General features: G+C 73.6%; 49 protein-coding genes (2 of these 49 running past the window's edge). 18 read left to right on the forward strand and 31 right to left on the reverse strand.

Going from position 1 to position 57,329, the window contains the following annotated elements; genetic code table 11:
• From BM242_RS09225 to BM242_RS09265, 9 genes are all read right to left on the reverse strand, one after another.
• On the reverse strand, positions 1–6 hold the 5' portion of the coding sequence (locus BM242_RS09225) for a lysine N(6)-hydroxylase/L-ornithine N(5)-oxygenase family protein (RefSeq protein ID WP_093838194.1). The gene continues 1,422 nt to the left of window position 1, outside the view; only the first 6 of its 1,428 coding nucleotides appear in the window; the start codon lies at positions 4–6; the stop codon falls past the left edge of the window.
• Between the two features lie 39 nt (positions 7–45).
• Complete coding sequence (locus BM242_RS09230) at positions 46–1,875, reverse strand: IucA/IucC family protein (protein WP_245833928.1); 1,830 nt, start codon at positions 1,873–1,875, stop codon at positions 46–48.
• A gap of 53 nt (positions 1,876–1,928) precedes the next feature.
• Positions 1,929–3,191 carry a type III PLP-dependent enzyme domain-containing protein gene (locus tag BM242_RS09235; protein ID WP_217652406.1) on the reverse strand — a complete coding sequence of 421 codons (1,263 nt, stop codon included), beginning with the start codon at positions 3,189–3,191 and terminating at the stop codon, positions 1,929–1,931.
• 19 nt (positions 3,192–3,210) lie between these two features.
• Entirely contained in the window at positions 3,211–3,792 is a 582-nt protein-coding gene (locus BM242_RS09240; protein ID WP_093838195.1) for a GNAT family N-acetyltransferase, read from the reverse strand.
• 95 nt (positions 3,793–3,887) lie between these two features.
• Positions 3,888–5,396, reverse strand: coding sequence for a pyridoxal phosphate-dependent decarboxylase family protein (locus tag BM242_RS09245; protein WP_093838196.1), 1,509 nt, complete (start codon positions 5,394–5,396; stop codon positions 3,888–3,890).
• Positions 5,393–6,745, reverse strand: a complete 1,353-nt coding sequence (locus BM242_RS09250; protein ID WP_093838197.1) for a diaminobutyrate--2-oxoglutarate transaminase family protein — start codon at positions 6,743–6,745, stop codon at positions 5,393–5,395. Before BM242_RS09250 ends, BM242_RS09245 begins: the two co-directional genes overlap by 4 nt.
• Before the next feature lie 297 nt (positions 6,746–7,042).
• On the reverse strand, positions 7,043–7,927 hold the full coding sequence (locus tag BM242_RS09255) for an ABC transporter ATP-binding protein (protein ID WP_093838292.1): 885 nt from the start codon (positions 7,925–7,927) through the stop codon (positions 7,043–7,045).
• Positions 7,928–7,950: 23 nt separating this feature from the next.
• Complete coding sequence (locus BM242_RS09260) at positions 7,951–9,075, reverse strand: FecCD family ABC transporter permease (protein WP_093838198.1); 1,125 nt, start codon at positions 9,073–9,075, stop codon at positions 7,951–7,953.
• A 67-nt stretch (positions 9,076–9,142) separates the two neighbouring features.
• A complete protein-coding gene (locus BM242_RS09265; protein WP_342746947.1) occupies positions 9,143–10,207 on the reverse strand; it encodes a FecCD family ABC transporter permease in 1,065 nt (354 codons plus the stop codon).
• Positions 10,208–10,290: 83 nt separating this feature from the next.
• Between BM242_RS09265 and BM242_RS09270 the strand changes: the two genes are divergently transcribed.
• Positions 10,291–11,310 carry an ABC transporter substrate-binding protein gene (locus BM242_RS09270; RefSeq protein ID WP_093838199.1) on the forward strand — a complete coding sequence of 340 codons (1,020 nt, stop codon included), beginning with the start codon at positions 10,291–10,293 and terminating at the stop codon, positions 11,308–11,310.
• A gap of 28 nt (positions 11,311–11,338) precedes the next feature.
• Here BM242_RS09270 and BM242_RS09275 read toward each other — a convergent pair whose 3' ends face one another.
• The 6 genes from BM242_RS09275 to BM242_RS09300 form a co-directional block, all read right to left on the reverse strand.
• Positions 11,339–12,169 carry a hypothetical protein gene (locus BM242_RS09275; protein ID WP_093838200.1) on the reverse strand — a complete coding sequence of 277 codons (831 nt, stop codon included), beginning with the start codon at positions 12,167–12,169 and terminating at the stop codon, positions 11,339–11,341.
• A gap of 83 nt (positions 12,170–12,252) precedes the next feature.
• Entirely contained in the window at positions 12,253–12,732 is a 480-nt protein-coding gene (locus BM242_RS09280; protein ID WP_093838201.1) for a hypothetical protein, read from the reverse strand.
• Positions 12,729–13,106, reverse strand: a complete 378-nt coding sequence (locus BM242_RS09285) for a hypothetical protein (protein ID WP_093838202.1) — start codon at positions 13,104–13,106, stop codon at positions 12,729–12,731. Before BM242_RS09285 ends, BM242_RS09280 begins: the two co-directional genes overlap by 4 nt.
• The gene (locus BM242_RS09290; protein WP_093838203.1) at positions 13,099–18,105 is read right to left on the reverse strand and encodes an HD domain-containing protein; all 5,007 of its coding nucleotides are present in this window, start codon (positions 18,103–18,105) and stop codon (positions 13,099–13,101) included. The genes BM242_RS09285 and BM242_RS09290 overlap by 8 nt, the downstream gene beginning before the upstream one ends.
• A gap of 79 nt (positions 18,106–18,184) precedes the next feature.
• The gene (locus BM242_RS09295; protein ID WP_093838204.1) at positions 18,185–18,778 is read right to left on the reverse strand and encodes a TetR/AcrR family transcriptional regulator; all 594 of its coding nucleotides are present in this window, start codon (positions 18,776–18,778) and stop codon (positions 18,185–18,187) included.
• A 19-nt stretch (positions 18,779–18,797) separates the two neighbouring features.
• Entirely contained in the window at positions 18,798–19,826 is a 1,029-nt protein-coding gene (locus BM242_RS09300; protein WP_093838294.1) for an aldo/keto reductase, read from the reverse strand.
• A gap of 414 nt (positions 19,827–20,240) precedes the next feature.
• Between BM242_RS09300 and BM242_RS09305 the strand changes: the two genes are divergently transcribed.
• On the forward strand, positions 20,241–21,719 hold the full coding sequence (locus BM242_RS09305; protein ID WP_093838205.1) for an MFS transporter: 1,479 nt from the start codon (positions 20,241–20,243) through the stop codon (positions 21,717–21,719).
• A gap of 182 nt (positions 21,720–21,901) precedes the next feature.
• Here BM242_RS09305 and BM242_RS09310 read toward each other — a convergent pair whose 3' ends face one another.
• On the reverse strand, positions 21,902–22,366 hold the full coding sequence (locus BM242_RS09310) for a cyclic nucleotide-binding domain-containing protein (RefSeq protein ID WP_093838206.1): 465 nt from the start codon (positions 22,364–22,366) through the stop codon (positions 21,902–21,904).
• A gap of 235 nt (positions 22,367–22,601) precedes the next feature.
• On the opposite strand from BM242_RS09310, the gene BM242_RS09315 reads away from it, so the two are divergent.
• From BM242_RS09315 to BM242_RS09330, 4 genes are all read left to right on the forward strand, one after another.
• Complete coding sequence (locus BM242_RS09315; RefSeq protein ID WP_093838207.1) at positions 22,602–23,639, forward strand: phosphotransferase family protein; 1,038 nt, start codon at positions 22,602–22,604, stop codon at positions 23,637–23,639.
• A 45-nt stretch (positions 23,640–23,684) separates the two neighbouring features.
• The gene (locus tag BM242_RS09320; RefSeq protein ID WP_093838295.1) at positions 23,685–23,966 is read left to right on the forward strand and encodes a TFIIB-type zinc ribbon-containing protein; all 282 of its coding nucleotides are present in this window, start codon (positions 23,685–23,687) and stop codon (positions 23,964–23,966) included.
• Between the two features lie 217 nt (positions 23,967–24,183).
• Positions 24,184–24,849: a DM13 domain-containing protein gene (locus tag BM242_RS09325; RefSeq protein WP_093838208.1), complete on the forward strand. Its 666-nt coding sequence runs from the start codon at positions 24,184–24,186 to the stop codon at positions 24,847–24,849.
• 73 nt (positions 24,850–24,922) lie between these two features.
• Positions 24,923–25,378 (forward strand): hypothetical protein, encoded by a 456-nt coding sequence (locus tag BM242_RS09330; RefSeq protein ID WP_245833929.1) that lies wholly within the window; start codon positions 24,923–24,925, stop codon positions 25,376–25,378.
• Here BM242_RS09330 and BM242_RS09335 read toward each other — a convergent pair.
• From BM242_RS09335 to BM242_RS09345, 3 genes are all read right to left on the reverse strand, one after another.
• On the reverse strand, positions 25,359–26,060 hold the full coding sequence (locus BM242_RS09335) for a nucleoside/nucleotide kinase family protein (protein WP_093838209.1): 702 nt from the start codon (positions 26,058–26,060) through the stop codon (positions 25,359–25,361). The two genes, BM242_RS09330 and BM242_RS09335, sit on opposite strands and share 20 nt — an antisense overlap.
• Positions 26,061–26,144: 84 nt before the next feature.
• Complete coding sequence (locus BM242_RS09340) at positions 26,145–28,391, reverse strand: glycoside hydrolase family 3 N-terminal domain-containing protein (RefSeq protein WP_245833930.1); 2,247 nt, start codon at positions 28,389–28,391, stop codon at positions 26,145–26,147.
• A 612-nt stretch (positions 28,392–29,003) separates the two neighbouring features.
• Positions 29,004–29,561 (reverse strand): YceI family protein, encoded by a 558-nt coding sequence (locus BM242_RS09345; RefSeq protein WP_093838210.1) that lies wholly within the window; start codon positions 29,559–29,561, stop codon positions 29,004–29,006.
• Positions 29,562–29,674: 113 nt separating this feature from the next.
• Here BM242_RS09345 and BM242_RS09350 point away from each other — a divergent pair, with 113 nt between their 5' ends.
• On the forward strand, positions 29,675–30,160 hold the full coding sequence (locus BM242_RS09350) for a MarR family winged helix-turn-helix transcriptional regulator (protein WP_093838211.1): 486 nt from the start codon (positions 29,675–29,677) through the stop codon (positions 30,158–30,160).
• Between the two features lie 322 nt (positions 30,161–30,482).
• Positions 30,483–33,017 (forward strand): glycoside hydrolase family 9 protein, encoded by a 2,535-nt coding sequence (locus BM242_RS09355; RefSeq protein ID WP_093838212.1) that lies wholly within the window; start codon positions 30,483–30,485, stop codon positions 33,015–33,017.
• Positions 33,018–33,159: 142 nt separating this feature from the next.
• Here BM242_RS09355 and BM242_RS09360 read toward each other — a convergent pair whose 3' ends face one another.
• The 3 genes from BM242_RS09360 to BM242_RS09370 are packed head-to-tail and all read right to left on the reverse strand — an operon-like array spanning position 33,160 to position 36,801.
• Positions 33,160–35,496: an ABC transporter permease gene (locus BM242_RS09360; protein WP_093838213.1), complete on the reverse strand. Its 2,337-nt coding sequence runs from the start codon at positions 35,494–35,496 to the stop codon at positions 33,160–33,162.
• A 4-nt stretch (positions 35,497–35,500) separates the two neighbouring features.
• Positions 35,501–36,298, reverse strand: coding sequence for an ABC transporter ATP-binding protein (locus BM242_RS09365; protein ID WP_245833931.1), 798 nt, complete (start codon positions 36,296–36,298; stop codon positions 35,501–35,503).
• Complete coding sequence (locus BM242_RS09370) at positions 36,295–36,801, reverse strand: PadR family transcriptional regulator (RefSeq protein ID WP_093838214.1); 507 nt, start codon at positions 36,799–36,801, stop codon at positions 36,295–36,297. Before BM242_RS09370 ends, BM242_RS09365 begins: the two co-directional genes overlap by 4 nt.
• Positions 36,802–36,986: 185 nt before the next feature.
• On the opposite strand from BM242_RS09370, the gene BM242_RS09375 reads away from it, so the two are divergent.
• The 6 genes from BM242_RS09375 (at position 36,987) to BM242_RS09400 (ending at position 44,493) form a co-directional block, all read left to right on the forward strand.
• On the forward strand, positions 36,987–38,252 hold the full coding sequence (locus BM242_RS09375) for an ABC transporter substrate-binding protein (RefSeq protein WP_093838215.1): 1,266 nt from the start codon (positions 36,987–36,989) through the stop codon (positions 38,250–38,252).
• Between the two features lie 141 nt (positions 38,253–38,393).
• Positions 38,394–39,767 carry an ABC transporter substrate-binding protein gene (locus tag BM242_RS09380; protein WP_093838216.1) on the forward strand — a complete coding sequence of 458 codons (1,374 nt, stop codon included), beginning with the start codon at positions 38,394–38,396 and terminating at the stop codon, positions 39,765–39,767.
• Positions 39,768–39,814: 47 nt separating this feature from the next.
• Positions 39,815–41,248 carry an ABC transporter permease gene (locus BM242_RS09385; RefSeq protein WP_093838217.1) on the forward strand — a complete coding sequence of 478 codons (1,434 nt, stop codon included), beginning with the start codon at positions 39,815–39,817 and terminating at the stop codon, positions 41,246–41,248.
• Complete coding sequence (locus BM242_RS09390; protein ID WP_093838218.1) at positions 41,245–42,093, forward strand: carbohydrate ABC transporter permease; 849 nt, start codon at positions 41,245–41,247, stop codon at positions 42,091–42,093. The genes BM242_RS09385 and BM242_RS09390 overlap by 4 nt, the downstream gene beginning before the upstream one ends.
• Before the next feature lie 306 nt (positions 42,094–42,399).
• Positions 42,400–43,434 carry a LacI family DNA-binding transcriptional regulator gene (locus tag BM242_RS09395; RefSeq protein ID WP_093838219.1) on the forward strand — a complete coding sequence of 345 codons (1,035 nt, stop codon included), beginning with the start codon at positions 42,400–42,402 and terminating at the stop codon, positions 43,432–43,434.
• 156 nt (positions 43,435–43,590) lie between these two features.
• Positions 43,591–44,493 carry an endonuclease/exonuclease/phosphatase family protein gene (locus tag BM242_RS09400; RefSeq protein ID WP_093838220.1) on the forward strand — a complete coding sequence of 301 codons (903 nt, stop codon included), beginning with the start codon at positions 43,591–43,593 and terminating at the stop codon, positions 44,491–44,493.
• Between the two features lie 24 nt (positions 44,494–44,517).
• On the opposite strand, the gene BM242_RS09405 is transcribed toward BM242_RS09400, so the two are convergent.
• Positions 44,518–45,903 carry an NsdA family TPR-like regulatory protein gene (locus tag BM242_RS09405; protein ID WP_483883331.1) on the reverse strand — a complete coding sequence of 462 codons (1,386 nt, stop codon included), beginning with the start codon at positions 45,901–45,903 and terminating at the stop codon, positions 44,518–44,520.
• 87 nt (positions 45,904–45,990) lie between these two features.
• Between BM242_RS09405 and BM242_RS29300 the strand changes: the two genes are divergently transcribed.
• From BM242_RS29300 to BM242_RS09425, 4 genes are all read left to right on the forward strand, one after another.
• Positions 45,991–46,221 carry a hypothetical protein gene (locus tag BM242_RS29300; RefSeq protein ID WP_175541324.1) on the forward strand — a complete coding sequence of 77 codons (231 nt, stop codon included), beginning with the start codon at positions 45,991–45,993 and terminating at the stop codon, positions 46,219–46,221.
• On the forward strand, positions 46,218–46,466 hold the full coding sequence (locus tag BM242_RS29305) for a DUF7848 domain-containing protein (protein WP_093838223.1): 249 nt from the start codon (positions 46,218–46,220) through the stop codon (positions 46,464–46,466). The genes BM242_RS29300 and BM242_RS29305 overlap by 4 nt, the downstream gene beginning before the upstream one ends.
• Before the next feature lie 84 nt (positions 46,467–46,550).
• Positions 46,551–47,225, forward strand: coding sequence for a hypothetical protein (locus BM242_RS09420; protein WP_093838224.1), 675 nt, complete (start codon positions 46,551–46,553; stop codon positions 47,223–47,225).
• Positions 47,222–48,274, forward strand: coding sequence for a hypothetical protein (locus BM242_RS09425; protein ID WP_093838225.1), 1,053 nt, complete (start codon positions 47,222–47,224; stop codon positions 48,272–48,274). The genes BM242_RS09420 and BM242_RS09425 overlap by 4 nt, the downstream gene beginning before the upstream one ends.
• A gap of 47 nt (positions 48,275–48,321) precedes the next feature.
• Here BM242_RS09425 and BM242_RS09430 read toward each other — a convergent pair whose 3' ends face one another.
• The 8 genes from BM242_RS09430 to BM242_RS09465 form a co-directional block, all read right to left on the reverse strand.
• The gene (locus BM242_RS09430; protein WP_093838226.1) at positions 48,322–49,164 is read right to left on the reverse strand and encodes an alpha/beta fold hydrolase; all 843 of its coding nucleotides are present in this window, start codon (positions 49,162–49,164) and stop codon (positions 48,322–48,324) included.
• 237 nt (positions 49,165–49,401) lie between these two features.
• Positions 49,402–50,367, reverse strand: coding sequence for an NAD(P)-dependent alcohol dehydrogenase (locus BM242_RS09435; RefSeq protein WP_093838227.1), 966 nt, complete (start codon positions 50,365–50,367; stop codon positions 49,402–49,404).
• A 178-nt stretch (positions 50,368–50,545) separates the two neighbouring features.
• Entirely contained in the window at positions 50,546–51,010 is a 465-nt protein-coding gene (locus tag BM242_RS09440; protein WP_093838228.1) for an MSMEG_6728 family protein, read from the reverse strand.
• A gap of 286 nt (positions 51,011–51,296) precedes the next feature.
• Complete coding sequence (locus BM242_RS09445) at positions 51,297–52,424, reverse strand: ABC transporter ATP-binding protein (RefSeq protein WP_093838229.1); 1,128 nt, start codon at positions 52,422–52,424, stop codon at positions 51,297–51,299.
• On the reverse strand, positions 52,417–53,553 hold the full coding sequence (locus BM242_RS09450; RefSeq protein WP_217652408.1) for an ABC transporter ATP-binding protein: 1,137 nt from the start codon (positions 53,551–53,553) through the stop codon (positions 52,417–52,419). The genes BM242_RS09445 and BM242_RS09450 overlap by 8 nt, the downstream gene beginning before the upstream one ends.
• Before the next feature lie 12 nt (positions 53,554–53,565).
• A complete protein-coding gene (locus BM242_RS09455; protein ID WP_093838230.1) occupies positions 53,566–54,750 on the reverse strand; it encodes an ABC transporter permease in 1,185 nt (394 codons plus the stop codon).
• A complete protein-coding gene (locus BM242_RS09460) occupies positions 54,747–55,748 on the reverse strand; it encodes an ABC transporter permease (protein WP_093838231.1) in 1,002 nt (333 codons plus the stop codon). The genes BM242_RS09455 and BM242_RS09460 overlap by 4 nt, the downstream gene beginning before the upstream one ends.
• Positions 55,749–55,751: 3 nt before the next feature.
• Positions 55,752–57,329, reverse strand: partial view of an ABC transporter substrate-binding protein gene (locus BM242_RS09465; RefSeq protein ID WP_107365103.1) — the 3' portion only. 402 nt of this gene lie beyond the right edge of the window; the window shows 1,578 of its 1,980 coding nt (coding positions 403–1,980); its start codon lies off the right edge, out of view — the gene reads right to left on this strand; it ends in the stop codon at positions 55,752–55,754.

Here is a 57,329-nt window from a genome sequence, read left to right on the forward strand (position 1 = left end):
GGTCAACGTGGTGCCTCCGCGGTCGGATGAGGGCGGGCGGTGCGGTCAGGAAGCGGCGAACGGGTTGGGCAGGTCGATGTAGACGGACTGGGAGTGCACCTCGCCCACCAGCTCGTCGAGGCCGTCCACGCAGGTGAGGTAGTTGCCCTTGCAGCGCAGCACGGGCGCGTCCAGCAGCAGGTCCAGCAGGCCCTTGGCCCCGGGCTCGGCGGCGCGCAGCCGCCCCAGGGTGCGGCGTGCCACGGCCAGCAGCGCCGCCTCGTCGGCCAGGCCCAGGGCGCCGAACGCGCCGATCACGCCGAGCAGATTGTTGATGCCCAGGTAGTAGGCCACCCGCTCGTCCACAAAGGCGTCCTCGAAGACCAGTTCCACCCCCTCGGCGGCGCCCGGCAGCAGCCGCTCCAGTTCACCGGCGCGGGAGGCGGCCAGGTAGTAGCCCTGGCTGTCCCGGTACCAGGCGGCGCACGGCAGCGCGTCGGCCGGGTCCAGGCCGACCAGGGTGTTCTGGTGGTGCGGCTCCAGGGCGATGCCGTAGCGGGCCTGGAGCCGGATCAGCGGCACCGCCAGCACCTCCAGATAGCGGGCATACCAGCGGGCCGCGGCCTGGGGCCCGGACAGGCGGTGCGCGGCGGCGGTGCGCTCCACCGCCGCGGCCAGCAGCGCCCGGTGGCGGGGCGGCGAGCCGTCGCCGGGGCCGGTGCGTTCGGCGAGCAGCCCGGCCACGCAGACCGCGTGCGGGCTGCCCGGGCCGGACCGGAACGGGTTGTCGCGGATGGCGGTCTCCAGCCCGGTCTCGGTGCCGTCCGGGCCGCCGCCCACGGAGATCCAGGCGAAGTCGCGCAGGATGCTGAACTCCGGGTGCTCGGCGCGCAGCCAGCCGGCCGGCCCGGCGGCCAGCAGCCGGGCCGCCCGCACCCCCAGCCGCATCTCCGGCCGCAGGTTGTTGCGGCGGGAGTTGGTGATCCGCATGCCGAGCGAGAGCTTGAGCATCACCTCGGCGTCCGGCCGGTGCACGGTGCGCACCGAGGACGTCGGCCACCAGGCCGGACCGCCCGGCCCGAGCGGGCGCAGCAGCCCGGCGGACAGCAGGTCGGCCACCTCGGGGCGGTCCATGATCTCCCGGGCCTGCCAGGGGTGTGCCGGGACGGGCACGGTGCCCGGCGGCAGTCCGGGTCCGCCGGGTCCGCCGGGTCCGCCCGGGGCGAGCGGGGCGAGCAGCGCGGCGGGGTCGCCGCCGTCCCAGCTCTCGCCGGTCACCACGGAGGGATCGGCGGCGAACCAGTGCAGCGGAAAGGAGCCGCGCAGCTCGGGGGAGTAGGCCGCCAGCTCCCGGTCGGAGGCCTCCTCCCGGCTCTTGGGCGCCGGGTGGAAGGGGTGGCCGAGCAGCAGCGCCTGCTCGCCCGCCAGGAATCCGGCCGCCGGGAATCCGTCCGGCCGCGGGCCGGCCTGCGCGTCCTCACCGGCGTCCCCGGCGCGGCGGGCGGCGGCGAGGTGCACCGCGGTACGGCGGGCCGAGTTCAGCACCCGGGCCACCGCGTCGGTGCCCGGGTGCGGCGGCAGGCCGCGTCCGGCCGTGGTCTGGCGGATCAGGGCGGCGGCCACCAGCGCGGCATCGGCCGGAGCGCCGGCGGGCAGCACCTCGGCGCGCCCCAGGCGGTGCCAGCCGGTCGGCGACCGGTAGCGCACCGGGACGCTCAGCCGGACCCCGCTGGCCGGCAGGTCCAGCAGCAGGCGCTGCCCGGCGGGCGGCACCGCGGTGCCGGTCTCCCGCAGATAGGCGCGCAGCAGGGTCTCGGTGGCGGCGGCGTCCCCGGCGAGCAGGGCGTCCGGGTGGTCCAGCGGGTCCGGCCCCGGGGACGGCGGGTGCATGGTCATCGGCGGCGCTCCGGTGGGAACGGGAACAGGAACGGGGACAGGAACGGGCGGCCTCACAGCAGCAGCCGTTCGGCGGGCGGATGGCCCAGGAAGTGCGGCATGGCGAACTCCCATCCGTAGGAGCCGGCCCGCGGAAAGACCACCAGATCGCCCGCGCGCACCCGCTCCACATGGACGTCCCGCAGCAGGGTGTCCTCGGGGGTGCACAGCTCGCCGACCACGGTCACCCGGGTGTTCTCGGCGGCCGGCCGGGGGCTGCCGGGCTCGCCCCACTCCGGCACCGGCAGCACCGCGATGTTGTGCACCAGGTCCCAGGAGGTGGGCAGCTGGAAATGGTTGATCCCGCCGCGCAGCATCACGAACCACTGGCCGAAGGAGTGCTTCACATCGGTGACCTCGGCGGCGTACCAGCCGCAGTCGGTGACCAGGAAGCGGCCGGGCTCCAGCAGTACCCGGGCCCCGGCCGGTGGCGGGGTGGCCGCGATCAGCTCGCCGAACCGGGCGGTGTCGAAGGACTGCTCGCCGTCGAAGTCCACGCCGATGCCGCCGCCGATGTCGATCTGCCGCAGCTCGATGCCGTGCGCGGCGGCGGTCGCCCCGCTCCACGTCATGCACCAGCGCAGATAGTCGGCGTGGGCGGCGGCGTCCAGATTGTTGGAGGCGGCGTGGATGTGGAAGCCGGTCAGCTCGACGCCGGGCAGCTTCCGGGCCTGCTCCAGCACCTGCGGGACATCCGGCTCGGCCACCCCGAACTGCGAGGGGACACCGCCCATGTGCAGGGAGCCGGTGACCGGGATGCGCTCGGGATTGACCCGCAGCGCGACCCGTGCCGTGGTGCCCAGGCCGGCCGCGATCCGGCTGATGCGGTGCAGCTCCAGCAGGCTCTCGGCGTTGATGGCCTCGGCCCCGGCGGTGATCAGATCGGTCAGCACGGGCACGGTCTTGGCCGGGCCGGCCGCGACCACCGGCACCGGCCCGCCGTCCGCCCGGCCCGCCCGGCCCGCCAGGGCCTCCAGGGCCAGGGCGAGTTCGCTGCGCGAGGCCACCTCGAAGCCGTCCACATGCGGGGCCAGGCCGTGCAGCACCCCGGGGAAGGAGTTGGCCTTGACGGCGTAGTACACCGCGGCCCAGGGCGGCAGCGCGGCGCGCAGTTCCCGGGCGCGGCCGGCGGCCGTCTCCGGGTCGTAGAGATAGGCGGCCAGCGGGCCGGGGCCGGCCGCGGACCTGTCCAGCAGTCTGCGGCGCACCCGTTCGGGAAGCGCGGTGACCGGATGGGCGGCCCGGGGGGCGGCGGAGGGCGGAAGCTCGATGGACACGGTGGCCTCGGTCTCGCGGTCAGGCGCCGCGGAGCGGCCGGACGATCATGGTGTGCGGACGCCAGCCGGGATACGGCGCGAGCTGTCCCACCGGCCGGAAGCCGAAACGGGCGTAGCGGTCCAGCACCACGTCGTTGCCCTCGGCGATCAGCGCGGCGGCGCGTTCCTCGGTGCGCGACGCGAGGAAGGACTCCAGCAGCGTGACGGCCACCCGGGTGCGGCGCCAGGCGGGGGCGACCAGCAGCTCGCACAGGCCGACCGTGCGCCCGGGGTACTCGCGGGTGAACTCCGGGTCGGGGCGCGGCGTCAGCCCCTCCCACCACAGGGTGTCGCCGGGCAGGGTGTAGCCGTAGAAGTAGCCGGCCACCCTGCCGTCCGGTTCTTCGGCGGCCACCAGGGCGAAGCCGGGGCGTCCGGCGTGCCGCAGCAGCCGCTCGGCTATCGGCGGGTCGTTGTGGTCCGGCAGATGCAGGGCCTCGGCGTAGACCTCCTCATATGCCTTGGCCCAGCGGGCCGGGTCCTCGGCGACGGCGGCGCCGTCGAGGTGGCGCAGGCGCGGCGCCGCCGTGGTGGCGGCCGCGGTCGGATCGTTGGCGGGCATGGCGGGGTGCTTCCTCTCTGCTCGGCGCGCCGCCTAGGGCGCGCAGCTGCGGATACGAAGGCGGGCGGGGCGGGCGGGTGCCGGACGGGCCGGCGTCAGGCGGGCGTGGTGACCGGGCGGTCCCGGGCCAGTTCGGTGACCAGCTTCAGCAGCCCGGCCAGTTCCCCGGCCGTGGTCCGCGGGTGCAGCAGCGTGGCCTTGAGCCACAGCCGGCGCCGCCCGCCCGCGTCCGGGTCCGCGGCCCGGGCACGGCCCAGCACCGCCAGCCCGTCGGCCAGCAGCCGCCGGCGGACCTCGGCCACCAGCGCGTCGCCCGCCGCCTCGCCCTGCCGCTCGGCCAGCCGGTCGGCGGCGGCCGGGCGGAACAGCACGGTGCTGATGCCGATCTCGCCGGGACGGCGGCGCAGGTGCGCGTCGGCGTCGATGGTGCGGCCCAGTTCCCGGGCGGTGTCCACGCAGTGCTCGACCAGCCGGCCCAGACCGTCCCGGCCCAGGCCGCGCAGGGTGGCGGCGATCTTCAGCACGTCCGGGCGCCGGGAGGTGCGCAGCGAGCGGCCCAGCAGGTCGGGCAGCCCGGCCTCGGTGTCGTCGTCGGCGTTGAGGTAGTCGGCGCGGAGGGAGAGCGCCGTGGCCCGCCCGGCGTCGGCGAGGGCCAGCACCCCGGCCGCCACCGGCTGCCAGCCGAACTTGTGCAGATCGAAGGTGACCGAGACGGCCTGCTCGATCCCGGCCAGCATCGGTGCCAGCCGGTCGCTGAACAGCAGGGGCCCGCCGTAGGCGGCGTCCACATGCAGTTCGGCGCCGTGCGAGGCGGCCACCCGGGCGAGTTCGGGCAGCGGATCGACGGCCCCCTCGTCGGTGGTGCCGGCGGTGGCCACCACCAGGGCGGGCGCCCCGCCGAGGCCGGCCAGGGCCCGGTCCAGGGCGGCCGGCAGCATCCGGCCGTCGCGGCACTCCACGGCGGCCGGTGCGGGCAGGCCGAGCAGCCAGGCAGCCCGCTGCACGCTGTGGTGGGCGGCCCGGCCGCAGAGCACCCGGACGGGTCCGGTGCCCGCCGCCCGGGCCCGTTCCCTGGCCAGCAGCAGGGCGACCAGATTGGACTCGGTGCCGCCGCTGGTGATCAGCGCGTCGGGGCGGGGCGCGGCCGGGTAGACCAGGCGGGCCAGCGCCGCGGACACCTCCTCCTCGATCACCGCCGCGGCGGGTGCCTGGTCCCAGGAGTCCATCGAGGGGTTGAGCGCGGAGGCGGCCAGATCGGCCGCGGCGGCCAGGGCCAGCGGCGGGCAGTGCAGATGCGCCACGCAGTGCGGGTCGGCCGGGTCGGCCGCGCCCTGGGCGGCGGCCCGCACCGTGTCGTAGAGGGCGTCGGCCGCGCCCGTGCCGCGGCGGGGCAGCATCGGGGTGCACAGCGCCCGGGTGCGCTCGGCCACCGCCTGCGGACCGCCGGCCGGCAGCGGCCCGCCCCGCTCGGCGGCGCCGTCGGCCAGGGCGTCCAGCGCGATCGCGGTGAGCGTGCGCAGTCCTCCGGCCACCCCGCCGACCCCGCCGGCCAGCGCGGTGTCCGGGACCCGGGTGCCGGCCGGGGCGGGCGGACGGGCGGTCATGCGGCACGCTCCGGGCGGCGGGCGGCGGAGACGGCGGCGGCCAGCGCGTCGGCGATCCGGTCCAGCACCGTGTCGGCCTGGGCGTCGGTCAGCACCAGCGGGGGCAGCAGCCGCAGCACCGTGCCGCCGCGTCCGCCGAGTTCCAGGATCAGCCCTCGATCCAGGCAGGCGGCCTGCACCGCCCGGGCGAACTCCGGCGCGCCCGGGCGGGCGCCCAGCGCGTCCGGTCCGGCCCCGGCGTCCACCAGTTCGGCGCCGATCATCAGGCCCCGTCCGCGCACGTCGCCGATCTGCGGGAAGTCCCGGGCGAGTTCGCGCAGGCCCGACCGCAGCCGGGCGCCCAGCTTCTCGGCCCGTTCGGCGAGCTGCCGCTCACCCACGGTCCGCAGGGTGATCTCACCGGCGATCATGGCGAGCGTGTTGCCGCGGAAGGTGCCGGTGTGGTCGCCCGGCAGCCAGGTGTCCAGGTCGGGCCGGTAGGCGATCAGGGCCAGCGGCAGCCCGCCGCCCACCGCCTTGGAGGTGACCAGGATGTCCGGGGTGACCCCGGCGCGTTCGCAGGCCCAGTAGTGCCCGGTGCGGCCGATGCCGGTCTGCACCTCGTCCACGATGAGCAGGACCCCGTGCGCGGCGGTGATGCGGCGGATCTCGCGCAGCCAGGAGTCCGGCCCGGGGATCACCCCGCCCTCGCCCTGCACGACCTCCAGGATCACCGCGGCCGGGGCGGCCACCCCGCTGCCGGGGTCGGTGAGAAAGCTCTCCAGCAGCCTGGCCGAGAGGCCGGCGCCGTCCTCGCCGCCGATGCCGAACGGGCAGCGGTAGCCGTAGGGGTAGGGCAGCCGGGTCACCGGCTGGGCCTGTGCCGCGGCGCCGCGCATCCGGTCCGGTCCGGAGACGGAGGAGGCGCCGAGGGTCATGCCGTGGTAGGCGCCGGTGAAGGCGATCACCCCGGTGCGGCCGGTGGCGTGCCGGGCCAGCTTGAGCGCGGCCTCCACCGCGTCGGTGCCGGCCGGGCTGCAGAAGTGCAGCTTGGCGCGGTCGCGCAGGGTGCCGGGCAGCCGGCCCAGCAACTCGGCGCTGAAGGAGTCCTTCTGCGGGGTGATCATGTCCAGGGTGTGCAGCGGCACTCCGGAGGCCAGGGCCTCCTGGAGCGCCGTCACGACCGCCGGGTGGTTGTGGCCCAGGGCGAGGGTGCCCGCTCCGGACAGGCAGTCGAGGTAGGTGCGTCCGTCGGCGCCGGTGACCTCCGCCCCGAGGGCCGTGACGGGGGCCACCGGGATGGTTCTGGCGTAGGTGCGGGCGGCGGACTCGCGTTGTGCCTGACGGCCGAGCAGTTCAGCGCGCAGCATGGCGATGGGGACCCTTCGGTCACGTCGGTTTGTGGGGGCCGCACCGGGCCGGGCGAGGCGGCCTTCGCGGCGGTTCCGGGCAGCACACGGGGCGCCCGCCGGGGAATCACCCCGAATGGCGCGGAACTTAGGTTAGCCTAACCTTTGTATTTCGTGAAGGGTGATCCGGCGCACGCTCTCCGCATCCGCTCCCGGCCCTCACCGGCCCGCCAAGGCCTTCTGACGGCGCGTCGGCGTCCCCGGCGTCCCCGGCGCTCTCGGCGCACTGGCGCGCCGGGCGTCGGGGAGCGGGAGGGCTCAGACGGGGTCGCCCAGCGGCGGCGCGGCGTCCGTGGCCGCGTCCCGCGCCGGCGCCGGCCGCGGCGCCTCGTGCCGGCTGAGCGGGATCACCAGCGGGGCGCCCGTGCGTTCCTCGTGGCGGACCACGGCGCGCAGCCCGAACACCTCGCGCAGCAGCTTCTCCGTCAGCACCTCCGCCGGGGTGCCGCAGGCCGCGATCCGGCCGTCCTTCATGGCCACCAGACGGTCCGCGTACCGGGCGGCCAGCGACAGGTCGTGCAGCACCAGCACCACCGTCCGCCCGGTGTCCCGGTGCAGGTCCAGCACCAGATCCAGCACCTCCATCTGATGCGCCAGATCGAGGTGGTTGGTCGGCTCGTCCAGCAGCAGCAGCTCGGTCTCCTGGGCCAGCGCCATGGCGATCCACGCCCGCTGCCGCTGCCCGCCGGACAGCTCGTCCAGCGTGCGCTCGGCCAGGTCCAGGGTGCCGGTGGCGCGCAGCGCGCGTTCCACCGCCGCCTCGTCCTCCCGGGACCAGCGCCGGTACCAGGTCTGGTGCGGATGCCGCCCGCGCGCCACCAGGTCCGCGACGCACAGCCCTTCGGGCGCCACCGGCGACTGCGGCAGCATGCCCACCAGACCGGCCACCTCACGCGTCGGCAGCCGGTGCACCGGCCGCCCGTCCAGCAGCACCTGCCCGCCGGCCGGTTTGAGCAGCCGGCCGAAGGCGCGCAGCAGGGTGGACTTGCCGCAGCCGTTCGGCCCGATGATCGCCGTCACCGTGCCGTCCTCGATGTCCAGGTCCAGCGCGTGCACCACGGGGGTGCCGTCATAGGCCAGGGTCAGTCCCTCGGCCCGCAGCCGCACCCGGGCCGCGCGTGCTGCGTCCGGTACGGCGTCCATCGGGTCCTGGCGCTTGCGCGGGCTCATGAGGTTCGGGCCTTTCCGCTCCGGACGATCAGAAACAGCAGATACGGCGCGCCCAGCGCCGCGGTCAGGATCCCCACCGGCAACTGGATGTCCGGGAACGCGGTACGGGCCAGCACGTCCGCCCAGACCGTCACCGCCGCTCCGGTCAGCGCCGAGGCGAGCAGCGGCGGATGCCCGGTGCGCGCCAGCCGCAGCGCGATCTGCGGGCAGGCCAGCGCCACAAAGGCGATCGGCCCGGCCGCCGCGGTGGCGGTGGCGGTCAGCAGCACCGCGGTCAGCAGCAGCGCCGCCCGCGCGCCGGTCATCCGCACCCCCAGTCCGCGCGCGGTGTCCTCGTCGAAGACCAGCGCGCCGAACGGGAACGACAGCACCAGCGCCACCGGCAGCAGCACCGCCAGTGCCCAGCCGACCGGCCGCACGGTGTCCCAGCCGGCGCCGTTCAGGCTGCCGTTGAGCCAGATCAGCGCCCGGCCGGCGTCCACGATGTCGGCCTTGATGAGCAGCCAGGACAGCACGCTGGCCAGCACCGCGTTCACCCCGACGCCGACCAGCAGCACCCGGTAGCCGTTCAGCCCGCGGCGCACCGCCAGCAGATAGATCACCACGGCGGTGAGCAGCGCGCCGGCCACGGCCGCGGCCGGGATGCCGACGTCGGCCAGCGGCCCGCTGACGCTGCCGTAGGCACCGCCCATCACGATGACGGTCACCGCGCCCACCCCGGCCCCCGTGGTCACCCCCAGGATGTCCGGGCTGGCCAGCGGATTGCGCGCGATGCCCTGGATGACCGCCCCGGCCAGGCCCAGGGCGGCCCCCACCAGCGCGCCGACCAGCGAGCGCGGCAGCCGCAGCCGCATCACCACGATCCGGGACCGGTCCTCGCCGCCGCCGAGCAGCACCTCGGCCACCTCGCCCAGCGGCAGGGCGGAGGTGCCGCGCGCGGTGTTGACCACGATCGCCGCGGCCAGCAGCAGCGCCAGCACCAGCGGCACCAGCACGGCACGCGGACGCCAGACGGCCGACACCGGGCCGGCCCGCAGCGGCGTCCGTCCCGGCACGGGGCCCCGGCCGGGGCCCCGCTCCGCGCGCCGTCCGGCCGTGCCCGTCTCCACCGCCGCGCTCATGCCCGCCCCCGTCCCGCTCTCGCCCATCCGGCCGTCCGCACGTTCAGCACCGCGTCACCGTCGCCCCTCACAGCCGCACCGGCTTCCGGCGGCGCACCAGATGGATGAAGACCGGGGCGCCGATCAGCGCCAGCATGATGCCCACCTGGAGCTCGCCGGGCCGGGCCACCAGCCGCCCCAGGGTGTCGGCGGCGGTGGTCAGCGAGGCGCCGAGCAGCCCCGCGTAGACGAGGATCCAGCGGTAGTCCGGCCCGGTGAAGTAGCGCGCGACATGGGTGGCGACCAGCCCGACGAAACCGATCGGCCCGCAGGCCGCCACTGCCGTCCCGGTCAGCAGGGTGATCGCCGCCATGCCCACCGCCCGGGTGGCGCCGACCCGCACCCCCAGCGCCCGCGCCACGTCCTCGCCCAGCGACAGGGCGTTCAGCCCGGGCGCGTTGGCCGCCGCCAGCGCCAGGCCCAGGGCGATGAACGGCAGTATCTGCCAGGTCAGTTCCAGCGGACGCCCGCTGACCGAGCCGACGGTCCAGAACCGGTAGGTGTCCAGTGCCTGCCGGTCGAAGATCACCATGCCCGCGGTGAGGGCGGTGAACAGCGCGTGCGCCGCGGCCCCGGCCAGCGCCAGCGTCACCGGGGCCGCCCCGCCGCGGGCCGCGGTGCCGACCAGGAACACCAGCACACTCGCCCCCAGGGCGCCCGCGAAGCCGAACCACACATAGCCGTAGAGGCTGGTGATGCCCAGCAGGAAGACCGAGCCGACCACGCACATCCCGGCGCCCGCGCTGATGCCCAGCAGCACCGGGTCGGCGATCGGATTGCGGGTATGACCCTGCATCAGCGCCCCGGCCACGCCCAGCGCGGCGCCGGCCACCAGCGCCAGCGCGGTGCGCGGCACCCGCAGCGAGCGGATGATGATGTCCCCCTCGGTGCCGGCGGGCTGCCAGAGCCCGTGCCACACCTGGGCGGGGGAGAGGGGCTTGGCGCCGAACGCGATGGACAGCAGGAGGGTGAGCGCCACCAGGGCGAGCAGCACCAGCAGCCCGGCCCAGCGCCGGCGGCTCCGCTCCGGCGCGATCTGCCGTCGCGGCGAACCCGCCTCGGCGGGCACCGGCGCAGATAGCGCTTCGATCACGATCTCCACCCCCGGATCAGCGACTCAGGTTAGGCAAGCCTATCCTTACAGCGCCTGTCTACGGAGAGAAGGGATCACCTCTCATGAGAGCCCGCTGGCTCACCCGCTTCGGCCGTACCGTCGGCGCCGTCATGGTCACCGCCGGTCTGCTCGCCACCGCCGCGTGCGGAAGCGACGACTCCGACAAGGATACGGACGCGGGCGGCGACACGCCGCCCGCATCGTCCGAAGCCGCCTTCCCCCGCACGGTCAGCCATGCCATGGGCGAGACCGAGCTGGAGGCGGCCCCCGAGCGCGTCGTCGCCCTGGACATGACCTTCGTGGACGCCGTGCTCGCCCTGGAGGGCCAGGTCGTCGGCTACACCACCTTCGCGTCCCCGGACGAGGAACTCCCCGGCTACTTCGGCGAGGACGCCGCCACCTACGCGGGCCAGGCCGAACCGGTCGGCCTGCTGGACGAGCCCGACCTGGAGAAGATCCTGGGGCTGGAGCCCGACCTGATCCTCTCCGCCAAGGTGCGGCACGAGGGCATCTACGACCAGCTCGTCGACCTCGGGGTGCCGGTCATCTTCACCGAGACCACCGGCGCCACCTGGAAGGACAACCTGCGGCTGGTCGGCGAGGCGCTCGGCAAGGAGGAACTGGCGGAGCAGAAGATCGCCGACTACCAGGAGCGCGCCACCGCCATCGGTGACGCGGTGCGCGAATCGCTGGGCAAGAACCCCTCGGTGTCCGTGGTCCGGTTCGTGGACGGCCCGACCCGCCTGTACAAGGAGGACACCTACATCGGCGTCATCATCAACGACCTGACCTTCGACAAGCCGGCCGACGCCAAGGGCACCGGCTTCAACGCCGACATCTCCGAGGAACAGACCCTCAAGGTCGACGCGGACCACATCTTCGTGACCGCCTACCCCGACCCGGAGGGCCTCTCCGAGAAGAGCAAGGAGACCTTCACCGCCAACCCGCTGTGGGGTCAGCTCGAAGGCGAGATCCACGAGATGGACGACGTGACCTGGATGATCGCGGTCGGCCTCTACGGCGCCCACTCGGTGCTGGACGACATCGCCGAGGTCTTCGGGGTCGACCCCGCCACCTCCTGAGCCGTCCGCCCGTGCGGCCTGCCCGCGCTCACCGCGAGCGCGGGCAGGTCTCGCAGAGCAGATCCGGCTTGAGGGTGTAGAAGAAGCAGCAGCCCATCCGGGTGCGGGTCGGCTCCGCGTCACAGGCCGGCCCGGTGGCGGGCGGCAGCCGGTACCCGGCCTGGCCGGAGTACGGCGCCGTACCGCCCGGCAGCAGCGCGTTGGCCGCCAGCGCGGCGGACGGCATGTCCCCGAGCAGCCGCCCCAGGTAATGGATGCCCTCCGCCAGTTCGTCGGTCGCCATCGCCCACTGGGCGTGCCGCCGGCGCCGCATCAGCGGACCCATCCGCTCCAGCACCGGCTCCAGGAACTCGGCCACCGACTGGCGCAGCTCTCCCCGCAGGGCCTCCGGCCCGGCCACCACCCGCACCCCGGGCAGGCCGGCCGCCGGGTCGTCCGGCAGCACACTCACCAGCCAGGGGTCCACCGCCAGCACGCCACCGGCCTCGTCGACCCCCAGGCCGTCCGGGGACAGCCACGGCACCCGGCGCTCCAGATACCACGGCCCGGAGAAGGCGAGAGCGGCCACGAACGCGTAGCGGTGCAGCATGTCGGTGGCCGCCACATCGGGGCGGGGCGCGGTGCCGTGCAGCGCCGTCATCCGCTCGCCGTGCACCTTGGCCAGCCGCTCGGCCAGCCCTTCCTCGGCCACCAGCCGCCCGGCGGTCAGCCACCGGGGGTCGGCGGCGTCGAACGGCCGGGCCGCCACCCGCAGCAGCGTGAACAGCTCACCGAAGCGCCGGTACATCTGCTCCGGCAGCTCCGCCCGGCGGACGGGCGCCGGCAGCGCATCGGTGACGGTTGAGGCGAACGGCGACACGAGTACCCCTCGGAACGCGAGTCAATTAAGGCAAGGCTTACCTTACGGTCCGTTCCGGCCGTCCGCCAGCGTCGCCCACCGTTTCAACGCCCCGCGATCCGCGCCGCGCCGCCCTCCGGCGGCACCCCTGTGTCCTGCGTGGTCGACCAGGCCACTCCCACCGCAGCCGCCACACACAGCACCCCGGCGACGCTCAGCACTGTGGCGGTGATCACAAGCCTCCCGGCGCGGGCCACCTCCCGTTCCGTCCAGCGCCGCAGCGCCTGCCCGCCCAGATACACCGACTCGCCGGGGCGTCCGTAACAGGCCCGCACCGCGGTCAGCGTCCCGCAGAGCAGGCAGAGGAAACCGGCGCCCAGCAGGACCATGGCCGTGACCCGCCCGCCGGGCGACAGATCCGCCAGATTGTCACGGCCCTTCACGAACACCAGGACCGTCAGCAGCGCGGTCGTCCCGGCCAGCCCGTTGCGCCAGCCCTCGGCCTGCCGCCGCACCTCGGCCAGCTGGAGGAACTCCTGCTCCCTGGCCAGCTCCGCCCAGCGCCGGTCCGGGCCCGGGGTCACGGCGTGCCGCCGTCGTCGTCCGGCCGCACCCGCCACTGCGCCCCGCAGCCCCGGAAGGCCACCTCGGCCGGCTGCTCCGGATGCGCGTATCCGCACTCGCAGAACAGCACCTCGGTCTCCAGCAGATCCGGCTCCGCCTCGGCCTCCCGGGCCTCCCGGCGCCGGCCGAACCTGCCGAGCAGCCCCTTCGTCCCGGCCCCGGGCGCCCCGCGCGGAATCCGCGTCACCGACCGCCCCAGGCACCCGGGGCAGGTCCCCTCCAGCACCACGCTGCGCCCGTCCGGACCGCTCCGCTGGCGGAAGTCCCCCGCGACCTCGCCCAGATCCCGCTCCGCATACCGCTCCTCGAAGCGGTGCCCGCCGCCCTCACTCACCGCCCGGCCCCTCCGAAAGATCCAGCCCGAACATCCCCGCATACCGCCCCAGCCGCTCCCACACCCACTCCTCGCTCTCCCCGACCCCGCGCGCGGCATGCGCCACATGCGTCCGGCTCACCCGGCCGGCGATCGCGGGCAGCTTCCCGTCCAGATACACCGCCAGAATCGCCAGATCCTGCCAGCACGGCAGCACATCCGGCGCGCACGGCACCCGGGCCCCGGGGCCGAGCGGCACATACGGCTCCAGCCGCCGCCAGGTGCGGCACACCGGCTCACCCAGCCGCCCGGCGATGCTCACCACATCCAGCGGGACCAGCGGCTCGTCGCTGCCCGAAACCCGGTGCTCGCCCTCCAGGGCCAGAACATCCGCCGGTTCCGGGATCTCCTCGGGCAGCGCCGCCAGCGCGGTCTCGTCCGCGTCGGGCAGCAGCGCCCCCAGTGCCCGCAGGGGAGCCAGCCGCTCGTATGCCTGCCGCACGCCGACCCGCCGCGACCGCGCATACCGCACCAGGGCAGCGGGAGTGACCTCGCGCCAGCCGACGCGCTCCGAACGGAGATCGACACCGGAGAGCAGCAGCCGGACCTCGGACCGAGAGGCCCGGTAGCCGGCAAGCCGGCGGGGCAGCTCCGGGAGGGGAAAGCCGTGCGTCTCCGAGGCCGGACGCATCAGATCCCAGACGGCTGCGAGCGGTTCGTTCAATGCCTCACCGGCGGCCAGCAGGACTGCGGATGTGGGCAGTTGCCGGGGGAAGACCGGTTCACCTCGGAAGTCGGCGTCCAGGATGGTGCGGACGTCGGAGGGCAGAGCGTCCCAGTCGCGGAGAACGCCGAGGTGCGGTGTGATCTCCAGACCGGCTCTCGACAGTTCGTCCGCCATATCCGCCAGGCGGGCAGGGCTGGTGTCCGGTGGCCGGTGCAGGGACAGAGTAAACATGTCGAGTCCGGGCTCCGGTTTCCCGTTCCACCGGTAGATCTTGTCCAGCAGATCCGCGGTGTCCAGGCTGGGGACGAGATCGGTCTCGGTGCCGCCCGCTCCTGCCCGGGGCTGGTAGACGAGGGAGAGTTCTTGGCACCGGGCGACGAGTTGCTGCTCCGCCGCCGCCAGGGACAGCCGCCGTCTTGCGGCCAGTGACACCGTGGCCGCCCACCGGACCGCGTACTGTTGACCGGTGGTCCCCCAACAGTAGACGCGCAGCAGGTCATACAGGTCCTCGTCCAGGCGTTGCCACTCCTCGCAGGTTTCCGGGGACCGGAGCCTCAGGCCCAGCCATTCGAAACTCCGCAGGCTTTCGATCACCCGCTGATGGTCGTTGTGGGACTGGGAGCTGAGGAGACGGACCCGCCAGGGGGGAATGCTTCCTTTTGTCGCGTCCGCGGTGAACAGGAGATGGATGTCCTCGTCGGTGCAGATGTAGTCCCTGTGGTGGGGCGGTACCTCGGGAAGTGGCGTACCGGGGGGCAGCGCGGAATACCGGCCGCATCTGCTGACCACCTTGCCCAGGGGGAGCTGCAGTTCACGGGAAGCCACCGCGATACCGAGAAGGTCTTCGCGCAGAACCGGAGAATGCCACATGGGATCGTTCCGCCGGACTCCGCACAGAGCGCGGGTGAGTGTCCACTCGTCCCGGTCGGGCACCCGGGGGAGTGGCGTACCCGTGTGGCGCGGCGGAGCAAGCGCCGGATGCGCGATCCGCATCCGGCGGGCGCTTCTCAGTACCTCCTCCACCGTGAGTCCCACGGTGTGGGCCCAGGCGACCGCCGGGCGCCAGTCACTTGCGATGTCCAGGCTCAGTTCGTCCTCACCCGGGTACGGGACGGGATAGCCCGTCAGCGCAGCCGGGGCCGGGTCGCGGCCGGCGGGGAGCTCCATTGCGGCCCGCCGCCATGCCGTCAGACTGGTGAGGGCCTCCTCGGGGTAGGGGGGGTACCCGAAGAGCTCGCCCGGAAGATCCTCGGAATCGTCGTTATGCGTCACCCGGACGCTTCTGGGCGTCCCGTGCCACGTACTGTCGTGCAGGGCGGCGTCCTGGGCCAGCCAGCCGACCCGGTCTAGGTCCAGTTCCCGGCGGCCGTGCGACAGGGGCACCCGGAGTCCGCGGCCGGACAGCGCGGGCCAGATCGTCCGGGCGGTGTGCAGGCTGTCCCGTTGCAGCTCCCAGAGCCAGGACATCGTCAGGCCCGGCCATCCGGGCAGGACATCGGCCGCTTGCCGCAGGATGCCGTCGGCCCATCCGCGGTCCCAGTCCTGGAGCTTGTTGCGGTCCACGCTCAGTCGGCCGGCCTGGGGGCCGGTGAGGTTGAGGACATAACCGAAGGGCTTCCTGTCCGTGGCGATGCCGTCGCACAGGAGGGCGCCCTTGCCCTCGGTCCACCACAGCGTCCCGGGAACGGCCTCCTGGGATCGCGCCGGGTACTCCACCGGTCCGTGTTCCAGTCTGCCCGGGGACCACCGGACGGGACTGCCGGTGCCGGTGCCGGCCGTCAGGCGGAATTCGCTGACGGCGACAAGATCCCGCAGGGTGCGGGCACAGGAGAGGCCGGCCAGCTCCGGGTCGTCCCGCAGGTAGAGGCGGACCCGGGTGCCGCCCTCGGCCAGGGCGTCTCCGGAGTCGTCCGGCTGCCGGACGATCCGGAAGAGGCTGCCGCTGCTGGGAATGTCGACGCGCCAGGCGTGCCGGGCCGCGACGCCCCCCGGTGTCACCTCCCGGGTGACGATGGTCATCTCCCGGGCCAGCATGAAGTAGCTGAACACGCCGATTCCAAAACGGCTGTTCGGATACAGGCGCAGGGTGGGGTCATGGCGGAGCCAGCGGGCCTGCTCCCGGCGGAAGGCCCGGGACTGCTCGAAGCGGGAACCGGCCTTGGTGAAGGTGTTCTTGAGCTGCTCCAGGCCCATCCCGACGCCATTGTCCCGGCATTCGACGTACCGGCCGCGTCCGTCCTCGCCCTGGGTGAAGGTGATCCGGCCCTCCCAGGGCATCTGCTGTCCCCTGGACCGCAGATAGGCGCACCGCATCGCCCGGTAGCGGCAGGCGTCCAGGGCGTTCTGATACATCTCGCGCAGCGCCAGCGCGGGATCGCCGTAGAGCTGACGGCCCATCAGCAGTTCTCGCACCTCGGTGTGGGCCAGCCGGAAACGCAGCAGGGGAACCTCGTAGGCGACCGCGTTGTCCTGTTGCCGCGGCCGGAGTCCGCGGGCCGTCACCCGGGCCGGCAGCGCCGCCAGCAGCGCGGCCTGCTTGCCGGGGAGGGAGGAGCCGGCCTCGGCGCGCAGGGTGGCGGAGAGCCGGTCCGCCCGCTCGGTGATGTCGGACAGTGCCGCGTGCAGGGCCTCGTGCGGGCACAGCAGATGCAGATGGAGTCCCTCGCCGTCCCGCTCCCAGTGCAGGGAGGTGCCCAGCAGCCGCAGCACATCGCCGGGCACCACCGGCACCGAGACCGCCAGATGCTCGGCGACGATGTCCGGCAGGGTACGGGCGTCGGCCGCCAGCACGGCCGCCAGGCGCAGCAGCGCGCGCAGCGGGCGTTCGCGGAAGACCTGAGTGCCCTCGGCGAGCCGGACGGAGCCATGCTGCCGGGTGCCATCGGGATCGGTGTCCGGAACGGCGTCCACCGCGAGCGCCAGTGCGGCCAGCAGACCGGCCAGCTCTTCGTTCCGCCCGCTGCCCTCCGCGTCCTCGCCGAGCAGGTCCCGGGCCAGTGTCCGGGCGGCCGTGGCGGGGACCGGGCTCTCGTCGATGTCCAGGCATTCCGCGATCCAGCGGTGCACCAGCCACAGGGCCACCTGCTGCGCTTCCCCGGTGCGGCCCCGCGCCCGCGCGGCGGCGAGCTTGCGGGCGAGGGTCGGGTGGTTGCCGTGCACCTGCTCCAGATGGGCGCGGCGGGCGGTGGGTTGTGGCTGCCGCTCCACGGCGAGCGGTTCGCATTCGGCGGCCTGGCCCAGGCGTTCGGCCCAGGCGGCCTCCCGGAGGAAGGGCGCCGCGATGAGCGCGGCGGCCTCGACGGGGGAGAGGCAGGCGTCCGGCGGCAGCAGCAGGGGAAGGGTCCGGGTCAGCAGGCGGACCGGGAAGGCGTCGTCGGCCCAGGGGTCGGCGGCGGGGAGCCTGCCCTGCGCCTGGTGCACCCGGCGGGCGGTGTCGTCGGCCAGTGAGAGCAGGGCCTGCCGGAGCCGTCCGGCCGCCGGGCCCCCGCCGGGCTCCACCCGTTCCCACAGCGGAGTGCCGTTGACGGCCTCGCGCCACTTCTCCAGCAGTTTGCGGCCGGTGCAGATCCGGGCGTCCTTGGTCTCCGGCTCCCGGTCGGGGGCGTAGCGGATCGAGACGTCCTGCTCCAGAGCGTGCTGCCGGGCCTCGCGGGCGGTACGGGCTGCGGCGGCTGCGTAGACCTCCTGGACGGTGCGGGCGGCGGAGAGCGGGTCGAGTGCGGCGGCGAGGCCGCGGGTGAAGAAGCTGCCCTCGTCGGTGTGGCCGCAGCGCTGGCCGGGGCGGCAGCCGACCAGCACGGCGAACCGGCTGTGCGGCGGGCCGGTCAGGGTGCTGTTGCCGAAGGCGGCGGCCTCGGTGCCCGGCGGGCTGTTGCGGCAGGCGTCGACCAGCCACAGCACGGTCCCGGCCCGGCAGTCGGCCAGGTACGGGCCGATGTCGGCGGGCAGCAGGGTGTCGCGGTAGGGAAGCTTCCAGTCGCCGTCCTCCGGGGCGCGGGCGTCGGCCGGGACCAGGTAGTCGGTGCCGTGCAGGCGCAGGCCGTGGCCGGAGAAGTACAGCAGCAGGGTGCTGCCGGGCGGGGCGTCGCGGGAGGTCTCGTGGATGCGGGTGCCGATCGCCGAGCGTCCGGCCTCGGGGCCGGTGAGGATCTCCACCTCGTAGCCGGAGCCCTCCAGGGCCTTGCGCAGGGCGGTGAGGTCGGCCTTGACGGCCTTGTCGAGGGGACCGAAGGCGGCGCGGGCCCGCGGGGCGTCGGGAATGCCGATGAGGAGTGCCTTGCGGTGTGCCGACATTGCGCCCGTCCCCCTGATCTCCCCGGTCCCCGTGGTGGCGGGACCATCATGGCAGTCGGGCGGGGGGCCCGGGGCCGGATCAGGGCCCGGGGCGCAGGCTGTTGAGGATCAGGGCGCGGAGGGCGGCGAAGTCGGCGTCGGCCCCGGGGGCGGACCAGTGGGCGGCGTAGGCCGGGTCGTGGAAGCGGGCGCTGGCGTGGAAGACCGCGCGGGCGGAGACGACCGGGTCCTCGTCGGGAAGGGAGAACGCGCCCGCGTCCCGGCCGTCGGCCAGGACGCGGGCGAGCTGGGCGACGAGGGTGGCGATGTGCCGCTCGACCGTCTCGCTGGCCTCGCCGGCCAGGACCAGATAGGTGGCGAAGAGTTCCGGGTCGCGGCCGGCCTTGCGGCGCTTGAACGCGAAGAGGGTCTCCAGCCAGCGGGAGAGACGTTCGTCCGCCGGGCCGGGCTCGCCGGCGATGGCGTCCAGGGTGCCGGTCTCCTGGTCCAGCCAGCGCTCGGTGACGGCCTCGCGCAGCGCCGTCTTGCTGGGGAAGTGCCGGTAGACGCTGCCGTGGGTGACCCCGAGCGCCCGTGCCACGTCCACCACCGTCGCCTTGGCCGGGCCGAACCGGCGCAGCACGTCCTCGGTCGCCTCCAGGATGCGGGCGGGGGTCAGGGGCTCCTCGGGCATGCTGCGCGGCTCTCCTCACTCAGGGCGTTCCGGGGCGGGGCCGGCGCCGTTCGCTGTCGAGGTGGGCCATCTGGGCGGCCGGATAGCGCTCGCCGGAGGCGGCACCGGCCGGGACGGCCTGTTCGACGGCTGCCAGGCCGTCCGGCCCGAGCCTAGCGCCGAGCGCGCCGAGCGCCTCGGTCAGCCGGTCCCGCCGGCGGGCGCCGATCAGCGGGACGATGTCCTCGCCCTGCGCCAGTACCCAGGCGATGGCGGTCTGTGCCACGGTCAGGCCGAGGTCGGCGGCCACCGCGCGCAGCGACTCCACGAGCGCGAGATTGCGGGTCAGGTGCTCGCCGCCGAAGCGCGGGGAGAGCGCCCGGAAGTCGTCGGGGGAGAGCCGGCGGCCGGCCGACCAGTGACCGCTGATCAGGCCCCGGGAGAGCACCCCGTAGGCGGTGACGGCGATGCCCAGTTCGCGGCAGACCGGCAGGATCTCGTCCTCGATGCCCCGGGAGATCAGCGAGTACTCGATCTGCACATCGGCGACCGGGGCCACCGCCGCCGCCCGGCGGATGGTTTCCGGGCCCGCCTCGGACAGGCCGATATGGCGGACGTATCCGGCCTGGACGGCCTCCGCGATCGCCCCGACGGTCTCCTCGATCGGCACCTGCGGGTCCACCCGGGACAGCCGGTAGATGTCGATGTGGCCGGTGCCCAGCCGCTGGAGCGAGTGGGCAAGGAAGTTCTTGACGGCGGCCGGCCGGCCGTCGTAGCCGAGCCAGGCGCCGTCCGGGGCGCGCAGCGCGCCGAACTTGACGCTGACCAGGGCCCGCTCCCGGGCGGCGGACGGCGCGGTGCGCAGCGCCTCGGCGATCAGCAGCTCGTTGTGGCCCATGCCGTAGAAGTCGCCGGTGTCCAGCAGGGTGATCCCGGCGTCCAGGGCGGCGTGCACGGTGGCGAGGGATTCGGCGCGGTCGGCCTCGCCGTAGAGGGCGGACATGCCCATGCAGCCGAGGCCGAGGGCGGAGACCCCGGGGCCGGTGGCGCCGAGCCTGCGGACCGGCAGGGGAGTGGTGGGCCGAGTGGACGGCGCGGGGGACGTCGCAGCGGACGGCTGAGTGGGCACGGAGGGCTCCGTTCGGGAGGGAACCGGGACTGTGTGACAACCATGGCATGACGGATAACAGATTTCAATATCTGTCATCCGATTCCCGGGGGAGCCGGGCAGGAGGGGCGGGACCTATGTCCTGTGAGCAAGGCCACCGAGCGCCACGACCGGCGGGCGGCACAGGGGAGTTGGGGAAACGGGACGGTCCCGGGGCGGCGATCTTGGTCTTCTCCGGGGAGAACGGGTCTGCCAGTGTTTCGCCTGTGCTGATGCCAGGCACCGGCCGCGGGTGGTCATCCAGGGCGCCGACCGGGCATCTCTGCCTGCTCCTTCCCCGCTGCTGTCCGTACGCCCCCGGCACCCCCCTTCGCCATGCCTTCTCTTCTCCCCCTGCCGCGCCGCCCGCGCGCCGCCCGTTCCGCCGACCGCAATCCGTGGCGCTGTCTCCGCTCGCCGAGCATGCGCTGGTGGTCGGCGGCCAACCTGGTGTCCAATCTCGGCACCTGGATGCAGATGACGGTGCAGAACGTCCTGGTCCTCCAGGTCACCGGATCGGCCGCGATGACCGGCCTCTCGCTCGCCGTCCAGGCCGGCCCCGGCCTGCTCTTCGGACTGCTGGGCGGCGCGGCCGTGGACGCCCTGCCGCGCAAGCTGGTCGCCGGCGTCAGCCAGGCCGCCCTGGCCATGGTCGCCTTCACCACCGCGCTGCTGGTCGCCCTCGGCGCCCTCGGCGTTCCGGCCCTGCTGGTGCTGGCCGCGGTCACCGGCCTGATCGCCACCGTGGACGGCCCGGCCTGCGCGCTGCTGGGCAACGACCTGGTCCCGGCCAGGGACGTGCCCTCGGCCATCGCCCTCGGCTCGGCCGTGCACAGCGTCGGCCGGCTGGCCGGTACCGCGCTCGCCGGAGTCGCGGTGGTGCTCTTCGGCACCGCCGCCGCATTTGTGGCGAACGGGCTGTCGTTCCTGTTCGTCGCCGCCGTGATCCCCTTCCTGAAGCTGCTGGACCGGTCCGCGGAGGGCGAAGGGGACCCGGTGCCCGCGCCGGTCCCCGTGACCGGGCCCCGGGCCGCCGCCACACCGCACCAGATACCGAAGCCGGCGCCGCTCGGACCGCCGCGCCCCCGCACCCCCGAGAACGAGCCGCGCGCCGCCGGGCGGCCCGGGGAACCGGCGCGGGACGGCGAGCGGGCCGTCGCCGGCCCCCGGGAGGGACTGGCGTTCTTCTTCGGCCGGCCCCGGCTGGTCGCCCTTGCCCTGCTCACCGCGCTCAGCGCGGTCTTCGGCCGCAACTACTCACTGACCCTGGCCGTCCTGGTCACCGGTCCGCTGGCGGCCGGTGCCGGAGCCTTCGGCACGGTGGCCACCGCGCTGGCCGTCGGCGGCACACTCGGCGCCGTGGTCGCGGGCATGCTGCGCAAGCCCTCGGTCCGGCTGGTCGCCGGCATGGCGGCCACCGGCGCGCTGCTCCAGATCGCGGCCGGACTGAGCCCCACCCTGCTGCTGCTGACCGTGCTGGTGGTCCCCATGGCGATCGTGGAGTCGGTCTCCGACACCGCCGGCACGACCGTGCTCCAGACCGATCCGCCCGCGGCCATGCGCGGCCGGGTGCTGGGCGTGTGGCGCAGCCTGAGCACCGGCTGGGGCCTGCTCGGCCCGCTGGCCGCGGGCGGGATGATGGAACTGCTCGGTGCCCGGGCGTCGCTGGTGCTGGGCGGCGTGGTCATCGCGGCCACGGCGGGCGCGGCGGTGCTGCTGCGGGCCGGCGGGCGCAGCCCGGTCGCGCTGCCCCGGCCGCGGCTGCGGCTGCGGCCGGTGCGGGTCACCGCCCCGCAGCTCTCCCCCGCGGCCTGAGCCGCCGGCGGAGCACAACGCGGAGGGGAGCAGCGCGGCGGAGCCGGGGACGCGAGCGGCAGCGGGAGCAGAACACGGCTCCCGCGGTCCCCCCCCCCGGCCCCGCCGCGTACCTGTACGCACACAGGGAGGCAGCCGGCGCGCCAGGTGTCCGAGGGCCGGGCGGACCGCCGTCCCGGTCCTCATCGGTCCGGCCCGCCGCCGCAGGGGCCGTACAGGTCCAGCAGCCGGATGCGGGCGGTCCCCAGCCGGTGGCCGATGATCTCCGCCACCCGCCGGGCGACCGAGCGGCCCAGCACCGGATCCGCCTCGCACAGGGAACGCACCCGGGCCGCGTCGAACTCATGGGCCCGCACCGGGCTGAGCGCCGCCGCGCCGAGATGCCAGGTGCGCGGCGGGAACAGCCAGGACCAGCCCACCAGGTCCCCCGGCCCCAGCGTCTCCACCACGGCCGGCGGGCGGCCCGGCACCTGGAGATCCAGGGTCACCGAGCCGGTGCGGATGATCCAGAAGCGGCCGGCGTCGCCGTTCTCGTCGAACAGGCGGGCGCCGGCGGGGAAGCAGACATCGCGGGCGGCGGCCGGCAGACGCTCCCGGTCCTCCGGGCGGAGGACTCCGAGCAGGCTGGTCGCGGTCACGGCGGGCATACCGTTCCCTCCTTCTGTGCTGCTGTGCCACCGACGGCGCGGCGGGGCCGGGCGGAGGAGCGGCGGCGAACCGGCGGGGGAAGACCGGGGCGCCGCCGCCTCCTGGCCCGGCAGGGACGATGCCGGGCCGGTGCAGTCATCCTGCGGCGGGGCCGTCGCGGCGGGCAGGGGCCGGCCGGCCCCTGCCCGGGGCCGACCGGCCGGTGGGGGCGCGGGCCCTCTACCATCCGGGCCCATGAGCGAAGAGCAACGGTCCGGTCAGCCGCCGCAGCCGCAGCCGCAGCCGCCCGGCGGGCTGGTGACCGCGCTCGCCGCGCTGGCCGCCCGCGCGCCGGGCGCCGCGCCCGCGGAGCCGCCCGGCGAGCCGGTGGTGCTGGCCGGCCATCCGGAGCGGGTGGTGGTGCGCAACGGCGGCGCGGTGGCCAAGGCCCACGCCGCCGGCACCGATCCGGCCGCCCTGGAACTGCGGCTGCGGGTGGCCGCCGACCCGGCACTGCGCGGAATCCTGCTGCCGCCGCTCGGCGCCCCCGTGATCCGTCCGCTGCCCGGCGGCGGCCGGCCCGCGACCCTGTGGCCGTACGGCACCCCGGTCGATCCGGTGGACCCGGACGCCGCGCCCTGGGCGGAGGCCGGCCGGCTGCTGGCCCGGCTGCACGCGGTGCCGGTGGCCCCGCTGGAGGGCCGGCTGGGCGGCGCGCTGCCGGTGATGCGCGGCCCCGCCCGGGTGGCCGAGGCCATGGCCCGGCTCCGGGCCTGCGCGCCCGGCGGGCCGCGGCCGGCCGCCGCCCGGAAGGCCGTGGAGGACGCCTGGGCCGGGCTGCCCGGCTGGTGCCGGGCCGAGCCGGGCACGGGCGCCGCGCCGCCCTCCGGCTCCGGAGGTCCGCCCGCGCTGTGCCACGGCGACTTCCATCTGGGGCAGCTGCTGCGCCACCCGCCGGAGCACGGCCCCTGGCGGCTGATCGACGTGGACGACCTGGGAACCGGCGAACCCGCCTGGGACCTGGCCCGGCCCGCCGCCGGGTTCGCGGCCGGTTTCCTGCCCCCGGAGGACTGGCGGCGGCTGCTGGACGCCTATCAGGAGGAGAGCGGCACCGCGGGCCGGGACCCGTGGCCCGCGCTGGACCCGCCCGCCCGCGCGGTCACCGTGCAGCTCGCCGCGCTCAGCCTGGTCCGGGCCGGGGAACCGGGCGGCGGCGCCCTGGACGAGGACGACGAATCACTGATCGACGCCTGTGTCCGCATCTCCCGGCTGGTTTCCGGGGGAAGCATTTAACCTGGGGAGCACCAGCGAACGATTCGTAAGGGGATGGAACCGACCATGCAGTGTCCCAAGTGCCACGCCGCGATGCACACGTTCAACCGCAGCGGCGTCCAGATCGAGCAGTGCAGCGGCTGCCGGGGGATCTTCCTCGACTACGGCGAGCTGGAGGCCATCACCCGTCTGGAGGGCCAGCAGTACCCGCCGGCCGCGCCGCCCGCCGCCGCCCCGCCGCCGGCCGCCGGCTACCAGCAGCAGCCCGCGTGGGGCGCGCCGCAGCACCACCACCACTACGGCCACGGGCACCGGCGCAGCTTCTCCCGGATGCTGTTCTCCTCCTGACGCGACTCCTGACGCGACGCCGTCAGCCGCAGCCGCCGTCACGGCCCGCGCGCGGTCCCGCCCCTTGGGCGGCAGCACCGCGCGCGGGCCGTCGTGCGCCGGCCGGGGCGGGACGTAAGCCTTCCGTAAGCCGCCGACGGGCCCCGGCCGGGCCCGCGGCGCCCCGGCATGCCGTTGAATGGGGCGCAACGACGGACTGCCCCGGGGGGTAAAGGACATGAACAGGGTGTGGCGACTGCCGGCCAGGCCGGTGGTGATCGCGGTTCTGGTGGCCGGAGCGGCGGCCGTGGGCTTCGGGATGTACTGGTTCCAGCCGTGGAAGCTCTGGGTCGACGAGACCGTCAACGAGGAACTGCCCGGCGTCGCCGCCACGCCCGCACCGCAGGACGGCGGCGGGGAGCAGCCGGCCGGGGACGCCGCCTCGCCGCCTCCGTCGTCGTCCCCGTCGTCCCCGTCATCGTCGTCTCCGTCGTCGCCGTCGCCGCCGTCGCCGTCTCCGTCGCCGAGCGAGCCGGCCGGGCCGGTGGAACTGGCCACCGGCGAGTTCATCACCCATGAGCACGACACCGCGGGCACCGTCCGCCTGCTGCGGCTGGCGGACGACTCGGTGGTGCTGCGCCTGGAGGGCCTGGACACCAGCAACGGCCCTGATCTGCATGTCTGGCTCACCGACGCGCCGGTCATCGAGGGCCGGGACGGCTGGGGCGTCTTCGACGACGGCCAGTACCTCAGCGCCGGCAAGCTCAAGGGCAACAAGGGCGACCAGAACTACCCGCTGCCGCAGGGCACCGATCTCGACGCCTACACCAGCGTCTCCATCTGGTGCGACCGCTTCAACGTCTCCTTCGGCGCCGCGGAACTCGCCTGGACGGCCGAAGCCTGAGCCGTGCCCCGCGGAGAGGAGTTACGCTGACGGCCAGCGCGGTTCCGCAAACGCCCGACAACGGGAGGTCATCGTGCGCGTCGGTCTGCTGCGCCTGATCGGAGCCACCACCGCGGCCTACGGCATCGCGGTCGCCGCCCGTCCCGGCCTGCTGGCCAGGCCCTCCGGCCTGACCGACCGGGACGGCCGGGTGGCCGAGGACACCGAGATCTCGCTGCGCCCGCTGGCCTGGCGCGACGCGGCCGGCGGCCTGGCCCTGCTGCTGGCCCCCGAGGGCCCGGCGCTGGGCACCGCCGCCGCGGTCCGCATCGCCTCCGACCTCGGTGACGCGGTGCTGCTCGGCCGGGCGCTGCGCGGCCGGTTCCGCCGCTTCGGCGCGGTGGCCACCGCGGGCGGCTGGGCGGCCCTCACCCTGGCCGCGGTGCTGGCCCCGCCGCGCGGCACCGCGGGTGCCGGTGCCGCCGGTGCCGCCGGGGGACCGGCGGCGGCGCGTTCCCGGTGGCCGGCCGTCAGGGCAGCACGGCGGTGACCACCCGGTCGCAGCGGGAGCGGGAACCGGCGATCAGCGCGGCGTTCGGCCGGTCGTTGGTGTCGATCCAGGCGCGGGCCGCCCGCTCGCTGCGGCCGTAGGTCCTGTGGCGGTCCATCAGCCGGGCGTCCCGCTGGTCCTGTGGCGCCTCCACGTACCAGACCTCGGCCATCAGCGCGCGGGCCGCCGGCCAGCCGGGAACGTCGCAGGCCAGATAGTTCCCCTCGGTGACGATCAGCCGCACCCCGGGCCGCACCAGATGGCGGGCGGCCACCGGCTCGTCCAGGGCGCGGTCGAAGTCGGGGACATAGACGCCGGCTTCGGTCTCGGTGCGCAGGCGGCGCAGCAGGGCGGTGTAGCCGTGGACGTCGAAGCTGGGCTCGGAGCCCTTGCGGGAGCGCAGGCCGAGCCGGTCGAGCTGGGCGTTGGAGAGATGGAAACCGTCCAGCGGGACATGGGCGGCGGTGTCCGCGCCGATGGCGGCGACCAGCGCCCGGGCCAGGGTGGACTTGCCGGCCCCGGGCGGGCCGGTCAGACCGAGCACGGTGCGGCCCGTGCCGGCCGCCCGGTCCGTCCGGTCGTCCGCGGGCAGCAGGGCGAGGGCGCGGCTGACCAGTTCCGCCAGCGGCGTGGCGGCGGGCGGGACCGGGGGCGGCGGGGGAGAGGCCGGTGGCTGCTGCATGGCTGCACCTTACGGACCCCGGCCGTGGCCCTCCCGCGGAGGCGGGAGGGCCACTGACCGGAGCCGGGGTGGGGAGAGCCCCCGCTAGCCGGTCGTGCAGGAGGTCTGCGGCACGGGCGACGCGGACCCGGAGGCGGTGAAGCCGAACGACGCCGAGGCGTCCGGGGCCAGCTGCCCGTTCCAGTTGGCGTTGGTCACCGTGACGGTGGAGCCGGAAACGGTGTGGCTGCCGTTCCAGAGGCTGTTGATGGTGACCCCGGAGGGGTTGGTCCACTGCACCCGCCAGCCGCTGAGCGCCGCCGAGCCGGTGTTGCTGACCGTGACCTCCGCCTGGAAGCCGCCCGACCAGGAGTTGACCACCCGGAAGTCCGCGGTGCACGCCGCCGACGGGTCCGGGTCGGGCTCCGGGTCGGGGTCCGGCTCGGGATCGGGGTCCGGTTCCGGGTCCGGGTCGGGCTCGGGGTCGGGGTCGGTGCCGGAGTAGGTCAGGCCGTGGCCGAGCGGGAAGAGGGCGTCCTTGCCGTCCCCGTCGTTGATCGGCTGCTGGCTCGCCGACCGCATCCAGGTCACCGGCAGGGTTCCGGTGGGCGCGTAGTCGCCGTACAGCACATCGGCCACCCCGCCGCCCTCGGTGCCCGGCAGCCAGGCGGCCACCAGCGCGTCCCAGCCGTCCAGCTGCCCGGCGATGTCCAGCGGCCGGCCGGAGACCAGCACCACCACCAGCGGCACACCGGAGGCCCGCAGCCGGTTCAGGGTGTTCAGGTCCTCCTGGTCCAGCCCCATCGACCCGGGCCGGTCGCCCTGGCCCTCCGCGTACGGGGTCTCGCCGACCACCGCGACGGCCACGTCGTGGGAGGAGTCGATGCCGTGCCCCTCCCGTTGGTAGGTGACCCGGGAGGCGTCGCCGGCCACCTCCCGCAGGCCCTGGAGAATGGTGGTGCCCTCGGTGACCGGGCCGCTGTCGCCCTGCCAGCTGATGGTCCAGCCGCCGCTCTGGTTGCCGATGTCGTCCGCCGACTTGCCGGCGACGAAGACCCGGGCCGAGCGGTCCAGCGGCAGCACCTCGTTGTCGTTCTTCAGCAGCACCTGCGACTTGCGCACCGCCTCCCGGCCGATCGCCCGGTGCTCGGCCGAGCCGATGGTCGAGGTCCAGGAGCGGTCGGTCAGCGGTCGCTCGAACAGGCCCAGCTCGAACTTCTTGGTCAGGATGCGGCGGTTGGCGTCGTCGATCCGCGCCATCGGCACCCGCCCGGCCTGCACCTCGGCGCGCAGGGTGCTGATGAACTGCTGGTACTCGTAGGGCACCATCACCATGTCGATGCCCGCGTTGACCGCGTCGGCCACCTCCGAGCCGGTGAAGCCGGGCGCGCCGTCGAGCTGGTCCACGGCGGCCCAGTCCGACACCACGAAGCCGTCGAAGCCCAGCTCGCCCTTGAGCACATCGGTGATCAAGTAGCGGTGGCCGTGCAGCTTCTGCCCGTTCCAGCTGCTGTAGGAGATCATCACCGAGCCCACGCCGCGCTCCACCGCGGCCCGGAACGGGGGCAGGTGGACCGCCCGCAGTTCGGCCTCGCTCAGCTCGGTGTTGCCCTGGTCGTCGCCGCCGGCGGTGCCGCCGTCGCCCAGGTAGTGCTTGGCGGTGGCCAGCACCGACGCCGGGTCGCCGCCCAGGGTCTCCCCCTGGAGGCCGGTGATCAGTGTGGTCATGGCGCCGGGCAGCTCGGGAATCTCGCCGAAGGACTCGTATGTCCGGCCCCAGCGGTCGTTGCGGGCCACGCACAGGCAGGGCGCGAAGTTCCAGTCGATGCCGGTGCCGGCCACCTCCTCGGCGGTGGCCCGGCCGATGCGCTGCACCAGGTCGGGGTCGCCGGCCGCGCCCAGACCGATGTTGTGCGGGAAAATCGTGGCCCCGCGCACATTGTTGTGGCCGTGCACGGCGTCCACGCCGTAGATCATCGGGATGCCCAGCGGGGTCTCCAGCGCGGCCCGCTGGTAGGAGTCGTACATGTCCGCCCAGGCCTGCGGGGTGTTGCCGGCGGGGGTGGAGCCGCCTCCGGAGAGCACCGAGCCCAGCCGGTGGGCGGTGATGTCCGACGGGGAGTCCAGGGCGCTGCGCTCGGCCTGGGTCATCTGGCCGATCTTCTCGTCCAGCGTCATCCGGGACAGCAGGTCCGCCACCCGGTCGTCCACCGGCTGGGCGGGGTCCAGGTAGAGCGCGCCCTCGGGCGCGGCGGCGGCCCGGCCGGGCCCGGCGGCGCCGAGCATCCAGCCGGCCAGCAGGGCGGCGGCGGTTCCGGCGGCCAGACGTTTGAGTCTGCCTCGTCTCGTCACGGTGTCAGTCCTTCCGGTGCGGCGGAAACCGGTTGTTCCGGTCCGCGCAGTGGGGGGTCCGAGCCGGACAAACCGGCACGAGGATTGAACCCGATGTTTGGGAGCGCTCCCAAAGCGCCGCGCGGAACGCCGCCGCGGGACGGCGGAACGGCGGAGCCGTGCTCCGTGCACAGCCCCGTGCGGGGGTGGGGCTGAAACGTTGGAAAGCGGGTGGCGCGATCGGGCGGTAGTGCGGGCTGTGCGGCGGCGGTCCGTTGCGGGCGGTGCGGCGGCGTCACCGCGGCCGAGCCGCCGGCCGGCGCGGCGGCGCGGCCCCGGGACCGGGACGGTGCGGCTCCACCGGCCCGCAGGTCCGTGCCGCCTTCCTGCGACTTGTGTCGGGGACTGTCGCCCGGCGGCGTCGAAGTGACGCTTTCGACATCGCCTCTCATGAAGCCAGCACAGCAGAAGCCTGTCAACGAGGCTGACAGGCTTCAGAAGTTGAAGGGGCGATGGGGCAGAGGAAGGCCGGAAGGAAGGCCGGGCCGCCGGCCCGGGGGTCGGCCGGCGGCCCGGCGGTCCGCGGACGGTCCATTTCGTGCCGTCGCCCGGGGCGGCGGCCGGACCGCGGGGTCAGGACTGCTTGATCGCCGAGATCTCGAACTCCAGCGTGACCTTCTCGCTGACCAGCAGGCCGCCGGTCTCCAGCGGCGCGTTCCAGACCACGCCGTAGTCCTTGCGGTTGATCTCCACCGAGCCCTCCAGGCCCACCCGCAGATTGCCGAACGGGTCCTGCGCGGCGCCCTCGTAGCTGAACGGAATGGTCACCTGCCGGGTGACACCGCGGACGGTCAGGTCACCCGTGAGGTCGAAAGTGGTGTCGCCGGTCCGCCGCACCGCGGTGGAGACGAAGGTGATCTCCGGGTGGTCCTGCATGGCCAGGAAGTCGTTGCTGCGCAGGTGCTCGTCGCGCTGGCTGTTGCGGGTGTCGATGGAGGCGGCCTTGATGGTCACCCGGACGCTGGACTGCTCCGGCTTCTCGCCGTCCAGCTCGGCGGTGCCCTCGAACTCGTTGAACGCGCCGCGGACCTTGGTCACCATCGCATGCCGGGCCACGAAGCCGATGCGGCTGTGGGCCGGGTCGATGGTGTAGCTGCCGGTCAGCTCGGCGGTGGGGGCGTTGCTGCTCATGGTGGTTCTCCCTGGTCGACGGGGTGGTCGGGGGTCATCCGCAAGGATGATGTGTCATTTAGCCTTCACCAACATACATGATGAGTCATGCATTCTCCCGGTAAGCTGGCCGCATGGATGGCACCAGATGGCTGGACGCGGAGGAGCAGCGCGCCTGGCGCGCGTATCAGCAGATGCAGTCGCGGCTCAACGCCCGGCTGGGCCGCCAGCTCCAGAGCGACTCCGGGCTGTCCCTGGCCGACTACGAGGTGCTGGTCTGTCTCACGGACGTCGCGGAGGGGCGGCTGCGGCCCTATGAGCTCCAGCGGCGGCTGGAGTGGGAGCAGAGCCGCCTGTCGCACCACATAGGCCGGATGCAGCGGCGCGGCCTGGTGGGCCGGGAGGGCTGCCCGGAGGACGCCCGGGGCTCCTTCATCGTGCTCACCCCGGCCGGGCGGGAGGCCATCGAGGCCGCGGCGCCCGGCCATGTGGAGGCGGTCCGGCGGCTCTTTCTGGACGTGCTCACCAGGGAACAGCTCATGATGCTGGGCGGCATGGCCCGCCAGGTCCTCCAGTCGCTCCAGGCCCCGCCGCCGGCCGCCGCCCGGAACGCCGGCTGAGCCGTCCGGGCAGGTCCCGGCACGTTCCCCGGCGCCGCAGGCGCCCGGAGGGTCCGCCGCGGACCCCGCCCGGCACCGGCGGTGCCGGGCGGGCGGAGGTATGCGGCCGTTGAATCGTCTTGAGCCGGACGCTGTCTTGACGTGGACTCGTCGGCACCCGCAGGATGCCCGTGGGAGCGCTCCCGTAACCTGTCCGACATCGACCGAGGACCGAGGCGTGAGCCATCTTCCGCACCCCCCACTTTCAGCCACCCGGCGCAGACACCGCGGCCGGAACCTCCTTCTGGGCGGCACGGCGATCGGTGCCCTGATCGCCGGTGCCATGGCCGTCCCCTACGCCGGAGCCGCCGAAGGCCCCGAGCAGATCGTCAACGGCGACTTCTCCGCCGGCACCGCCCCCTGGTGGTGGACCGAGAACAGCCCCGCCTCGGTGGTGGACGGGGAGCTCTGCGCGGAGGTGCCCGCCGGCACCCTCAACCCCTGGGACGCGATCGTCGGCCAGGACGACATCCCGCTGGTCGCGGGTGAGGGCTACGAGCTGAGCTTCACCGCCCACGCCAGCATCCCGGTCACCATCCGCACCAATGTGCAGATGGCCGTGGACCCGTGGACCACCGAGCACTCCTCGGCCGATCAGATCACCACCGAGCCGGTCACCGTCAGCCACATCTTCGCCGCCGACGCCGACCACGACGCCGCCCAGCTCGCCTTCCAGATCGGCGGCAGCGAGGAGGCGTTCACCTTCTGCCTGGACAATGTCTCGCTCACCGGCGGTGCCGAGCCGCCCGTCTACGAGCCCGACACCGGCTCGCCGGTCCGGGTCAACCAGGTCGGCTACCTCACCGAGGGCCCCAAGAGCGGCACCTTCGTCTCCGACGAGACCACGCCGCTGGCCTGGACCCTGAACGCCTCCGACGGCACGACGGCGGCCACCGGCACCACCGAGGTGTTCGGCACCGACCCGACCTCGGACCAGCACGTCCACACCTTCGACTTCAGCGAGGTCACCGAGCCCGGCGAGGGCTACACCGTGACCATCGCGGGCGAGACCAGCGAGCCGTTCGACATCGGCGACGGCCTGTACTCGCAGCTCCGCAGCGACGCGCTGGCGTACTTCTACCACAACCGCAGCGGCATCGAGATCGACGCGGACCTGGTCGGCGCCGAGTACGCCCGGCCCGCCGGGCACCTCAATGTGGCGCCCAACCAGGGCGATGACAACGTGCCCTGCCAGCCCGGCGTCTGCGACTACACCCTGGATGTCACCGGCGGCTGGTACGACGCCGGCGACCACGGCAAGTACGTGGTCAACGGCGGTATCTCGGTCGCCCAGATGATGTCCGAGTACGAGCGCACCCTCACCGCCGAGCACGCCGACGGCGACCCGCTGGGCGACGGCGAGCTGCGCGTCCCCGAGCAGGGCAACGGCATCCCGGACATCCTGGACGAGGCCGCCTGGCAGCTCGACTTCCTGATGAAGATGCAGGTCCCCGCCGGCGAGGAACTGGCCGGCATGGCCCACCACAAGATCCATGACGAGAACTGGACCGGCCTGCCGCTGCTGCCGCACAACGACCCGCAGCTCCGCGAACTGCACCCGCCGTCCACCGCCGCCACCCTCAACCTGGCCGCCGCCGCGGCCCAGTGCGCCCGCCTCTTCGAGCCCTACGACGCGGCGTTCGCCGACCGCTGCCTGACCGCCGCCACCACCGCCTGGCAGGCCGCCGTGGCCAACCCGGAGATCTACGCCGACCCCAACGACGGCACTGGCGGCGGCGCCTACAGCGACAACAACGTCACCGACGAGTTCTACTGGGCCGCGGCCGAGCTGTTCACCACCACCGGTGACCCCGTCTACCGCGAGCACCTGGTGACCTCCCCGCTGCACGAGGACACCGACGCGCTGTTCCCGCGCGGCGGCCTGTCCTGGCAGTCCACCGCCGGACTGGGCGCCCTCACCCTGGCCACCGTGCCCAACGAGTTCACCGCCGCCGAGATGACCGGCATCCGCGCCCGGGTGACCGAGGCGGCCGACGGCTTCGCCGCCGACTCCCAGGCCGCGGCCTACGGCGTGCCGTTCGCCGGCACCAACTACGTCTGGGGCTCCAACAGCCAGGTCCTCAACAACATGGTGGTGCTGGGCACCGCCTACGACCTGACCGGCGACTCCAAGTACAGCGACGCGGTGCTGCGCGGCATGGACTACCTGCTCGGCCGCAACCCGCTCAACCAGTCGTACGTCACCGGCTACGGCGAGCGGGACTCCAAGAACCAGCACCACCGCTTCTGGGCCAACCAGCTCGACCCCGACCTGCCCAACCCGGCCCCCGGCTCGGTCGCGGGCGGCCCCAACGTCGAGATCCAGGACCCGGTCGCCCAGGACCTGCTCCAGGGCTGCGCCCCGGCCATGTGCTACGTGGACCACATCGAGTCCTGGGCCACCAATGAGATCACCATCAACTGGAACGCCCCGCTGGCCTGGGTCGCCGCCTTCGTGGACGACCTGGAGCCCGGCGACGGCAACGAGGAGCCGGAGGAGGCGGCCTGCGAGGTCACCTACACCTCCTACCGCTGGAGCAGCGGCTTCACCAGCTATGTGGAGATCACCAACACCGGCACCGAGCCGGTCAGCCCCTGGGAGCTGACCTGGTCCTTCGCCGACAACCAGCAGATCACCCACCACTGGAGCAGCCAGATCACCCAGACCGGCCAGGACGTCACCGCACGCCCGGCCGCCTGGAACGGCACCATCGCCCCGGGCGCCTCGGTGAGCTTCGGCTTCAACGGGACCTCCGCCGGCCAGGTCGCCGACCCCACCGCCTTCCAGCTCAACGGCGGCACCTGCACCACCGCATAACCCCGCACCACCCCCTCCACCCGTGCGGCCGGCCCTCCAGGGGACCGGCCGCACGGCCATGGCACCGGACGGACCGCCCCTCCCGCCCCCGCCGGCCGTCCACCGGCGGCGGCCCGCACCCCTCACCGGACCCGCCGGCGCGTCAGAGGGTCTCGGAGAGGGAGTCGGCCAGCCGGCGGCGCGCGGCGCGGGTGGCGGGAACCGCGGAGACGGCGACGGCACCGGCCACCGCCAGCACCACCACGGCCGCCAGCAGCGGCGGCGCCGGGGTCTGGGCGATACCGGCGCCGATGCCGCTGGAGCGGCCCTGGGCGTCGATCAGCCAGTGGCCGGCCGGGATGCCCAGCGCCGTGCCCGCCACCGCGGCGGCCAGCGCGGTGAAGCCGGTGGCGGTGACCATCACGGCGCCGATCTGGCGCGGGGTGAGGCCGATCGCCTTCAGGGCCAGCAGATCCCGGCGGCGGTCCCGTACCCCGGCGGCGATGGCGGTGAGCAGCTCGGTCAGACCGATCAGCGCCAGCACCGCGACCATGCCGGTCAGCACCGCGGAGGCGGCGGAGAGGCCGTCGGCCGGATTGGGCACGGCGCGGATGTCCAGCCGGCCGTCCGCGGCGGCGGCCAGATCGGCGCGGACCGCGTCCGGATCGGCTCCCGGGCGGAGCACGAGCTGGTAGAAGCCGGGATCCAGGCGGGGGTCGGTCTCCCGGAGGGTGGCCAGGGCGGTGGACAGGACCCGGCCGTTCTTGTCCGGCTCCAGGGAGCGGCCCACGATATGCAGGATCTGCGGGCGGCCCTCCACGGTCATCCGCACCCAGTCGCCCACCCGGACCTGGAGCAGATCGAGCAGCCCCTGCCCGGCGACCGCCTCGTCCGGCCCGTGCGGCAGCCGGCCGTCGACCACGGTGAAGGGGTAGTCCCCGCCGAGGCCGCGCAGGGTGATGGTGCCGGTCTGGCCGGGAATCAGGGCGGCCACCTCGGCGCCCGGGTGGACGGTCAGCACGTCCGGGTGGCCGGCCAGGAGGGAACGGGCCTGCGCGTCGTCGGCCGTCCGCCCGGCCGCGGCGGCGTGCGGCGGGTGGGCGGTCAGCGCGGCCGGCAGGCCCAGTTCGGCCGGGCTGCTCCGGAAGCGTTCCACCGTGGTCCAGGCGCTCAGCGCCACGGTGATCATCAGCAGCGGCAGCGCCAGCCGGGCCACGCCCAGCACGGTGCGCGCCCGGCACGGGAAGGCGCCGCGCCAGCCCAGCACCAGCGCGGGCGGCAGCCGCAGGCCCAGCGCCCGGCGCGCCAGCCCGGTCATCGGCCGCCCGGCGGGCAGCGCCGCCCGCCCGGCCGGCACCGGCGGCACCCGTCCCGCGCCCCAGGCCGTCAGCGAGGTGGCGGCGGCGATGAAGGCCACGGTGGCGGCCGGCACCGCGGCCAGCATCCCGGTGGAGCCGGGGAGTTCCCGCCACACCGCGGTGGCATCCCCGATCCGGCCCGGCAGCAGGCCGCCGAGCACGGCGATCAGCCCGGTGCCCAGGGCCGCGCCCAGCAGGGCGAAGCCCAGATGCTGGACGAGGAAGATGCGGACCACCTGGCCCGGGGTGAAGCCGACGGCCTTGAGCACCGCGATGTCCCGCAACTGGCCGCGGATGCGCACCCCGATGGCGCCGGAGGCGGCCGGCCCGGCGGCCAGCAGCGCGCCCAGGCCGAAGACGGCGAACAGCAGGCCCAGGGTGCGGTCGCTGCCGCCGCCCTCGCCGCGCGCCTGCCGCCAGTCGGTGACCTGGATCACCTGGTCCGCGCCCAGCAGGGTGACCGCCCGCTGCACCAGATAGTCGGTGTCCGCCGGGTCGGCGAGGCGGAGGCCGACGGCCTGCCCGGTGCGGTCGGCGGCGGCGCGGTCCAGCACCGCCGGGGGTGCCCAGGCCACGCCGGGACGTTCGCCGGGCCGGTAGCCGGGCTCGGCGGTCTCGGCCACCCCGACCACCCGCAGGGTGCGGTGTCCGCCGTCCGTCCCCGGCACGGCGAGCAGGGTGCCGGGCTCGGCCCACAGCTCCTCGGCCAGCGAGCGCTCCAGCACCACGCCGCCGGCCGTGTCGCCGGACTCCCGGGCGTCCTGGCCGTTCAGCCAGCGGCCGGTGACGAGCTGCGGCCGGGCGACGGCCGGCCGTTCGGTGCCGGCCGCCCGGAGCTCCAGTTCGGCCGGGACGCCGCGGGCCTCGGTGGTGGTGCGGACGGTGCGGTGCGGCCCGGACATGCCCCGCACCCCGTCCAGCCCGGTCAGCGCCCCGGTGTCGGCGCCGGCGCGGGTGTGCAGCCAGATGTGGGCGCCCTCGGACTGGGTGAAGACCCGCTGCCAGGGGTTGGCGGCGTAGCCGAACAGCGCCGCGGCCAGCAGCAGCGAGGCCACAATGCCGGCCGTGGCCAGGACGAAGAACAGGGCTTCGCCGCGGTGTGCCCGCAGATCGGCGTGCGCCCAGCGCAGCGTGGCCCGCACGGCGTCAGTCCTTCAGTCCCAGCACGCCGGACACTCCCCGGCCGCGGCGGCCGTTCCCGCCGCCCGGGCCGTCCCCGTCCAGCGGGGCGTCGTCGGTGATCCGTCCGTCGAAGAGGCTGAGCACCCGGTCGGCGGCGCTGGCCATCCGGGCGTCGTGGGTGACCAGCACGATGGTCTGGCCGCGCCGGTGGAAGCGGGTGAGCAGCCGCAGCACCTCGCGGGTGCCGCGGCTGTCCAGGCTGCCCGCCGGTTCGTCGGCCAGCAGCAGGTCGGGGTGGTTGACCAGGGCCCGGGCCAGGGCCACCCGCTGCTGTTCGCCGCCGGACAGCTCGCCGGGCATGGCCCGCTCCTTGCCGTCCATGCCGAGCTCGGCCAGCAGTCCGGCGCGCGTCTCGCGGGCGGCCCGCGGCGGGACGCCGGCCAGCAGCGCGGGCAGTTCCACATTGTCGGCCACGGTGAGATTGGAGACCAGGTTGAAGAACTGGAAGACCACGCCGACGCGGCGGCGGCGCAGCACCGCCCAGCGGGTCTCGCTGTAGCCGTCGACCCGGCGGCCGTCGATCCATATCCGGCCGCTGTCCGGGCGCTGGAGGCCGCCGAGCAGATGCAGCAGGGTGGACTTGCCGGCCCCGGAGGGCCCGGTGACGGCGACGAACTCGCCGCGGTCCACATGCAGGTCCACGCCGCGCACCGCGTGCACCGGGCCGCCCTCGCCGCGGTGTGTCCTGGTCAGGCCCTCGGCGCGCAGCAGGGCGGTGCCGGCCGGTGCGTCGTCGTCCCGGTCTCGGTCGGCTCGGCTCACTCGAACTCCTCCTGACAGCGTTCCAGCCAGTCGAGGTCGGCCTGCAGATGCAGCATGGCGCCCTCGATCAGCAGCTGGGCCACCCGGTTGTCCCGGTCCTCCGCGGCGGCCAGCTTGGACAGGCTCCGCATGGTATTGAGGTACTGGCGCCGCTGTCTGTTGATGAGCGCCACCCGGTCGGCCATCCCGGTCCGGGGGGCCAGTGCCAGCTTCATGAAGAACTCGTCCCGCACCCGCGGCTCGTCGGCGGTGTCCTCGAACCAGGCCGCGACGGCCTCGCGCCCGGCCTCGGTGAGCCGGTAGGTCCGCTTGTTGGGACGGCTCTCCTGCTCCACCTCCTCGCCCTCGATCAGCCCGGTTTTCTCCAGCCGGCCCAGGGTGACGTAGATCTGGCCCACATTGGGCTGCGGATAGGCGGCGCCCAGCAGTTTTTCGAGTTGCTGTTTGAGCTCGTAGCCATGGGCGGGGCCGTGTGCGAGGAGAGCCAGGATCGGCAGACGCACGCGCGCCCTCCTCCTCCCCGTCCGGGGCTCGTACAGTGCGGTGCCGGCGGCGGGCGCCCGGTGCGCCCCGTCCCGTGCCGCGGGTGGATCGTGATGGACGGCCCATTATCGCGCATAGCTAACGGTTATATGATCTGACCCGGGTGTGGCGACGGGGCTGCCCTCGCCGGGGACGGGAGGTGCCGATGCCGTGGATGCGGGCCGCCGGGCGCGGGCTGCTGGCCGTGCTCGCCCTGCTCGCCGGATACGCCGCCGCCGCGCCGGAGCCGGCGCGGGCCGCCGGGCGCGGGCCGCTGACCCTGGTCACCGCGGGTGATCTGACGGGCTACTGGGCCGGCCTGCTGGCGGACTGGAACGAGGCGCACCCGGACGAACGGGTCACCCTGATCGAGCTGCCGGAGGCCGCGGACGAGACCCGCGCCCAGATGATCACCGAACTGCGCTCCGGCAGCGGCCGCTTCGATGTGCTCAACATCGACGTGGCCTGGACCTCGGAGTTCGCCGCGGCCGGCTGGATCACCGCGCTCGACCCGGACCGTTTCGACCTGGACTCCTTTCTGCCGCCGGTGATGGACACCGCGACCTTCGGCGGCCGGCTCTACGCCGTTCCCCATGTGACCAACGCCGGGCTGCTGTTCTACCGCACCGACATCCTGGCGGCGGCCGGCGCGGAGCCGCCCCGCACCTGGGCGGAGCTGGCCGGGCTGGCCCGCACGGTGGCGCCCGAGCACGGACTGGACGGCTATGCGGGCCAGTTCCTGCCCTACGAGGGGCTGACCGTGAACGCCACCGAGGCGGTGGCCTCGGCCGGCGGCTCGTTCCTGGCGGGCGAGGGCACCCGGGTGACCGCCGGCTCCGACGCGGTGCGCGAGGGGCTGGAGTTCCTGGCCGGCGGGGTGCGCGAGGGCTGGATTCCGCGCGCCGCCCTGACCTGGAAGGAGGAGGAGTCGCGGCGGGCCTTCCAGGACGGGAGGCTGCTGTTCCTGCGCAACTGGCCCTATGTGTACACCCAGGCCAACGCGCCGGGTTCGGCGGTGGCCGGCAAGGTGGGCGCGGTGCCGCTGCCCGGCCCCGGGGGACCGGGCGCCAATGTGCTGGGCGGTGCCAATCTGGCGATCAGCAGCGGCTCCCGCCACCCGGAGTCGGCCGCCGATCTGATCGCCTATCTCACCAGTGAGCCGGTGCAGCGCCGGGTGCTGACCGAGGGATCGCTGCCCCCGGTGCGGGCCTCGCTCTACGACGATCCCGCGCTGGTGCGCGAGCACCCCTATCTGCCGACGCTGCGCAGCAGTGTGCTGGCGGCCGAACCGCGGCCCAAGAGCGCGCACTACGACCAGGTCAGCCTGGCCGTGCAGGCGGTGGTGCACGATGTGATGACGCTGCGTCAGTCTCCGCAGGACGCGGTGGACCGGCTGGGCCGGGAGCTGACGGCCATCGTGCGCCGGGACTGAGCCCTGGCCGGCCCGGGCGGGAACCGCTTACCTAACCGTTAAGCATTTTCCTCCCTGCAAGCCCGTTGACACCCGTCCGTCGTCGCTACCTAACATGCATCTATAACCGTTGGATGCCGCTCGAAGGGACGACATACCGTCATGAGCCGACTGACCCGGCCCGCAACCGCCTCCAGAACCAGCCTCGGCCGCGTCCGCCGGTTCACCGCCGCGGGCGCCGCCCTGCTCGCCCTCTCCCTCACCGCCACCGCCTGCGGGGACGACGCGGACTCCGCCTCCGGCGACGGCTCCGGCCAGGACCTCAGCGGCCAGACCGTATCCGTGGCCGGGGTGTGGACCGGCACCGAACTCGACAACTTCCAGCAGGTGCTGGACGCGTTCACCGAGGAGACCGGGGCCAAGACCACCTTCACCTCCACCGGCGACAACCTGGCCACCTTCGTCGGCAGCAAGATCCAGGGCGGCTCCGCGCCCGATGTGGTGCTGGTCGCCCAGCTCGGCGTGCTCCAGGAGTTCGCCCGCTCCGGCTGGCTGCTGCCGCTGGACGAGACGGTCGACGCCACCGCCACCGCCAACTTCGCCGGCGTCTGGCGCGACTACGGCACCGTGGACGGCACCTTCTACGGCCTGTACTTCAAGGCCGCCCACAAGTCGACCATCTGGTACAGCCCGGAGGCGTTCGCGGCTGCCGGCGTGGAGCCGGCCACCAGCTACGAGGAACTGATCGAGAACGCCAACACCCTCGCCGACTCCGGCCTGCCCGCCTTCGCCGTGGCCGGCGCCGACGGCTGGACCCTCACCGACTGGTTCGAGAACATCTACCTCTCCCAGGCCGGGCCGGAGATGTACGACAAGCTCGCCACCCACGAGATCCCCTGGACCGACCCGTCCGTGGTGACGGCCCTGACCACCCTCGGCGAACTGTTCTCCAGCGAGGAACTGCTCGCCGGCGGCGCCGACGGCGCCCTCGCCACCGACTTCCCCACCTCCGTCGGCAAGGTCTTCGGCCCCGAGCCGGAGGCCGCCATGGTCTACGAGGGCGACTTCGTCGGCGGCCTGGCCAGCGAGGACTACGGCCGCACCCTGGGCGAGGACGCCCTCTTCTTCCCCTTCCCGCCGGTGGACGGCGGCGCCGCACCGGTGGTCAGCGGCGGCGACGCCGCGGTGATCCTCAAGGACGGCGGGAACAACGAGGCCGCCCAGCGGCTGGTGGAGTTCCTGGCCACCCCGGAGGCCGCCGCCATCTGGGCCGGGGCCGGCGGCTTCCTCTCCCCGAACAGCGCCCTGGACCTGTCCGCCTACGGCGACGAGATCACCCAGGAGACCGCCGCCTCGCTGATCGAGGCCGGTGACACCGTCCGCTTCGACATGTCCGACCAGGCCCCCGCCGCCTTCGGCGGCACCAGCGGCGCCGGCGAGTGGAAGATCCTCCAGGACTTCCTGCGCGACCCCTCCGACCCCCAGGCCACCGCCGAAGCCCTGGAGACCGAGGCCGCCAAGGCCTTCGGCGACTGAGCCCGGAGACCGCCGAGGAGCCGAGCAAGGACCGAGGACACCACGCGATGACGTCCGTCACCTCCCCGCCCCCGCCCCCGCAGCCGGCCGGGTCCCCCGCCCCGCCCCTCCCCGCGCCCCGGCGCGGTACCGCCACCCGGCGGCGCCGCACCGGGCGGGGGACCCGGCCCGACGGCCGCCCCGGTGTCCGGGGCCGCCGGATCACCTCCTGGATCTTCGTCTTCCCCGCCCTGCTTCTGCTCGGCGCCCTGGTGGTCTACCCGGTGGTCTTCTCCATCGGCCGCTCGCTGTTCGACGCGGACGGCGACCGCTTCGTCGGGCTCGGCAACTACACCGAACTGTTCGCCGACGACGCCACCCTGACCGCCATCCGCAACAGCGCCATCTGGGTCGTGGTGGCCCCCGCCGTGCTCACCGGCCTCGGCCTGGTGCTGGGCGTGCTCACCGAGAAGATCCGCTGGGCCACCGCCTTCAAACTGGTGCTCTTCCTGCCCATGGCGGTCTCCTTCCTCGCCGCGGGCATCATCTTCCGCCTCGCCTACGAGCAGGACCCCGACCGCGGCCTGCTGAACGCGGTGGCCACCGGCGTGCACGACACCTTCGCCGACGAGGCCGCCTACCCGACCGCCCGCGCCCGCGAGGACGCCGGCCTGACACCCGGTCCGGACGGCTCCTATCTGAGCGCCCGGACCGCCGCCCCCGGCCAGACCCTTGACCTCGGTCTGGTCGGCATCGCCCCCGGAGACCTCCCGGGAGAGGCGGAGCCCGCGCACGGGGCGGGCTCCGCCCAGGCGGCCGTGGACGAACTCCGCGGCACGGTCTGGCTCGACTTCGCCCCGGGCGGCGGCGGAGAGCCGGGCCGGGTGGACCCCGGCGAGAGCGGACTGCCCGGCATCACCGTCCAGGCCCTGGCGGCCGACGGGGAGACGGTCGCGGCCACCGCCACCACCGCGCCGGACGGCAGCTTCGCCCTCACCGGCCTGCCGGACGGCGAATACACCGTCAGGCTCCCCGCCGGAAACTTCGCCGAGCCCTACGGCGGCGTCTCCTGGCTCGGCCCGGCCATGATCACCCCGGCCGTCATCGGCGCCTATCTGTGGATCTGGACCGGCTTCGCCGTGGTGCTGATCGGCGCCGGACTCGCCTCGCTGCCCCGGGACGCCCTGGAGGCCGCGCGGATCGACGGCGCCAACGAGTGGCAGATCTTCCGCCGGATCACCGTGCCGATGCTCGCGCCGGTGCTCACGGTCGTCTTCGTCACCCTGGTGATCAATGTGATGAAGGTCTTCGACCTGGTGTACGTCATCGCCCCCGGACCGGTGCAGGAGGACGCCGCCGTGCTGGCCACCCGGATGTGGATCGTCTCCTTCGGCGGCGGCAACGACCAGGGCATGGGCAGCGCGCTGGCCGTGCTGCTGCTGCTCCTGGTGATCCCCGCCATGGTGTTCAACGTCCGCCGCTTCCGCCGGAGCGGATCATGAGCCCCGCCGCCCGGCTCACCGGGCTGCTCACCTCCGGCGCGGTGCGGATCGCGCTGCTGCTGATCGCGCTGGTCTGGCTCACCCCGCTGGCCGGGCTGCTGTTCTCCTCGCTGCGCACCGAACAGGACAACCAGGCCAGCGGCTGGTGGACGGCGCTGACCGAGCCGCGCCGGCTCTCCTTCGACAACTACACCGCGCTGCTGGACAACAGCGGCATCACCCAGGCGCTGGGCAACACCGTGCTGATCGCGGTGCCCGCCACCGTGCTGGTGGTGATCATCGCCGCGCTCGCCGGATACGCCTTCGCCTGGCTGGAGTTCCCCGGCCGGGACTGGATCTTCCTGCTGGTGGTGGCGCTGCTGGTGGTGCCGGTCCAGATCGGTCTGCTGCCGGTGGCCGAACTCTTCGGCGAACTCGGCCTGTTCGGCACCATCCCCGGCGTGGTGCTGTTCCATGTCGCCTACGGCCTGCCGTTCGCCGTCTTCCTGCTGCGCAACTACTTCGCGGAGATCCCGCGGGAGATGCTGGAGGCGGCCCGGCTGGACGGCGGCAACGAATGGCGCATCTTCGGCCAGTTGGTGCTGCCGCTGGGCCGGCCCGCCCTGGCCAGTCTGGCCATCTTCCAGTTCCTGTGGGTGTGGAACGACATGCTGGTGGCGCTGCTGTTCGCGGACGCCGACTCGCAGCCGCTGACGGTGGCGCTGCAGTCCGAGATGCGGCAGTTCGGCAGCAACATCGGGGTGCTGGCGCCGGGGGCGTTCCTCTCCCTGGTGATCCCGGTGATCGTGTTCTTCGCCTTCCAGCGGCACTTCGTCCAGGGGGTGATGGCGGGCTCGGTGAAATGAGCCGCCGCCGGTACCGCCGGACGGCTCCGGGCCGGTGATCCGCGGGCCGCTCCGCCCCCTCCTGCGGGCCCGCGGATCACCACTCACCTCCCGGCCGCCGGCGGCGCGGCAGCGGCCGTTGTGCCGCCGCACAACCCCCCTTGGGCAAGGGAGCTGAAAGTTTCGATCTGGCATCGAATCTTTCTGCGCAGGTTTGTCGTGACAGGTCAGTGGCCCTGTCTTGGGAGGGGCCGGGGTGATGCCCCCGCAATCCGGTCCCGCATACCCCACCCTGTTCTCCGAAACTTTTCGGCTAGACTTCTGCCCATGGCAACGAAGAGGCGGGTGACGATCGCGCTGATCGCCGAGGAGGCCGGGGTCTCGATCCCCACGGTCTCCAAGGTCATCAACGGACGTCCGGAGGTGGCGCCGGAGACCCGGCAGCGGGTCGAGCGGCTGCTGCACAAGCATGGGTACCAGCGGCGGGTGAGCCAGGACGGCGAGCCGGCCGGCCTGATCGATCTGGTCTTCGCCGAGATCGAGAGTCCCTGGGCGATCGAGATCATCCGCGGTGCGGAGAGCGCCGCCCGGGAGGCCGGCGGCAGCGTCGTGATCTCGGTCCTGCACACCCATGCCGGCCCCGGCCGGGACTGGCTGGAACGCATCGCCGCCCGCCGCACCGACGGCGTGGTGATCGTCGCCTCCCGGCTCTCCGGCGCCATACAGGCCCAGCTCACCGCCCGCTCCCTGCCCTTCGTGGTGGTCGATCCGGAGGGCGAGCCCGCCCCCGGCGTGGTCTCGGTCGGCGCCACCAACTGGAACGGCGGCCTGGCCGCCACCCGGCATCTGCTGGAGCTGGGCCACCGGCGGATCGGCGTGATCAGCGGCCCGGCCGACATGCTCTGCAGCCAGGCCCGTATCGACGGCTACCGGGCCGCCCTGGAGACCGCCGGGGTGGAGGTGGTGCCCGAGCTGATCCGGCGCGGCACCTTCCTGGTGGACTCCGGCCACGACCACGGCCATGCCCTGCTGTCCCTGGACAACCCGCCCACCGCGATCTTCGCCGGCAGTGACCTCCAGGCGTTCGGGGTGTTCGAGGCCGCCCGGCAGCGCGGGCTGCGGGTGCCGGAGGACCTCAGCGTGGTCGGCTTCGACGACCTGCCGCTGTCCCGCTCGGCCTGGCCCCCGCTGACCACCGTCCGGCAGCCGCTGGAGGAGATGGCCGCGCTGGCCACCCGCACCGTGCTGACCATGGGCCGCGGCGAGGCCCCGGAGACCCGGCGGGTGGAACTGGCCACCGACCTGATCGTCCGCGACTCCACCGCCCCGCCCCGCGCGGGCGCGGCCCACGCCGAGCCCTGACCGCGGATGCGGGGGCGGCCCCGCGCGGCCGGATCCCGAGGAGTGGCGGGCGCGGCCCTCGTCAGGCGCGGGAATACGGTATGACCATTCCCTCTCCGCGGGTGTTTTCGCCCCGCGGGGGGCATGGCCGGCGGCTCCCGGGGCTAGCGCATCCGCATGATCACCTGCTCCGGCCGCGGCCCGTGGGCCGCCGCCCTCGCGCTGACCGCGGCACTTCTGAGCCTCGTGCTCGCCCATCCTGCCGCCGCCCGCCCCCCGCACCCACCGGAGGCCGCCATGTCCGGGGCCGGACCGTCCGCCGCAGCCGCCGAGCCGGTCGCCGTCACCGGCATGATCGGCACCTACAACATCTACGGCAACGTCGGCCACCGGGGCGACGCGGGCACCTGGATCGAGGAGGAGGCGGAACGGCTGCACGCCATCGCCCCGCCCGGCGGCTGGTTCTCGCTCGCCCTCCAGGAGGTGTGCCACAACCAGGGCGCCGCCCTGGCCGCCGCCACCGGCATGCACGGCACCTTCTACGACACCGGCGTCACCTGCGCGAACGGCGAGCGCTACGGCAATGTCATCCTGACCCGCAGTGCCCCCCTGCGCACCCACACGTACACCTTCCCCACCCAGACCGGCCGCGAGGAGAAGCGCGGCGCGGTGTGCGCGGTCTTCCCGGCGATCCTGGGCGAGGTGGTGACATGCAGCGTGCACCTGGAGTCCGGCAGCGAGGAAGTGCGCGCCGCGCAGGCCGCGGAACTGATGGCCTGGCAGCCCGGCGGCCGTCCCTTCGAGGACTACGCCGCGGCGCTGATCGGCGGGGACCTCAACGCCGAGCCGCACCACGCCACGGTGACGCCGCTGTACCAGGCGGCGGAGGAGGCCGACGGCCCCCGCGACGCCTGGCGCCACGCCACCCATGACGACGGCCGCAAGCTGGACTATCTCTTCACCACCGGAACCAGCAGCAACACCCACTGGCGCACCACCGCGACCACCGCGGTCGCCACCCCCCACTCCGACCACCTGATCTACGCCAGCCGCCTCGACTGCACCCTCTGCCTGGTCTGAGCCCGGCCCGCCCGGGCCGGCCGCTCACACCGCGGTCAGGTCCCGGGCGCGGTCCCGGAAATCGGCGACGAGGCGGTGACCGCCGAACCGGCTCATGCGGTGCTCCAGCTCCTGCACGGCCTCCACCGTCCGGGACGAGCTGACCTGCCGGGCGAGGGACAGGGTGCGCAGGCCGGCGGCATGGGCGGCGTCGAGATCGCCCCGCTGGAGGTGGGAAGCCGCGAGGGCCGCATGCGACATGGCTCCGCGACGGGCGCGCTGCTGTCTGCCCGCGTGCTCGATGGACCGCCGCGCATGCTCCTCGGCGGCTGCGCAGTCCCCGAGGTCGCGAAAGGTGTAGGCGTGTTCCCCGTGGAGGTAGGCCGGGTCGATGAACGCCGCCCACTGCGGCTCCTCCGCCGGACGGACGGTCTCATAGGCCGCCTCGGAAGCGGCCACCGCCGAGGACGCGGCCCGCCGGTCTCCCAGCCGTGCCCACGCCCGCGCCTCCAGTGCCCACAAATCCGACAGGCAGGCCGGTGAGGTCGTTTTCTTCAGCCCGGCACGGCCCGCCTGGGCAAGGCGGCGGCCCTCTTCCGGATGCCCCAGCAGGGTGGCCTGGTCGGCCATGCCCGCCAGCACGTGCGCGCCCAGCGCCGCGTTGCGGGACTCCTCCGCAAGGCGCAGCGACTGGATCAGATAGCGCTGAGCGGTGCCGTGTTCACCGCTGTCATAGGCCATCCAGCCGAGCAGGTATGTCTGTTCGGCGGCGGCCTCGCACAATGCCCGGTGCACCTCCTCCGCGTGGGTCCGGCGGAGCAGCGGGAAGACGTGGGCGTTCAGATACCCGGCCAGCGCGAGCCGTCCGGATCCGCCGCCCTGGAAGATGTCCATGCGCTGGAAGACGGCGAACATGCCACGGACCGCGGTGACATCGTCCGGACCGACCCGGGGCCCGGCTGCGGAATGCTCCAGGGTGGCCAGCAGCCAGTCGCGGGACGGGCCGATGCCGGCGGCTGCGGCGAAGGGCGCTGAGGCCAGGAAGTTTCGGCGATCCACGTCCGCCCTCCCGAGGTCGGCGACGGCTTCCACCGTAGCCGGGTAGGAAGCGTCGTAGACAAGACCTCTGTCCGCCATCGCGCCCTCGCCCATACCGAGGTCATAGGTGGTCACCCGGTAACCCACGGCCGACGAGAAGATGTCGGCCAGGATGTCCGGAACCGGTGGCCGGGGACGCTCACCGTGCAGCCACCGGCGCACGCTGCTGGCGTCCGGGGCGATGTGCGGATGTCCCCGCTTTCTGGCCCCGGCCCGGGTCCGGCGGGCCAGTTCACCCTGGCTCATGGCCGATCGGCGGAGCCATTCCGCAAGTTGTCCGTTCTGAGTCCGCACGGTTTCCCGGCCTTTCTTGCGCGGGTGCTGAACCAACACCCTTCAACACCCCTACGGAGAGTACCCGTCCGGGCACGGCGGAGGTTGGCTGTTCGGAAAGAACCCATGGGAAGGGAGCGCTGAGGGATGACGAGGTCTGCGGAGCTGGTGCCGGGGGTGCTGGTGCGGGATGCGGTGCTGGACCGGGTGGGGGAGGTGCGGGAGGTCCGGGGCCGCCGCGTGTATCTGCGTCCGCCGGCGGGCGGCCGGGAGTGGGAGGCCGATCCGGAGAAGCTGACCGTGCTCGGCGAGGCGGAGGCGCTGCGGGTGCGGGTGGCCGTGGAGAACCGCCGCTCCCGGTCGGGGGACCTGCGATGAGCGCCCCGGCCGCCGCCGAGTGGGTTCTCACGGTCACCGGCCCGAGCAGGTTCGTGGTTGTCTGCCTGGCGTGCGGCAGCCGCTCGGAGCCCGGCTGCGAGGGGTCCGTGGCCCTGGTGGACTGGGCGCTGTCCCACACCGCCGCCGCTCCGGATCACCACGAGTACCGGATGGAGGCGTCCCAGCCCTGGCGGGTCGTCCGCTTCGGCCCACGGAACCGCAGGGGTGGCAATTGCCGTCGGTAAACTCGTGAGGCAGGTTACGGGGGAGGGTGCGAACCGCCGCTCGGTCCCCGCCTGACGACGTTTCGAGACGAGGGCTGACCGCCGATGGCCATCCGATGGACCCGTACCGCACTGACCACGGCCACCGCCGTCCTCACCGGCGCGCTCCTGCTCACCGCCTGCGGCGGCGGGGAGCAGGGCGAGCAGGACCGGATCGCGGACGCCCGGGACGACGGCGGCACCGGAAACGAGGAGCCGGCCGAGCCGGACGATGAGCCGGCGGCCCCGAAGGACGACGGCATCGAGCGCCCCGAGATCGTGCTGCCGGACGACGTGGTGAACATCTTCGAGCCGGTGGACACGGACGACCCGGTCGAACTGGCGGTCCTCGCCGACAACGAGCACCGCATCGCCTCCATGGACGAGGCCATCACCAGCGGGGACCTGGAACGGCCGGCGCTCGGCTTCTATTCGACCGGTGAGGCCCTGAAGTCCGCCGTGGGCTGGATCGAGCCCATCGTCGACAGCGGCTCCGGCTTCACCGGCACCACCCGCTACTACAACCGGTCGGTCTCCGTGCGGAGCGACACCGAGGCGACCGTGACCTACTGCGTCGACGCCGCCCAGTCGTACACCACCGACCGGGAGACCGGGGAGGTGGACCGCGAGTCCGCCCCGGACGAGCCGGTGTTCTACATCACCACGCTGGCGAAGAACGGGACCGGAGTCTGGCAGACCACCCGGGTCGCCACGGAACGGGGAGGCAACCAATGCGAGTGAGCCCGCTTCGGCGCGCCATCGTGATCCTGGCCGGCGCCACCGGGGCGCTGTTGCTGCCGGCCGGTCCCGCACAGGCCGACCCCGGCGACCGGTTCACCGGCAATGACGAGGGCGTCTACGGCGAGAGCGACGGCCAGGACATCGGCGCGGGGGCACAGGGCCCGTCGCTGCCCGGAGGGATTGTGATCGAGGGCGGCTCCGGGGAGGGCGGGACGCTCCGGGCGTCCGGCGGGAACTGGGAACCGCCGCCCTGCTACTACGCACCGGAGTTCACCCCCGGCGAGTTCGAGCAGTACCACCAGGACTACCTCAACACGCCGCTGCACAGCGGCAAGGCCGAAGCGGTCCGGATGTTCGAGGAGCAGTACGTCGACGGCGAGGGCGTGTACGAGAACTACAACCTGGCGGGGGAGGGGGAAGGCATGTGGTGGGGGAGCTTCATCAACGAGAACTCCGACGACTACGAGGCCATGCTCTCCTGCAACGAGCCCCGGTTCTGGGTGGAGTTCGGGGACGCGCCGCCCCCGGTCCCCGGGGTGGTCACCCCCGGTGTGCTGGCCGAACTCGCCTATGAGCACACCCGGGTCCCGGACACCGAGACAGCGCTCAACCCCGACGAGAACGAGGACCAGGTCGTCGGCCTGGCCACCTGGATATGGACGGAGGGTGCCGCCACCGCACCGGTGTCGGTCACCGCCCGCGTCGAGGGCTACGACATCTGGGCCACCACCACCGCGACCCCCTCGGGTCTGACCATCGGGCCCGGCACCGAGAACGCCATCCTCCACCCGTCGGACGGCGAATGCGCCGTCTCCGCCGACGGCAGGGCCGGCGAGCCCTACGCTCCCGGCCGCGCCGGGGAGACGCCGCCGTGCGGCGTCACCTATCTGCGCGCCACGCACGGCCGGGACCCCTACCAGCTGAGCGCCACCCTGAACTGGAGCATCGCCTGGACCGGCTCCGGCGGCACGGGCGGGGACCTGCCGGACGGCAGTGTCGAGGGGAACGAGGAGGTCACGGTCGCCGAGATCCAGGCCATCGTCCGCTGACCCCGTCCTGCGCCCCCGTCCCGCACCGCCCGTGCCGCCGCCCGGGCTCAGCCCCGTGCGGCCAGCCAGGCGAGGGCTTCGGGGGCGGAGTGCAGCACGGAGATATGGCCGTCGTCGGGTGCCAGCCGCAGCTCGGCCCCGGGTATCCGGCCGGCCAGCCATCCGGCGTGCGCGGGCGGGGAGATGCGGTCCCGGGTACCGTGCAGCACCAGTACCGGGCAGGAGATCCGGGCCGGATCGAAGCCCCAGGGGGCCACATAGGCCAGGTCGTCGTCGATCATGCCGTCCAGGCCGTCCTCGGACGCCTTGGCCGCGATCTCGCCCAGCCAGGACCACTGCTGGTCCAGCGCCGCATGGTCGGCCGGGGTGAACTGGTCCGGATCCCATTCGCTGGTGGTGAGGCGTTTCTCCAGGGCCGCCCGTCCCTCGGCGGCGGCCCGCAGCTCGGCGGCCCCGGCCGGTCCCATGCCCGCGAACCAGTCGATGCCGTCGGCGCGGAACGGGGCCAGACCGGCCACCGACACCGCGCCGGTCACCCGGTCCGGCAGCAGCGCGGCGCAGGCCAGGGCGTGCGGGCCGCCGCCGGAGTGCCCCAGCACCGCGAACCTGCGCAGCTCCAGGGCGTCGGCGACGGCGGCGGCGTCGGCGGCGGCCGACGCGATGTCCCGCCCCGGCCGGGGCGTGGAACCGCCGTATCCCGGCCGGTCGTAGGAGACCCAGCCGATGCCGTGCCGCGCGGCGGCCGGAAGAAGCGGCTCGGGCGGTTCCCCGGTGTTGGGCGTCCCGTGGTGCCACAGAACGGTCAGAGTCGTGTCATTGCCTTCCGGACGGGCGTCATAGACGTGCAGCATCCGCCCATCACTCAACCGGACATCAGTCTCAGTGACCACCTGCCCGAGCCTAACGCTGTTCAGCGGACAGCGAGGTGTTCATCGCGGAGAGGATTCGATTCCGGTAGGCCCGCCCCGCGCCGCCCGCCCCGGTGAGGACAACGAGCTGCCCGGTGGCCCACATCATCGCGGCATACCGGCCCACCGCTCCGGTGACCCCCGGGCCGCCGCGCGCATCAGCGGAGAGCGCGAGGTCCCTCGGGCACCGGATGCGATCCCCGGACCGGGTGCGGGGCGTCAGTGGGCCACGGTCACCACCACGTTCCCGCGCTTGTGTCCCCGGTCCACGTACCGGTGGGCCTCGACGATCTGATCGAGCCGGTAGTTCCGGTCGATGACGAGGGTGAGCCGGTCGTTCTCCAGAAGGTCCTTCAGGAACAGCAGCGCCTCGTTCTTGCGGACCGACAGGCCGGTCCGCACCCTCTTGCCCCGGGCGAGGAAGGTCAGCAGCATCCAGAGGTAGTTGTGCAGTCCCATGGTCGACAGATAGCAGCCGCGGTCCGACAGCGCTCCGCGGCACCTGCGGAACGAGCTCTTGCCGACCGCGTCGAAGATGATGTCGTAGGCGCCGGTGTTGCGGGTGAAGTCCTCCCGGGCGTAGTCGATCACCTTGTCGGCGCCCAGGGAGGTGACCAGCCCGGCGTTCCTGGCGCCGCACACCGCCGTGACCTCCGCGCCGAAATGCTTGGCCAACTGGACCGCGTAGGTGCCGATGCTCCCGGCCGCCCCGTTGATCAGAACGCGCTGGCCGCTGTGGATTCCGGCCTTGTCCCGCAGGAAGTACAGCGCGGTCGTGGCGCCGTCCACCGCGCTCGCGGACTCCTCGTGGGTCCTGTTGGCCGGCTTCGGCTCCAGTGATGCGTTCTCCGGCAGGCACATGTACTGGGCGTTGGCCCCGATGCGGAAACCGGCGAAGCCGAACACCTCGTCACCTGGCCGGAACCGCCGCACTTTCCGACCCACCGCCTCCACCTGGCCGGACAGTTCCGTCCCCAGGGTCCGCATGCGTCGCCGCGGCCGGGTGAAGCCGCTGATGACCCGGCCCCATTTCGGCTCTCCCCGGCGCAGCAGGCACTCCGCCGTCGTCACTGTCGTCGCGTGTACTTTGATCAGCACCGACCGGTCGCCGGGCACCGGCTTGTCGACCTCGCGGAGCCCGAGAACCTCCGGCCCGCCGTACTTGTCGAACATCACAGCCTGCATCGGATTCCCGCTTTCTGGAACGCGTGGGCGCCGTCCCGGCGCCTTGACCGCCGGGTCCGGCCAGACTCGGCGACCCGGCGCCGGCGCGCCATCCGGGAAAGCCCCGACACCCCCTGAGAATCAGCCCCCGGCCTACCCGGAGACGGCCGGCCCCCGACCCGGCCCGGGTGCGCGGGGCTCAGGTGCGGTCGGAGGACGGCCAGAGGTAGGGCAGGTCGTCGGGGACGCCGGGAAAGCGCGGGCGGTAGAACTCCGGGTCCTTGCGGCACAGCGCCGACTGGTGGCTGCGGTGGAACTCCGGGTCGCCCAGCCAGGGCGGGAGTTCGCCGGCGGCGGCCAGGGCCCGCTGGTCGCGCGGCGGGCCGGGCGGCCGGTGTGCGGCGAAGGCGGAGACCAGGGTGGCGGCGCAGGTGTCGGCGCGGCCGGCGGCGGTCCAGACCCGGCACATCTCCAGGCCGTAGCGGACCAGGGCTTCTTCGTAGCCCCGCCACATGCGCACCGCCGGGTGGTGACGCCAGCCGTAGCCGGGGACGGTCAGCCCGCGCAGCACCTGGATGGTTTCGACACGCTGCTTGCCCAGCCGGCGCCGGTCCAGAGTCCGGGCGGAGGCGGCGAAGTCGGGGTGGGGAAGGAAGGTCTGCATCTGCCGTGGGGACGCCTTCCGGGACGGGGCTCCGGGGGGTGCGGGGCGCCGTCCCGGAGACGGCCGGGGGCTCAGTCGCGCTGCGGGTCCGGCGGGGCACCGGGCATGGGAGCCCCTTTCTCGCTGCTCCCCCGCTTGCTGCCCCCTCGGTGCCCGAGTGCCCGGCGTCGCCGCGGCCGGAACCCCGCACCGGCCGGGCTCACCCGGTCGGCGTACGGCGCGGGGTGACCGGGCCGGGCCGCCGGGAGAGGGAAGGCTCCACCGGTGGCCCGGCCCGTGACCTGCCTCAGACGCCGGTGAGCGAGAGGTCGCCGGCGAAGTGGCAGGCCGCCAGGTGGGGCGTGGCCGCCGGACCGGCGGCGGTGCCGCCCCGGCCGGACGGGTCCGGGGGAGGCAGCAGAACGGGGCCCGCGCCGGGTGCCGCGCAGGTCTCGGCCTTGGCGTAGTGGCACCGGGTGTGGAAGGCGCAGCCGGGCGGCGGCGCGGCCGGGTCGGGCAGATCGTCCGAGAGCCGGATACGGCGCCCGCTGCCGCGCAGCCGGGGATCGGCCCGCGGCACCGCGGACAGCAGCGCCTCGGTGTACGGGTGGCGCGGCCCGCGGTACAGCGCGTCGGTGCCGGCCAGCTCCACGATGTTGCCCAGATACATCACGGCGACCCGGTCGCAGATGTTCTCCACCACCGACAGGTCGTGGGAGATGAACAGGTAGGTGAGGTCCAGCTCCTCCTGGAGGTCGCGCAGCAGGTTGAGGATGGAGGCCCGCACCGAGACGTCCAGCGCCGAGACCGGCTCGTCCGCCACCACCAGCCGGGGCCGCATGATCAGCGCCCGGGCGATGTTGACCCGCTGCCGCTCGCCGCCGGAGAAGGCGTGCGGATAGCGCCGCATATAGCCGGGCGGCAGGCCGACCAGCTCCAGCATCTCGCCGACCCGGCGCTCCAGTTCCTTGCCCTGGGCCAGGCCGTTGTTGCGCAGCGGGTCGCCGATGATCTCCAGCAGGGTCATCCGGGGGTTGAGCGAGGAGAACGGGTCCTGGAAGACCAGCCGGACCTCGCGCTGGTAGCGGCGCAGTTCGCGCTGGCCCAGGGCGGCCAGATCGACCACCCGGCCGTCCCGCGCGTGGTAGCGGATGGTGCCCGCGGTGGGCCGCAGGGTGCGCACGATGCACCGGCCGAGGGTGGTCTTGCCGCAGCCGGACTCGCCGACCAGCCCGAGGGTCTCGCCGGGCCGGATGGTCAGGTCGACGCCCGTGACCGCCCGGACGGTGCCGATGTGCCGCCCGAACATGCCGTGCCGGATCGGGTAGTCCATGCGCAGCCCGCGGATCTCCAGCAGCGGGGTCTCCGCGTCGCCGCCGCTCCCGGCAGGTGCGGTGGGTGCGGTGGGTGCGGTGGGTGCGGTGGGGTCAGCCATTGGCCGGGACCTCCCTCTCCTCGGCCGGGTCGGTGTCCCCGGGAACGTTCCCGGGCGTGCCCAGGCCCGGGGTGTAGAGCACGCAGCGGGCGGTGCGGTCCGGGCCGAAGACCGTCTCGGGCGGCTCGGTGGTGTCGCAGACCCCCGCGATGGCGCTGTCGCAGCGCGGATGGAACGGGCACCCCTCGGCGCGCTCCGAGGGGTGCGGCACCCGCCCGCGGATCTGCCGCAGACGCTGCCCCCTGCCCTGGCCCATGGCCGGCACCGAGTCCAGCAGCGCCTGGGTGTAGGGGTGCTTGGGGTCGTGGAAGATCTCGTCCACCGGGCCGCGCTCCACCACCGTCCCCAGATACATCACCACCACCTCGTCGGCGATCTCCGCCACCACCCCCAGGTCGTGGGTGATGAACATGACGGACATGCCGCTGGACTCCTGGAGCGAGGCGATCAGGTCCAGGATGCGGGCCTGGATGGTGACGTCCAGCGCGGTGGTCGGCTCGTCCGCGATCAGCAGGCCGGGGCCGCAGGCCAGCGCGATGGCGATCATCGCCCGCTGGCACATGCCGCCGGAGAGCTGGAACGAGTAGGCGTTGAACCGCTGCTCCGGCTTGGGGATGCCGACCTTGCGCAGCATGGCGATGGCGTGGTCCTTGGCCTCCGCCTTGGTCATCGGCAGATGCAGCCGGATGGTCTCGGTCAGCTGGTCCCCGATGGTGTACATGGGGGAGAGGGAGGCCATGGGCTCCTGGAAGACCATGGAGATCTCCCCGCCCCGGATACGGCGCAGCTCCTCGCCGTGCGGGTCCAGCTTCGCCAGATCCACCGGGGAGGTGCGGTCGCCGCCGCGCCACAGGATGGAGCCGCCGGTGATCTCCCCGGGGCGGTCCACCAGCCCCAGGATGGAGCGGGCGGTGACACTCTTGCCGCAGCCGGACTCGCCGACCACGCACACCGTGCGCCGTTCGCCGACCGCCAGGTCCACGCCGTCCACGGCCTTCACCACGCCCTCCCGGGTGGTGAAGTGGGTGCGCAGCCCGCTGATCTCCAGCAGCGGCGGCGGTGCGGCGCTCCCGTCGCCGGCGGCCTCGGCCGCGGCGACGCCGGTGGGATTCTTGCTCATCTCCGGCATGCCGGTGCTCCCTCAGGTGCGATAGGGGTCGGCCGCGTCCCGCAGACCGTCGCCGACGAAGTTCAGCGCCAGGACCACGACCACCACCACGAGCCCGGGCAGCAGCAGCCATGGCGCCTGGTCGATGACCCGGACCGAGGTGGCGTCGTTCATCAGCACGCCGAGGCTGACGACCGGGGGCCGCATGCCCAGGCCCAGCCAGCTCAGTGCGGTCTCGGCCAGGATCACCCCCGGGATGGACAGGGTGAGCGCGGCGATCAGATGGCTGGTGAAGGACGGCAGCATGTGGCGGAACATGACTCCCTTCCGGCTGGCGCCGTCCAGCCAGGCCGAGGTGACGAAATCCTCCTGGCGCAGCATCAGGAACCGGCCGCGCACTTCCCGGGCCAGGGTGGTCCAGGCCAGCAGGGAAAGGATCAGACTGATGAGGAAATAACGTCTCACCGGCCCGATTTCCACCGGAATCGCGGCCGTCATGCCCAGCCACAGCGGAAGTGTCGGCACGGCCATCACGAATTCGATGAAACGCTGGATGACCGTGTCCGTCCGCCCGCCGAAATAGCCGGATATCCCGCCCAGCACCACGCCCAGCGCGAACGCCAAAACCACACCCACCAGACCGACAGAAAGCGATATCCGGGTGGCATGGATCAGCCGGGACAACTGGTCGCGTCCCACCCGGTCGGAACCGAGCAGATAGACCATGGCGTCCGGGTCGGACGGACCCAGCAGATGGCGGTCCATCGGGATCAGGCCGAACAGCTCGTACTCCTCGCCCCGGACGAAGAACTCCAGCGAGATCTTCTGCTCCGGGTCCGGGGTGTAGTGGATGCGCAGGTCCTCGTCCTGCTCCCAGGCGTAGCCCTCGACGTACAGGCCCTCGGAGAAGCTGAACTTGGGGACCTGCGGCGGGGCGTAGGTGTAGTCGGAGTCCAGCTTGCTGGTGGAGAACGGGGCCAGGAACTCGGCGAAGATCACCACGAGCAGGAAGAAGACGGTGACCACGGCGCCGGCCATGGCCAGCTTGTGGCGGCGGAAGCTCCACCAGACCAGGCGGGCCTGGGAGGCGGAGGCCCGCCGGGCGCCGTTCCTGGCCGGCCGGCCGGGTCCGTCGTCGGCGGTGCCGTCCGCGGCGGCGTCGCCGGGCTCCGCCGGCCCGCCGCCGCCGGGCAGAGGATCGGTCGTCTGCACGGTCATGAGGAGCCTCCATGGCCGAGCCGGACCCGGGGATCGGTCCAGGCCAGCAGCAGATCGGAGATCAGGGTGCCGATCACGGTCAGCACGCTGATCACCATGATGAGCGAGCCCGCCAGATACATGTCCTGCTGGCGCAGCGCGCCGAGCAGCAGCGGGCCGATGGTGGGCAGGCCGAGCAACTGGCCGACGATGATGTCACCGGCGAACAGTCCGGGCAGCACCCAGCCGACGGTGGAGATGAACGGGTTCATCGCCACCCGCAGCGGATACTTGACCAGCAGCCGCCGCTCCGGTACCCCGCGCGCCCGCGCCGCCACCACATAGGGCTTGCGCAGTTCGTCCAGGAGGTTGGCGCGCAGGATGCGGATCAGCCCGGCCATGCCGGCCGTGCCCAGCACCACCACCGGCAGCCAGAGATGGCCGAGGGCGTCCAGCAGCTTGCCCAGGTTCCAGGAGGCGTCGCACCAGTCGGGCGAGCAGATGCCGGCCGGCACGTACTCGAACCAGCGGTAGGCCAGGTACATCAGGATGAGTGCCAGCAGGAAGTTGGGCGTGGCCAGGCCCAGGAAGCCGATGGTGGTGGCCAGGTAGTCCCCGATGGAGTACTGCCGCACGGCGGCGTAGATGCCGATCGGGAAGGCGAAGAACCAGGTGAACAGGAGCGCGGCGGCTGCCAGCAGCAGGGTGGCGGGCAGCCGTTCGGAGATCATGTCCGCCACCGGGCGGTTGAACTCGAAGGAGACGCCCAGGTCGAACCGGAACAGCAGGTCCGAGATCCAGTACCAGTACTGGACGTAGATCGGCTCGTCCAGGCCGTAGGCGGCCCGGATCTGCTCCACCTCCTCCGGCCCCACCGCGATCCCCTGCTGTCGGCGGTAGGCCACCAGGGAGGTGGCGAAGTCACCGGGCGGCAGGTTGATGATCAGGAAGACCACCACGGAGATCGCCAGCAGGGTCGGGATCACGTACAGCAGCCGCCGCGCGAGATATCCCAGCAATCGTCAGCCCTCGAAGTACCACTGTTCGGGGGTGGCCGGTGCCGGGGTGTTGTAGGCCGCGGCCTCCGGCATCGGTCCACCGACGTTCTTGAGGTTGTTGGAGACGATGGCGTAGGTGCTGTTCACCCGCACCGTGCCGATGCAGTAGAACTGCTCCTTGGAGATCTGGAGGATCTCCCGGAAGAGTTCGTCCCGCTTGGCCTCGTCCGGCTCGGTGAGGAGCTGGTCGTACAGCTCCATCTGCTTCTTCGGCGCCTCCGGCGGCTCCTCGGTCTCGGCCTCCGGTCCCTGGCCGCGGGTGCGGTACCAGTTGGACCACTGGCGGGCGTAGTCGGAGCCGGCGTTGAGGGAGTGCGGGAAGTACCACAGCGGGGCGAGGATCTCGTCGCCCCGGCCGCCGTCGCCGATCCACACGCTGGCGTCGAACTGGTTGTCGCCGAGCTTGACCTCGAAGTTCTCCCGGGGCATCGGGTCGACGGTGGCCTTGATGCCGACCGCCTCCCAGTGGCCGGTGACCAGCTCCATGGCCTGCACCCAGACCGTGACCAGGGCGTCCTCGGCCACCGCCACGGTGACCGAGATCCGCTCGCCGTCCGGGCGGAGGCGGTAGCCCTCGCCGTCCCGCTGGTCGTAGCCGAGGTCGTCCAGGATCTGGTTGGCCTTCTCCGGGTCGTACTCGGTGAACTGCTTGGCGAACTCCTCGTCGTAGTACTCGGACTCCGCCACCGGGGCCGGCTGGTGGGGCTCGCCCTGGCGCTGCCAGACGGCGTTGATCAGCTCCTCGCGGTTGATGGCGTGGGACAGCGCCACCCGGAAGTCCTTCTGGGAGTAGACCTCCCGCACCGCCTCGTCCTCGTGGTTGAGATTGAGCGAGATCAGCATCTCGGTGCTGTAGGTGCCCTCGTAGTCGAGGATCGAGTAGTTGCCCTGCTCCTGGGAGTCGGCCAGGACCGGCTTGTTCTCCAGGCTGTTGAAGTGGCGGCTGTGGAAGTCGAAGTCGCCGTTCTGGGCGCGCAGCAGCATGGTCTCGGGGTCCGGGACGATGTCGTAGCGGACCTCGTCGAGGTACGGAAGCTGGGAGCCGTCCGGGTCGACCTTGAAGAAGTAGGGGTTGCGCTCGAAGCGGCCCACCGTGCCCTTGTCGATGGGGTCGATGACGACCCAGGCCTTGAGGCTGGGCAGGTCGGGGTTGGTCCACAGCACGGACCAGTCGTTGCCCAGGAAGTTGAAGTACTCCTGCCAGGTGTTGTAGCCGGCCGCCTTGGCCTTGCTGCCCGCGTCCTCGGCGAACTCGCCGTGGAACTGCTCCAGGTAGTGCCGGGGGAAGGAGACCAGCCGGTCGCCGTCCCAGTGGCGGGCCATGTTGGTCATGAACATCGGGTTGGGGCCGGTGAACCGGACAATGAAGGACCAGTCGTCGATGATCTCCAGCTCGGCCGGGTCCTCGCCGAGGGCCAGCGCGGCCGGGTGGCCCTGGGTCAGATCGCGGTTGAGCAGCACATGCTGGTAGCCGAAGTCGACATCGGCGGTGGTCAGCGGCGTGCCGTCGGACCACCTGGTGCCCTTGCGGAGCTGCACGGT

Source organism: Streptomyces aidingensis, assembly GCF_900112355.1.
Taxonomy (GTDB): domain Bacteria; phylum Actinomycetota; class Actinomycetes; order Streptomycetales; family Streptomycetaceae; genus Streptomyces; species Streptomyces aidingensis.

What these genes read in the sequence shown, in the direction of transcription:
- BM242_RS09230 (WP_245833928.1), bottom strand. Translation starts at nt 1,875, where the DNA reads ATGACCATGCACCCGCCGTCCCCGGGGCCGGACCCGCTGGACCACCCG.
- BM242_RS09240 (WP_093838195.1), bottom strand. Translation starts at nt 3,792, where the DNA reads ATGCCCGCCAACGATCCGACCGCGGCCGCCACCACGGCGGCGCCGCGC.
- BM242_RS09245 (WP_093838196.1), bottom strand. Translation starts at nt 5,396, where the DNA reads ATGACCGCCCGTCCGCCCGCCCCGGCCGGCACCCGGGTCCCGGACACC.
- BM242_RS09250 (WP_093838197.1), bottom strand. Translation starts at nt 6,745, where the DNA reads ATGCTGCGCGCTGAACTGCTCGGCCGTCAGGCACAACGCGAGTCCGCC.
- BM242_RS09255 (WP_093838292.1), bottom strand. Translation starts at nt 7,927, where the DNA reads ATGGACGCCGTACCGGACGCAGCACGCGCGGCCCGGGTGCGGCTGCGG.
- BM242_RS09260 (WP_093838198.1), bottom strand. Translation starts at nt 9,075, where the DNA reads ATGAGCGCGGCGGTGGAGACGGGCACGGCCGGACGGCGCGCGGAGCGG.
- BM242_RS09270 (WP_093838199.1), top strand. Translation starts at nt 10,291, where the DNA reads ATGAGAGCCCGCTGGCTCACCCGCTTCGGCCGTACCGTCGGCGCCGTC.
- BM242_RS09290 (WP_093838203.1), bottom strand. Translation starts at nt 18,105, where the DNA reads ATGTCGGCACACCGCAAGGCACTCCTCATCGGCATTCCCGACGCCCCG.
- BM242_RS09295 (WP_093838204.1), bottom strand. Translation starts at nt 18,778, where the DNA reads ATGCCCGAGGAGCCCCTGACCCCCGCCCGCATCCTGGAGGCGACCGAG.
- BM242_RS09305 (WP_093838205.1), top strand. Translation starts at nt 20,241, where the DNA reads ATGCCTTCTCTTCTCCCCCTGCCGCGCCGCCCGCGCGCCGCCCGTTCC.
- BM242_RS09310 (WP_093838206.1), bottom strand. Translation starts at nt 22,366, where the DNA reads ATGCCCGCCGTGACCGCGACCAGCCTGCTCGGAGTCCTCCGCCCGGAG.
- BM242_RS09315 (WP_093838207.1), top strand. Translation starts at nt 22,602, where the DNA reads ATGAGCGAAGAGCAACGGTCCGGTCAGCCGCCGCAGCCGCAGCCGCAG.
- BM242_RS09320 (WP_093838295.1), top strand. Translation starts at nt 23,685, where the DNA reads ATGCAGTGTCCCAAGTGCCACGCCGCGATGCACACGTTCAACCGCAGC.
- BM242_RS09325 (WP_093838208.1), top strand. Translation starts at nt 24,184, where the DNA reads ATGAACAGGGTGTGGCGACTGCCGGCCAGGCCGGTGGTGATCGCGGTT.
- BM242_RS09335 (WP_093838209.1), bottom strand. Translation starts at nt 26,060, where the DNA reads ATGCAGCAGCCACCGGCCTCTCCCCCGCCGCCCCCGGTCCCGCCCGCC.
- BM242_RS09345 (WP_093838210.1), bottom strand. Translation starts at nt 29,561, where the DNA reads ATGAGCAGCAACGCCCCCACCGCCGAGCTGACCGGCAGCTACACCATC.
- BM242_RS09350 (WP_093838211.1), top strand. Translation starts at nt 29,675, where the DNA reads ATGGATGGCACCAGATGGCTGGACGCGGAGGAGCAGCGCGCCTGGCGC.
- BM242_RS09355 (WP_093838212.1), top strand. Translation starts at nt 30,483, where the DNA reads ATGGCCGTCCCCTACGCCGGAGCCGCCGAAGGCCCCGAGCAGATCGTC.
- BM242_RS09375 (WP_093838215.1), top strand. Translation starts at nt 36,987, where the DNA reads ATGCCGTGGATGCGGGCCGCCGGGCGCGGGCTGCTGGCCGTGCTCGCC.
- BM242_RS09380 (WP_093838216.1), top strand. Translation starts at nt 38,394, where the DNA reads ATGAGCCGACTGACCCGGCCCGCAACCGCCTCCAGAACCAGCCTCGGC.
- BM242_RS09385 (WP_093838217.1), top strand. Translation starts at nt 39,815, where the DNA reads ATGACGTCCGTCACCTCCCCGCCCCCGCCCCCGCAGCCGGCCGGGTCC.
- BM242_RS09390 (WP_093838218.1), top strand. Translation starts at nt 41,245, where the DNA reads ATGAGCCCCGCCGCCCGGCTCACCGGGCTGCTCACCTCCGGCGCGGTG.
- BM242_RS09395 (WP_093838219.1), top strand. Translation starts at nt 42,400, where the DNA reads ATGGCAACGAAGAGGCGGGTGACGATCGCGCTGATCGCCGAGGAGGCC.
- BM242_RS09400 (WP_093838220.1), top strand. Translation starts at nt 43,591, where the DNA reads ATGATCACCTGCTCCGGCCGCGGCCCGTGGGCCGCCGCCCTCGCGCTG.
- BM242_RS29300 (WP_175541324.1), top strand. Translation starts at nt 45,991, where the DNA reads ATGACGAGGTCTGCGGAGCTGGTGCCGGGGGTGCTGGTGCGGGATGCG.
- BM242_RS29305 (WP_093838223.1), top strand. Translation starts at nt 46,218, where the DNA reads ATGAGCGCCCCGGCCGCCGCCGAGTGGGTTCTCACGGTCACCGGCCCG.
- BM242_RS09420 (WP_093838224.1), top strand. Translation starts at nt 46,551, where the DNA reads ATGGCCATCCGATGGACCCGTACCGCACTGACCACGGCCACCGCCGTC.
- BM242_RS09435 (WP_093838227.1), bottom strand. Translation starts at nt 50,367, where the DNA reads ATGCAGGCTGTGATGTTCGACAAGTACGGCGGGCCGGAGGTTCTCGGG.
- BM242_RS09440 (WP_093838228.1), bottom strand. Translation starts at nt 51,010, where the DNA reads ATGCAGACCTTCCTTCCCCACCCCGACTTCGCCGCCTCCGCCCGGACT.
- BM242_RS09445 (WP_093838229.1), bottom strand. Translation starts at nt 52,424, where the DNA reads ATGGCTGACCCCACCGCACCCACCGCACCCACCGCACCCACCGCACCT.
- BM242_RS09450 (WP_217652408.1), bottom strand. Translation starts at nt 53,553, where the DNA reads ATGCCGGAGATGAGCAAGAATCCCACCGGCGTCGCCGCGGCCGAGGCC.
- BM242_RS09455 (WP_093838230.1), bottom strand. Translation starts at nt 54,750, where the DNA reads ATGACCGTGCAGACGACCGATCCTCTGCCCGGCGGCGGCGGGCCGGCG.